The organism is Streptomyces durhamensis (genome assembly GCF_000725475.1).
In the GTDB taxonomy this organism is placed as follows: domain Bacteria; phylum Actinomycetota; class Actinomycetes; order Streptomycetales; family Streptomycetaceae; genus Streptomyces; species Streptomyces filipinensis.
Genome location: NZ_JNXR01000003.1, coordinates 170,806 through 226,378, shown reverse-complemented (window position 1 = coordinate 226,378; position 55,573 = coordinate 170,806). Strand labels below are relative to the sequence as shown.

Here is a 55,573-nt window from a genome sequence, read left to right as displayed (position 1 = left end):
CGCCGAAGATCTCGTCGCGGTACTCCTGGCGGAGCAGGGTCATCGGCACCACCAGCGTCCCGCCCAGTTGGGCGAGCATCGCGGCCGCCGTGTCGACCACGAGCCGGCGCCAGATCGGCAGGTCCTGGAAGTCGCCGACCTCGGCGAGACGCTTGGCCGGCAGCAGGTGCGTGAGCGCTCCGCCGACGATCTCGGGGTCGAAGAGCGCGCTGTTCGGGATCAGTTCGATCAGTTCCCGTGCGGTGGTGGTCTTCCCCGCACCGAACGCGCCGTTGATCCAGACGACGGTCACGGACTCCCCCTCTTGTGTTGGCCCCCTGAGGCTTGCCCGCTCCACCCTGCCACGGAAACCCCGCCCCGTTGAGGGTGCGCGAAGGGGAGTGCCGGCGCCCCCTCGGGCGGGACACCGGCACTCACGCCGTGGGCCGTCGGGCCTACTGCCGGCCGAGCGCGTCGTCGTCGACGACGTGGCCGTCCCCGGCGACCGGGGGACCGACCGGGTGACCGGCCGAGTCGACGGTGTCCGCGACCTTGTGGTCGCCGACGGGGCGGTCGCCGGCCCCGTGGGAGGGGGTCACGGCGGCCACGACGAATCCGGTGGCCAGGCTGGCGAGGGCGAGCATGCTGCGCTTCTTCATGCGCTGGTCAACTGGGAAATCCAGCCGGGGGTCACGCCGATGCCGCGAGCAGACGGCTCGGGTCACCGTTCCGGCGGGCGGGGCACCGGCCCGCACCGGCCGCCGGCCGGACCCGGGCGGAGCGAGAAGCCCTCCGGCACAGGGCTCCGGGACGGCTCTTCGCGGCCGCGTGAGCGGCCCGGCCGGGCCGAAATCCGCTGGCCCACTGCCGCGCGACGCCGGTATCGTCCGGCATCCCGCCCCGCCCGTTCCCGCGGCGGGCCCGACCAGAAGAGCGACATCATGACCAGCCGGCCCCCGACGACGACCCTGTGGCGCCCCACCGGTCCCAAGGAGCTGGAGCTGGTCCGCGCGCTGGACTGGCGGGCGTGGCCGCCCCGGCTCCCGGAGCAGCCGATCTTCTACCCGGTCCTGAACGAGGACTACGCGATCCGGATCGCCCGGGACTGGAACGTCAAGCACGACGGCGCCGGTTTCGTGACCCGCTTCGAGGTCGGCACGGAGTTCCTCGGCCGTTATCCGGTACGGCAGGCCGGCGGCGAGACGATCCTCGAACTGTGGGTGCCGGCCGAGGAGCTGGACGAGTTCAACGCCCATATCGTCGGCCGTATCGAGGTCGTGCGGGAGTTCCGGTGAGCGGGCTCTCGGTCTTCGGCGCCGGAATGGATCCCGTCGGGGACGTCGTACGCTCGGGCGACCGGCTCGTGCGCGCCGCGGCCGGCCTGTCCGGCGCGGGGCTGCGCGCCCCGTCGCAGCTGCCCGGATGGACGCGCGGTCACGTGCTGGCCCATGTCGTGCACAGCGTCGACGCCTATGTGTGGCTGCTGCGGCTCGCGCGCACGGGCCGTGAACCGGGACCGCGCGCGGACGCGGCGGCGCTGTCCGCGGCGGTCGAACGGGACGCGGCGCTGTCCGCCGCCGGGCTGGCGGACCGTCTCCGTGAGAGCCTCGACCGGTTCGCGGCGCAGGCGCGCACGATGCCCACAACGGCCTGGGACCGTCTGGTCCCGGCGCTGGCCGGCTGGCGGCACCCCGCCTGGTATCTGCTGCTGCGCTGTCTGCGGGAGGTGGAGACGCACCACGTCGACCTGGGCACCGGCCACGGCACGGAGCAGTGGCCCGGCCGCTACGTCACCTGGGCGCTGGACGACACCCTCGCCACCCTGCGCAGCCAGGGCTTCCCGCTCGCCTCGGTGCGGGCCGTCGATCTCGGCCGCCGCTGGTCGGTGGCCGCGGACGGCCCCTCCGTCGCCGGGGCCGGGCACCAGGTGCTCGGCTGGCTCACCGGACGGACTCCGGCCGCCGCACTGACCGCCGACCGCCCGGCAGGCCTGCTGCCGCGCCCGCCCGCCTGGCCCCAGCCGCCGCTGCCGGGGTGGGGGCGCGTCGACGACGGGGCCTGAGCCCCGCAAGCGAACACATCCGAACGTCCTAGGGGCGTCACGGGAGGGGAACAGCGCTGCCGTCAAGGCTTTTCACGGAATGTCACACAGTCAGAGCACAGCTCTTCCAACAGACTTCGACACGTCCTACCGTAAACGCGCACCGATGACACGGACATGCCGCCCTGGTCGCCGCATGTCGTCATCCACCTTTCGCGAGTCGGAGGAACGTCAACGATGCGTCACCCTCACACCCGCACCATCCGCCGAAGAGTGGCCGGAGCACTCACCGCCGGCCTGCTGTGCGCGGCGGGCCTCGCCTCCCCCGCCCTGGCGGCCCCCGCGCACGCCGCCCCCGCCCTGGCCGACGGTCTCGCCCTCACTCCGCCGATGGGCTTCAACAACTGGAACTCCACCCACTGCCGCGCCGACTTCGACGAGAACATGGTCAAGGGCATCGCCGACCTGTTCGTGGACAAGGGCCTGAAGGACGCCGGTTACCAGTACGTCAACCTGGACGACTGCTGGGCGCTGCCGCGGCGCGACGCCGACGGCAAGCTGGTGCCCGACCCGGCCCGCTTCCCGAACGGCATCAAGGCCGTCGCCGACTACGTCCACTCCAAGGGGCTCAAGCTCGGCATCTACACCAGCGCCGGCACCAAGACCTGCAACAGCGCGGGCTTCCCGGGCGCGCTCGGCCACGAGTACAGCGACGCCGCGCAGTTCGCCGACTGGGGCGTGGACTACCTGAAGTACGACAACTGCAACAACCAGGGCGTCGACGCCAAGCAGCGGTACACGACCATGCGGGACGCGCTCAGGGCGACCGGGCGGCCCATCGTGTACAGCATCTGCGAATGGGGTGAGAACAAGCCCTGGCAGTGGGCGTCGGACGTCGGCCATCTGTGGCGCACCACGGGTGACATCAGCGACAGCTGGGGCTCGATGCTCTCCATCCTGAAGCAGAACCTCCCCCTCGCGCCGTACGCCGGTCCGGGTCACTGGAACGACCCCGACATGCTGGAGGTCGGCAACGGCGGCATGTCGGACACCGAGTACCGCTCGCACTTCTCCCTCTGGTCGGTCATGGCCGCGCCGCTGCTCATCGGCACCGACCTGCGCAAGGCCTCCCCGTCGACCTTCGACATCCTGGACAACAAGGAGGTCATCGCCGTCGACCAGGACCCGCTCGGCAAGCAGGGCACGGTCGTGTCGTCGGCGGGCGGGCGCTGGGTCGTCGCCAAGGAGATGAAGGACGGCAGCCGCGCGGTGGCCCTGTTCAACGAGTCGGGCACCGCCCAGCGGATCGCCACCACGGCAGCCGCCGTCGGCCTGCCCGAGGCACCCGCCTACACCCTGCGGGACCTGTGGCAGCACAGCAGCTACAACACCGCCGGCACCGTCGCGGCCACCGTCCCCGCCCACGGCACGGTCCTGCTGCGCGTCGCGGCCGACCCCCACTGGGCCGCGCACCCGCCCGCCGCCGAGCTGGGCCTGGACGGCAGCCCGTTGCTGGAGGCCGCCACCCCGGCCACGCTGACCAGCACCCTCACCGACCTCGGCCGTACCTCCGCGCGCCACGTCTCCGTGTCCCTGACCGGCCCCGACGGGTGGACCGTACGGCCCGCCTCGCCGACCACGGCCACCGCCCTCGCCACCGGCCGGACCCTGCGCACCGCCTGGAAGGTCACCGCCCCGCCCGGGACCCCGACCGGGCCCTACGCGCTCACACTCCGGGCCGGCTACCGCTCACCGGCCGGAGAACTCGTCACGAGCACGCTCCCGCTGACCGCGTCCGTGGTGGTACGGCCGCCCTCCGGGACGTCGTACCTCAGCGACCTGCCCTGGCTGTCGGCGAGCAGCGGCTGGGGGCCGGTGGAACGCGACACCAGCAACGGGGAGAGCGCCGCGGGCGACGGGCACCCGATCACCGTCGGCGGCACGGTGTACGCCAAGGGCCTCGGGGCCCACGCACCGAGCGACATCTCCTTCTACACCGGCAAGGTCTGCGAGAAGGTCACCGCGGACGTCGGCGTCGACGACGAGAAGGGCACCAGGGGCACCGTCACGTTCGAGATCTGGGCGGACGGTACGAAGGTCGCCTCGACCGGCGTGCTGACCAACGCGATGCCCGCCCAACCGCTCAGCGCCGACATCACCGGCGCGCAGGTGGTCCGTCTGGTCGTCACCGATGCCGGAGACGGCAACGACTCCGACCACGCGGACTGGGCGGACGCCGGCCTGAGCTGCTGACGGCGTCCGTCCGCGGGGGCGGTCGAGACCGTACGCGGGCCGCGGGTGCGTGGGGGCTGGTCGCGCGGTTCCCCACGCACCTCACGGAGCCGCGGTGCCGTCGTGTTGCGGCACCTCGCGGCGAGCGGCGCCGTGCGTCGAACCTCGGCTCACACCCCTGCCGCGTCCGGCCTGCGCGCCAGGGCGGCCGCCGCCGCGCCGACCAGCCCCGCGTCCGTCCCCGTCTGCGCGGGCACCACCGTCAGGCGCTGGACGAAGGACAGGGTCGCGTAGTCGGTGAGCGCCTTGCGCAGGGGCGTGAAGAGGATGTCGCCCGCCTTGCCGACGCCCCCGCCGATCACCGCGATGTCGATCTCGACCAGGGTCGCGGTGGCCGCGATGCCGGCGGCCAGCGCCTGGGCCGCCCGCTCGAAGGAGGCCACGGCGACCGGGTCGCCCTCGCGGGCCGCGGCGGCCACCGCGGCGGCCGAGGTGTCGCCGTCGGGCCCGGGGCGCCAGCCCTGCTCCAGGGCGCGGCGGGCGATGTGCGGCCCGCTGGCGATCCGCTCCACACAGCCGCGCGAGCCGCACGGACAGGGGTCGCCGTCGAGGTCGACGCTGATGTGTCCGATGTGCCCGGCGTTCCCGGTCGGCCCGGGATGCAGCTTCCCGCCCAGCACCAGCCCGCCGCCGACGCCGGTCGACACCACCATGCACAGCGCGTTGTCGTGGCCGCGGGCGGCGCCCTGCCAGTGCTCGGCGGCCGTGATCGCGACACCGTCGCCGATCAGCTCGACCGGGAGGCCTCCGGTGGCCGCGCGCACCCGCTCGACCAGCGGGAAGTCCCGCCAGCCCGGCACGTTCACGGGGCTGACGGTGCCCGCCGAGGCGTCCACCGGGCCGGCGCTGCCGATACCGACGGAGTGCGCGTGCCCCCACAGCGGCGACCCGGCCAGCTCGGCCAGTACCTCCTCGACCTGCCGCATGACCGTTTCGCCGTCCTGCTGGGCCGGCGTGGCGCGCTGGGCTCGGGCCAGGATCCGTCCATGGCCGTCCACGAGACCGCCGGCGATCTTGGTACCGCCGATGTCCAGGGCCGCCACTAGGTCGGTGTGCATCAGAGTCAGACTCCCCGTTGAAGCTCGCAAACCAGGAAAGGCAGACCGGTCAAGCGGTGGGGGCGCAGGCCGGAGACAGCGGTGGACAGTGTCTCTCGCACCTGACAACGTTGTCCAGGCTCTATGCTCGACGCCACATCCTCATACAAACAGAGGATCGACGCACTACCCCGTTGACAACGTGGACAAGTCGTACGACAGGACAGGACACCGCACCGTGCCCGAGACCACCCGCCGCGCAGACAGCGCTCCCGGCACCCGTTACGGAAACCGCCCCACCATGAAGGACGTGGCGGCACGGGCCGGGGTCGGGCTCAAGACGGTCTCCCGGGTGGTCAACGGCGAGTCCGGCGTCACCCCGGACACCGAACGCCGGGTGCAGGAGGCGATCGAGGCGCTGGGCTTCCGCCGCAACGACAGCGCACGGGTGCTGCGCAAGGGCCGCACGGCCAGCATCGGCCTGGTCCTGGAGGATCTCGCCGACCCCTTCTACGGCCCGCTCAGCCGTGCCGTAGAGGAGGTGGCCCGGGCCCACGGCGCCCTGCTGATCAACGGCTCCAGCGCCGAGGACCCGGAACGCGAGCAGGAGCTGGCGCTGGCCCTGTGCGCGCGGCGGGTGGACGGTCTGGTGGTGATCCCCGCCGGGGACGACCACCGTTATCTCGAACCGGAGATCCGGGCCGGGGTGGCGACCGTGTTCGTGGACCGGCCGGCCGGCCGGATCGACGCCGACGTGGTGCTCTCGGACAACTACGGCGGTGCCCGGGACGGTGTGGCCCATCTGATCGCGCACGGCCACCGCCGGATCGGGTTCATCGGTGACATGCCCCGCATCCACACCGCCGCCGAGCGGCTGCGCGGGTACCGGGCGGCCATGGACGACGCGGGGATACCGGTCGAGGACTCCTGGATGTCCCTCGGGGCCACGAATCCGGAGCGGGTGCGCCGGGCGGCGGAGGACATGCTCTGCGGGCCCGCCCCCGTCACCGCGGTCTTCGCGGGCAACAACCGGGTGACGGTCACCGTGATCCGGGTCCTCGCCGAGCACGCCCGCCGGGTCGCCCTCGTCGGCTTCGACGACATCGAGCTGGCCGATCTGCTCCAGCCCGGCGTCACGGTCGTCGCCCAGGACGCGGCCGCCCTCGGCCGCACCGCCGCCGAGCGCCTCTTCCGTCAGCTGGACGGCGGGCTCGTCGCACCGGAGCGCATCGAACTGCCCACCCGGCTGATCACGCGCGGCTCCGGCGAGCTGCCGCCGGCCGACTGAGCCGCCCGTGACGGGCCGCACCCTGGAGGAACTCGGTCTCGCCGACGCTCCCCGCGAGTATCCGCTGACCTATCCCGGCGCCTGGCCGGCCGACTCCGGACTGCTGCACGGCGACCGGATGCTTCCGCTGGAGCGCCTGGTGCACGACGACCGGGTGCCGGTGCTCGCCGTCGGCTCCAACGCCTGCCCGGGCCAATTACGGCACAAGATGGCCGAGTTCCGGATCGCCTCCCCCGTGCCGATGGTGCGGTCGCGGGTGACCGGGCTCGATGTGGGGGTCTCGGCACACGTCAGCCGGTTGGGCTATGTCTCCGCCTCCCCCGTGAAGTCCGCCGGCCCCGCACGCGAGTTGTTCGTCATCTGGCTCGACCGGTGCCAGCTGGACGTGATCGACGCCAGTGAGCCCCATTTCCGGCGGGCCTGGCTGCCCGAGCCGGAGGTGCGGGTCGAGCTGCCGGACGGCTCCGCGCTCGCCGGGGCGTACGCCTATGTCAACCGGCACGGGGTGCTGCACGACGGCTCCGGCGCGCCGCGCCGGCACCCCGGTGACCAACGCGCCCTGCTCACCGGACTCCTCGTGGCATCGGCTCCGCTGCGCGAGCTGTTCGGGGTCACACCGGAGGAGTTCTGCGCGCGGGCGCGCCGGGACGCCGGGCTGTGCACCCGGGGCACGCGGCTGTTCGCCGAGCACAAGTGGGTGACGGAGTCGGGTTTCGAGCCGTACGCCGACGGTCAGCGGCCCTGAGGCCCGGGCACCGGTGCGTCGTCGTTCCGCCGTTGAGGTGGACGTCGCCGACGTGGACACCGGTGTCGCCGCTGTCGTCGCCGGTCTTCGCCCACCACGGTGCCGCGCTCGCGCAGGACGTGGTCCGGAAAGGGGCCGTCGACCGGTTCCAGGACGGTCAGCGGACACCCGTCGGCCCCGGTGACCTCGTGCACGGCGGCGGACCCTCGCGGCGGCCGGGGCCTCGCGGCGAGGACCTCGTCCACCGCCCGCCGGACGACCGCGGGGGCGGTGGCGGCGGACTCTCCCGGCCGGGGCCCCGACCGGGCCGCGGCTCCCGCTACTTCGCGGAGGCCGTCAGGTCACCGCGGCGGGGCGCCGCGAAGCCCTCCAGGTCGGCGCGGGTCAGCCCGGTGAGGCGGGCGACCTCGGCGATGTCGAGGGCGCCGCAGTCCAGGCCGCGCAGCAGATAGCCGCCAAGCGCCTTGGCCGTGGCCGGCTCGTCCATGACGTCGCCGCCCGCGTGGTTGGCGTAGCGGGCGAGGCGGCCCGCCGCCTGCTCGAAGCCCTCGCGGTAGAAGGCGAAGACGGCCGCGTAGCGGGTGGGGATGTGGCCGGGGTGCATGTCCCAGCCCTGGTAGTAGGCGCGGGCGAGGGCCCGGCGCGTGAGGCCGTAGTGCAGGCGCCAGGCGTCGTGGACCTTCTCGGTCGGCCCGACGGGCAGGACGTTCGTCGAGCCGTCGGAGACACGGACGCCGGTACCCGCCGCCGCCACCTGCATGATCGCCTTGGCGTGGTCGGCGGCCGGGTGGTCGCTGGCCTGGTAGGCGGCGGAGACGCCGAGGCAGGCGCTGTAGTCGAAGGTGCCGTAGTGCAGCCCGGTGGCGCGGCCCTCGGCGGCCTGGATCATCCGGGCGACGGTGGCGGTGCCGTCGGTGGCGACGATGGACTGGCTGGTCTCGATCTGGATCTCGAAGCCCAGGCGGCCGGTCTCCAGGCCGTGCACCTTCTCGAAGGCCTCCAGGAGGCGGACGAACGCCGAGACCTGTTCGGGGTACGTCACCTTCGGCAGGGTCAGCACCAGGCCCTCGGGGAGGCCGCCGGACTCGATCAGGCCGGTGAGGAAGACGTCGAGCGTGCGGATGCCCCGGTCGCGTACCGGCGCCTCCATGCACTTCATGCGGATGCCCATGTACGGCGCCGCCGTGCCGTTCTCGTACGCCTCCGCGATCAGGCGGGCCGCGCGGGCCGCCGCCCGGTCCTCCTCGGCGTCGGGGCGGGGGCCGTAGCCGTCCTCGAAGTCGACGCGCAGGTCTTCGATCGGCTCGCGCTCCAGCTTGGCGCGGACACGGGAGTAGACCGGCTCGGCCAGCCCGTCGGACAGCCCGAGGACCGCCGCGAAGGAGGCGGCGTCCGGAGCGTGCGCGTCCAGGGCGGCCAGGGCCTGGTCACCCCAGGAGCGGATGGTGCCGGCGTCGAAGGCGTCCCCGGGGACGTACACGGTGTGGACGGGCTGCCGGGTGCCGGGGTCCCCGGGGTAGCGGCGCTCCAGCTCCGCGTCGACCGGTGCGAGGGAGGCACTGATCTCCTCGCTGACGGCGCCCGCGAGGCTCGTCGCCACCTTCTCCTGCTGACCCATCCCACACCCTCCAATTTTCCGCTGTACGGAATCAACAATCCGTAGAATGAAGTTATCCGTGCGGTTCTCGCTGGTCAACACCCCGTCCGGACCCTGGTCGGCGCCCGGCCGATCGTCCCCAGGATGCACCGAGGCCCCCGCGACCATGCCGGTCACGGGGGCCTCGTCGAGCCGGGGAGGAGCTCAGCCCTTGCGGGCCTTGATCTCCTCGGTCAGCTGCGGGACGACGTCGAAGAGGTCGCCGACCACGCCGTAGTCGACCAGCTCGAAGATCGGGGCCTCGGCGTCCTTGTTGACGGCCACGATGGTCTTCGAGGTCTGCATACCGGCGCGGTGCTGGATCGCGCCGGAGATGCCGTTGGCGATGTACAGCTGCGGCGAGACCGACTTACCGGTCTGGCCGACCTGGTTGGTGTGCGGGTACCAGCCGGCGTCGACGGCGGCACGCGAGGCGCCGACGGCCGCACCGAGGGAGTCGGCGAGCGCCTCGATGATCGAGAAGTTCTCGGCGCCGTTGACACCCCGGCCGCCGGAGACCACGATCGCGGCCTCGGTCAGCTCCGGACGGCCCGTGGACTCACGCGGCGTACGGGCGGTGACCTTGGTGCCGGTCGCCTTGTCCGAGAAGGTCACGGCCAGGGCCTCGACCGCACCGGCGGCCGGGGCGGCCTCGACGGCGGCCGAGTTCGGCTTGACCGTGATGACCGGGGTGCCCTTGATGACCCGGGACTTGGTGGTGAAGGACGCGGCGAACACCGACTGGGTGGCCACCGGGCCCTCGTCGCCGGCCTCCAGGTCGACGGCGTCGGTGATGATGCCCGAGCCGATGCGCAGCGCCAGACGGGCGGCGATCTCCTTGCCCTCGGCGGAGGACGGGACCAGCACGGCGGCCGGGGAGACGGCCTCGTGGGCGGCCTGCAGGGCGTCCACCTTCGGCACGACCAGGTACTCGGCGTACTCGGAGGCGTCGTGGGTGAGGACCTTCACCGCGCCGTGCTCGGCGAGGGTGGCGGCGGTGTCGGCGGCGCCGTTGCCCAGCGCGACGGCCACCGGCTCGCCGATGCGGCGGGCCAGGGTCAGCAGCTCAAGGGTCGGCTTGCGGACGGCACCGTCCACGTGGTCGACGTAGACGAGGACTTCAGCCATGGGATTGCTCTCCTGCGAAAAGAAGTTGAGGGGCGGTCAGCGACTGCGGGGCCTTAGATGAACTTCTGGCCCGCGAGGAACTCAGCGAGCTGCTTGCCGCCCTCGCCCTCGTCCTTGACGATGGTGCCGGCCGTGCGGGCCGGGCGCTCGTTCGCGGCCTCGACCTTGGTGAAGGCGCCGTCCAGGCCGACCTCCTCGGCCTCGATGTCGAGGTCGGACAGGTCCCAGGACTCCACCGGCTTCTTCTTGGCCGCCATGATGCCCTTGAAGGAGGGGTAGCGCGCCTCGCCCGACTGGTCGGTCACGGAGACGATCGCCGGGAGCTGCGCCTCGAGCTGCTCGGAGGCGGCGTCGCCGTCGCGGCGGCCCTTGACCGTGCCGTCCTCGACCGAGACCTCGGAGAGCAGGGTGACCTGCGGGACACCCAGGCGCTCGGCGACCAGCGCCGGGACGACGCCCATGGTGCCGTCGGTGGACGCCATGCCGGAGATGACCAGGTCGTAACCGGCCTTCTCGATCGCCTTGGCCAGCACCAGGGAGGTGCCGATGGCGTCGGTGCCGTGCAGGTCGTCGTCCTCGACGTGGATGGCCTTGTCGGCACCCATCGACAGGGCCTTGCGGAGCGCGTCCTTGGCGTCCTCGGGGCCGACGGTCAGGACGGTGACCTCGGCGTCGTCCGCGTCCTCGGCGATCTGCAGCGCCTGCTCGACCGCGTACTCGTCCAGCTCGGAGAGCAGACCGTCCACGTCGTCGCGGTCGACGGTCAGGTCATCGGCGAAGTGCCGGTCGCCAGTGGCGTCGGGCACGTACTTCACAGTGACAACGATCCTCAAGCTCACGCCGGCTCTCCTACTGCATCGTCATTTCCGGGCTGCCTCTTGCAGGCAGCATAGGCGCCTCAAGCGGCCGATCCCGATCGGGGCGTCCGAGCGCTCCGACCGAAATATTACTCGTCAGTACACCCATTTCGCGCCCGCTAAGCAAGCGCTTTGAACTGTGACCTTCGCAACGCAGCGTAACCGGAACTCGACGGCTTCGCAGGACCGGCGGGCGTGATCAATCCCGCAGGCCGTTGAAGCGGCCCTGGTGGTAGAGGAGGGGGCGGCCGGCGCCGGTGGGGTCGCCCACGACCACCTCGGCCAGCACGATGCGGTGATCGCCGGCGGGCACCCGGCCGACGACCCGGCAGACCAGCCAGGCCAGCACGTCCTCCAGCACCGGTACGCCTTCCGGGCCCTCGCGCCACGCGGTCGGCGCACCGAAGCGGTCGGCACCGCTGCGGGCGAAGGTGGCGGCCAGCTCACTCTGGTGCTCGCCGAGTATGTGGACGCCTATGTGCTCCGTCTCGGCGATCGCGGGCCAGCTGGAGGCGCCCGTGCCGATGCCGAAGGAGACGAGCGGGGGCTCGGCGGAGACGGAGGTGAGGGAGGTGGCGGTGAAGCCGACCGGGCCCGCGTCACCACGTGCGGTGATCACCGCCACACCGGCGGCGTGCCGGCGGAAGGTCGAGCGCAACAGGTCGGGGGAAGCGAGCTGAACGGTGCCGAGTTCGGGCGAGGCCGTCATGGAGTTGTCCTTCTGCTGGGGGTCGCGAGCGGGGCCGTCGGTGCTCAACAACGGGGACAGGTGGCGCTCGCGGTGCGGGCGAGGTCGACGTGGACCCGCCCGAAGAGAAGGAGTTCGGTCGGCATAGGGCCAGGCTGACGATCGACAGTGCGCACAGTCAAGCGCGGCCCGCGATCCGGAAGGCGCCGCGCCACCTCCTGAGGCCCCCTCACACGGCCTCCCCCACTGCCGCGATGACATCGGCCTTGCGGGGTTGTCCGGTGGCGCGCCGCACCACCCGTCCACCGGCGTCGAGGACCAGCACGGTGGGCGTCTTCAGGATCTGCAGTTCGCGTACGAGGTCCAGGTGGGCCTCGGCGTCGATCTCGACGTGAGCCACCCCGGGCACCAGGTCCGCGACCTCGCCGAGGATGCGCCTGGTGGCCCGGCAGGGCGCGCAGAAGGCGCTGGAGAACTGGACCAGCGTGGCCCGCTCACCGAGGTCGCCGCCCAGTTCGGCCGCTCCCAGCCGCTTGCCCTCGTCGCGCCCGCGCACCCGTACCCTCCCGCTCCGCCGCCTGTGCAGCACTCCGAAGGCGCTCGCCACGACGAGCACCGCCACGCACACCACCAGTCCGGTCATCATCCGCATCAGCATTCACGAGACTGCAAAGATTCCCGCCTCCCGCGGGACTTTCCGTTGCGGAATCCTTGATTCATGGACATCGACGTGAGGGGACCGCGCTTCGGCGCGGCCGTGACGACGGCCGTGCTGGCCGTGGCCCTGAGCCTGCAGAACACCTGGGTGCTGGGCTGGCAGACGCTCGTCTTCGCGCTCGGCGCCGCCGCGGGCGCGCACCGTTCGCCGTACGGCTGGGCGTTCCGCACGGCGGTACGGCCGCGGCTCGGGCCGCCGACGGAGTTCGAGGCGCCGGAGCCCCCGCGGTTCGCCCAGGCGGTGGGTCTGGTGTTCGCCGGGCTCGGACTGGCCGGCTTCACGGTGGGGCCGCAGTGGCTGGGGCTGGCCGCGACCGGGGCGGCGCTCGCCGCCGCGTTCCTGAACGCGGCGTTCGGCTACTGCCTGGGGTGCGAGATGTTCCTGCTCCTGAAGAGGGCCACGGTACGAGCGGAGTAAAAGGGGATTAAAGAACCGAGGTGGGGTGTGGGCCGACGTGACGAGGATCTCGCCGCCGCGGGGCACCAGGACTGGCTACCCGTCCGTTCTTCGGGCACGATCTGCGAGACGCCGTAAACCTACGGCTGCGTAACTTCCCCGCCGGGAGCCCCCCTTTCCCGAGCAGAGCAGAAAGGGCCCACCCCGCCCATGGCAGAGCTGGTCTACCGTCCCGTCATCGGTTTCGCCAAGACGTTGTTCAAGGTCTGGGACCTGAAGATCGACTGTCAGGGGTCGGAGAACATCCCGCGCTCGGGCGGCGCCGTGCTGGTCAGCAATCACATCAGCTATCTGGACTTCGTCTTCAACGGCCTGGCGGCCCTGCCGCAGAAGCGGCTGGTGCGCTTCATGGCGAAGGAGGCCGTCTTCCGGCACCGGATCTCCGGTCCGCTGATGCGCGGCATGAAGCACATCCCCGTGGACCGCGAGAAGGGCGAGGCGGCCTACGCGCACGCGCTGGACTCGCTGCGTTCCGGTGAGGTGATCGGGGTCTTCCCGGAGGCCACCATCTCGCAGTCGTTCACGCTGAAGAGCTTCAAGTCCGGTGCGGCCCGCCTCGCGCAGGACGCCGGCGTCCCGCTGATCCCGATGGCTGTGTGGGGCACCCAGCGGCTGTGGACGAAGGGCCAGCCCCGCAACTTCAAGCGCGACCACCTGCCCGTCACCATCCGCGTCGGCGAGGCGGTCGAGGCACCCCGCGACCAGTACGCGGGTGCCATCACCCGGCGGCTGCGCGAGGCCGTCCAGGAGCTGCTGGAGGCCGCGCAGCGCGCCTACCCGGGCCGCCCCAAGGGCACCGAGGACTCCTGGTGGCTGCCCGCCCACCTGGGTGGCACGGCTCCGACGGTGGAGCAGCTGCGGACGGCCGAGGCCCACTGACCTGCGCAACCTCGACCGGGGGGCTTGAGGGGGTTCAGCAGTACAGCGGCACGGCACCCGGAGACCCGCGGCGGCGTCCCGGCCGATAGGGTTCGCGATCGTGACGGGAGAGCCGGGTGGCTCTCGTGTGCCGACCGCTGTACGGGGGCTCGACGATGCGGCGCTGGTGGAAGGTGACGTTGGCGGCTGCGGCCGTGCTGGCCCTGGCCGGCTGGATCACCGCACCGTACGTGCGGGACTGGTGGCTGGTGCGCAGCGCCTGCGACGGCGCGGTGCCCTCCGGACCGGTGCGCGAACTCGCGGCCGGTGGCGGTCACTTCACGAAGGCGGACACGACGGCTCATCCCCGTCTCGGCGACTACGGCTGCACCTTGCGCTTCGAGGGCCAGGGCAGCGGCACGCTGGTCGTGCGGATGACCGCCTACACCCAACGGGACGACCAGGACGGCGAGTTCCAGGACGCCTTCCCTCAGGAGGGTTTCTCCTTCCTGCGTCCGATGCCGCAGGGTCTGCCCGGGTTCATCGACGATCTCGGCGACCTCCGGTTCCAGCTGCGCTGTCCGGATCTGGGACGGGACGCGGCGGGCCGGCCGCGCCGGATGCTGGTGACCGCCGTCCCCGGCCAGGCCACCGCCCGCACGAGCCACGCGGTCTACGAGACGGTCGTCCCACTGGTCAACTCCGCCTCACGGCACCTGGGGTGCGGCGCGAAGCCGCTGGCGGTGCCGGAGGGCGCCGCGGCGCCGGCGGATCCCCGCGAGCCGCAGCGGGCGGTTGCGGTCACCGCGGCGGGCGGCACGGCCTGCGGCTGGGTGGCCCGCGCGCGGATCCCCTCGGCCGCCGAGTGGCGGGTGGCGCCACTGATGAACGACGCGTCACCCGCGGGGCGTTGCGACCTGACCAGGCGCGGTGAGGCCGCGCAGACGAGCCAGAGCCTGCTGTTCGCCGCCTGGTACGGCGACTGGAGCAACCGCGTGGTCTCCTTCGACGGCGTGCGCCGCCCGCTGACGGCGACCGCCCGCTGCGACGGCGAGGCCGCCAACTTCGCCGTGAAGGCCTCGAAGGGGATCCCCGGTGTCGGCACGGCGGAGCAGCGCAGGCTGCTGAGGGCCTTCACGGAGGACCAGGTCCGGCGGCGGGGTTGCTCGGGGCTGCGCCTGACCGGCTGACCACCCCGGCGTGCTCCGTACGGCCGTGCCGTGGAGCGGCGGGCCGGGTGGTGGCGCAGGGCGTTCGCCGGGTTGTGCCGTAGGGCGGCGGGGCCGGGTCGTGCCGTAAGGCGCGGGGCCGGGTCGTGCCGTAGCGCGCCGGGCCGTCAGAACGGACCGTTGCGGTACGCCGTCAGATACGCGTCGTCGAGGATCTGCCGGATGGCCGCCGCCCGGCCGGCCGGTGCCTTCCGGGCCTCGGCCCAGGCGTCCACCGCCAGGAACATCTGCCGGCGGCCGTCCATGAGATCGCCCGGTACGGGTCCGCTCACCGGCCGCCCGGCGATGCCGCCCATGGACGGCCGCCCCGTCACCTGGTCCGGGGCCGCCCGGTAGGCGCCCCGGGTGTGCCGGCGCACCGACGCGTCGAAGGCGTCGGGATCGGCGATGTCGCCGTCGCGGGTGCCGTCCGCCCTGACGTGCATGAGGGTGCCGATGCGGCGCGCGATGTCCTCCAGGTCGTTGTCGACTCCGAGCGTGGGGGGCGAGGTCTTTTCTCCCGGTTCCTTCTCGGGGTGGTAGTCCGGGTCCGTGCCCTGGCGGGTGAGCCGCTCCAGATAGTGGGCGAGGTAGGCGCGTTCGGCGTCGTAGAGGAGGGCGAACGCCTCCGGGTCCCGGGCCAGTCGGGCGAAGAGGGGGCCCGGGTCGGCCGTCAGGGTGCCGGTGTGGTCGAAGCCGAAGTCCGGGTGTGCCTCACCGGGGGCGAGGAAGGGGCCGAAGCGGGACCAGCCGGCCTGGTCGGGGGCGGCATCCTCGCCGGAGGCGGCCGGGCCGGCGGCGTCCGGGTCGTCGAGGCTGAGCAGAGTGGTGTCGACGACGTAACCGGCGAGCACACGGGCCAGACCCGGCTCCGCGCCGGACGGCACATCGGCCTCGTGGTAGACCGCGCTGAGCGCGTACACGACGCGGGCCTGGGCCGTGGTGTGCGGCTTCTGGCCGTCTGCGCCGGTGGCGGCCGTCATCACCTGGCCGAGCGCACGACCGCCGTCGCCGCACAGGGTGCCGGACGGCAGGAGCACGCGTACGGCGTCGTAGCGGGACATGTCGTCGCCGGGGTCGAGAGCGCGGGTCGCCGACGCCGGGGCCTGCGCCAACTCCCTTGTCGTGGCGGGCAGCTCCTTGCACGAACGGCCCCTGAAGGCGAGCGGCACGGCGACGGCGCCCGCGAGCAGGGCCAGCGCCACGGCCGAGGCGAGCACCCGGTGCTCACGCACCCAGCCGAACCGCCCACCGGAGCCGCCGCCCTCCGCGCCCCCGGCACTTCGCGCTTGCGGACCGGCAGGGCCTTCCGGTCCGGCGGAGTCCGGCGCGTGCGGACCGGCGGGACCTTCCCGTTCGGCGGAGTCCGGCTGCCCGGCAGACCCCAGGCTCCCTCCGGCGAATGCCCCGCCGCTCGCGGCGAGTTCCCGCCCCCGCTCGGCGGATTCCCCGTTTCGGTCTGCCGCGGTCCGCTGCCCGCCTGAGCCCTCGCCCCCGGCTTCCCCCGGCGCGCCGGACGGCGTCGGTGCCGGCGTCTCCTTCGCTCCGGCGCTGTCGTCGTCTCCCGCTCCCCCGTTGCTCATGGCCGGGAGGTTAGCGAGTGCGACCGAGGCGGCGTCGGGCGGGGTGCCTGCTCAGCAAGAGGTGAGGACCAGGACGACGTTGTGGCCGCCGAAGCCGAAGGAGTGGCTCACCGCCGTGCGCACGTCCTGGCGGCGGGGGTGTTTGGTGACGCAGTCGATGTCGAACTCGGGCGCCGGCGCCTGGAGGTTCGCGACCGGCGGGACCCGCCGGTGCTGGAGGGTGAGGACCGTCAGCGCCGCCTCGATCGCCCCGGCCGCGCCGAGGGTGTGCCCGAGCACACCCTTGGCCGCGGTGACGCTCGGGCGGTGCGGCAGGACCCGGGCGATCAGCGCCGCCTCGGCGGCGTCGTTGAGCGCAGTCGAGGTGCCGTGCGCGTTGACGTGGTCCACGTCCTCAGGAGCCAGACCGGCCTCGGCGAGCGCCGTGCGCAGGGCGGCCTCGGCACCGTGGGCGTCCTCGGGCAGTGCCGTCGGGTGGTGGGCGTCGGACGTGCTGCCGCACCCGGCGAGCAGGGCGCGGGGCCGCACGCCGCGGGCGGTGGCGTCGGCGGTGCGCTCCAGGACGAGGATCCCGGCGCCCTCCGCCATGACGAAGCCGTCCCGGTCGGCGGCGAACGGGCGGGAGGCCGCGGCCCGGTCGGCCCGTTCGGAGAGTGCGCCCATGCGCCAGAAGCCGATGGTGCACACGCGGCTGACCGCGGCTTCGACGCCTCCCGTGACCGCGATGTCGCAGCGGCCGGCGGCGAGCAGGTCCCGGGCCGTGGCGATGGCACTGGCGCCGGAGGCGCAGGCCGTGGCGGGGCTGAGGCTGGGCCCGCGCGCCTGGAGGTCGATGGAGACCTCGCCCGTGCCGAGGTTCGGGATGATCATCGGAATGGCGAGGGGTGACGTCAGGTCGGCTCCGCGCTGTTCGAGACGCGCGTACTGCTCCTCCAGCTTCTCCAGCCCGCCCATGCCGCAGCCGATGACGGTGGCGACCCTGGCCCCGTCCCAGCCGACGGGGTCGAGCCCGGCGTCGCGGACCGCCTCCCGGGCCGCGAGCACGGCGAGCTTGGCGAAACGGCCCATGCGCCAGGCCTTGCGCCCGATCCGGCGGTCCAGGTCCCGCTCCGCGAGCGGGACCCGGCAGGAGAAGTCGACGGGCAGCCCGGCGAGGACGGGGTCCGGGGCGGCGGTGGCCCGACCCGCGCACACGCCGGTCCATGTGTCGTCGACGCCGATCCCGGCGGGTGTGACCAGTCCCAGGCCCGTCACGGCGATCGAGGCGCTCACGGGGCCGTCACCGTGTCCGAGGCGCGCAGTGTGTCGACGTACTCGGTGACTTCGGCGAGCGTGGTGGTCCGGGTGGCGTGCTCTGCGTCGATCTTCACGCCGAGCCTCTCGTCCAGGATCAGCGCGAACTCGGCCAGTGCGAGGGAGTCCAGTTCGAGCTGCTCCAGAGTGGCCTCGGGGCCGAGTTCGGCTTCCGGAACGAGGAAGCTGCCGGTCAGTACGGAGCGGATGATGTCGTAGGTGTCGGTCATGGCCTTTTCCTCAGGGGCGCGACGGTCGGGACTGCTGATGTGTGTCAGGGGTTCCACTCCAGGAGGACCAGCCCGCCGGAGGCGCCGCTGGCCAGCCCGAACAGGGCGACCAGGTCGCCCGGGCGCAACCGCCCCCGCCGCTCGGCTTGCGCGAGCTGCAGGGGAAGGCCGACGGTGGCGACGTTGCCGTAGGCCGTGAAGACGGGTACGACCTTGTCCTCGGGTACGCCGAGGGCGTCGAGGATGGTGTGGGTGAAGGCGACGGACGGCTGGTGCACGCACACGAGGTCCAGGTCTCCCGGCTTGCGGCCGGTCGCGTGCAGCGCCTCGAACGCGCGGGCCTCCAGGCCGGCGAAGGAGGCGGCGAGGGCCGCGGAGTCGAGCCGGACCGCGGGGGCGGGGGCTGACGGCCCGAGGTACGGGTTGGCGACGGTCGCGGCCGGCCAGCTCGACGAGTTGGCGCAGAACACGGCGGCACGGATGCCCGGCCGGTCGCTCGCCTCCACGAGCAGGGCGGCGCCGAGGTCGCCCAGCGTCAACGCGGGCAGCAGCAGGGCCAGTTCACCTCGGTCACGGACCGGCAGTGCGGACAGCCGGCTGCCGAGCTCGCCCGTGGCCACGAGTACGCGTGTGTACCGGCCCGCCCGGATCAGGGCGTCGGCGATCTCCAGGGCGTTCAGGACGCCGTTGCAGGCGTTCTGCACGTCGAAGACCGGGGCGGTGACGCCGAGTTTATGCGCCACGACATGGGCGGTGGCCGGCTCCTCGACGTCCTCGCTCACGGACGCGAAGATCAGCAGGTCGACGGCGTCGGGGGCCAGGCCGGCCTGATCCAGGGCGCGGCGGCCGGCCGCGGCGGCCAGATCGGAGGGCCAGCTGCCGGGCGGTGCGACGCGGCGTTCCTCGAAGCCGTACATCTGCCGCAGGATGCCGGGCATGACCCGTACCCCGGGGTTCCGGGAGCGGACCTCGTCCTCGATCTCCGTGCCGGTCTGACGGTCGGCGGGCACGTGGACGGCGACGCGACGGATCGTGCTGCAGCGGGGCTTGGTCATGGAAGTCGTGTCGTCTCCGCGGCGGGCCGCACTCGTCGTCGGGTGCCGCCGGTCGGCGGCTCGGGTCGGTGACTCGTGCAGTGAGGCGGCCCGGGCCAGTGAAGTGAGAAGGGGTGCCGCACCGCAATCGGACACCGCTCCGTGTGCACCCATTGGAGTGATCATGGTCCGGGTCTTCATACCGTGGGGTTACGCGCGGCACGAGGAGGATCTTCCGGGCCCGACAATGCTCCGGTGCCGCCGACCGGCGCCGGCTTCCCGCACACCGGCTGCGACCGCGCCCCGCGCCGGTTCGAGCACGGTGATGTGCGTCAGCGCTCCCTCGACGAGGGTGCGGGCGCTGCGCCGCCGGTGCCGCACGGAAGGGACGAGGTGAGCCTCACAGCGTGTCGGGAAGCGCCTTCCACAGGGAGGGGCGGTCGGGGGCCGCTTTCAGCGCGTCGAGGACGGCCGGGTGCGGTGCGGCGTACAGGAGCGGATGGTCCCGCTCACCCGAGGCGGGGTCGGGGATCCAGGCCAGACGCTCGCCGTCCAGGGAGAACCGGGCGTCGACTCCGGGTTTGTTCCCGCGCGGGTCCTGCCGGTGCCAGGCGCCGTGGAAGCGGACGGCGACCAGACCGTGCAGGGCATGACCGCTGCCGTCGTCGTGCGTCAGGCGTTGGTAGCACAGGGCCGTGGGGATGTCCTCGGCGCGCAGCAGGGCCGCGAGGGCGTGGGACTTGGCGTGGCAGATGCCGGTGCCCAGCCGCAGGACGTCGGAGGCGCGCCAGGTGACGCGGAGGTCGCCGGCGTCCTGGGAGTGCGGGATGGTGTCCCGGACGAATTCATAGGCGGCTCGTGCATAGGCATACGAGTCGGTCGCGCCTGCGGCCAGCCGCCCGGCCGTCTCCCGGACCACAGGATGGTGATGGTCGATGACCTCGTCGGCGGCCAAGTAGGCGGAGAGGTCGGCGGTGTTCTGGATCAGCTCCATGGCCGCAGAGCATAGGAATGCGACCACTCGACAGTCAATGACTTTTCAAGCAGTCGCATACCTATGCATCACTGGCGACGATCGCGCTAGCGGGCCATCTCCTCCTTGAGGGCGGCCACGAAGCTGTCGACGTCCTCCTCCGTGGTGTCGAAGGAGCACATCCAGCGCACGACCCCGGCGGCCTCGTCCCAGAAGTAGAACCGGAAGCGCTTCTGCAGGCGCTCGGACACGTCGTTCGGGAGCTTCGCGAAGACGCCGTTGGCCTGCACCGGGTAGAGGATCTCCACGCCGTGCACCGCGCGCACGCCCTCGGCGAGCCGTTGCGCCATCTCGTTGCCGTGCCGGGCGTTGCGCAGCCACAGGTCCTTCGCCAGCAGCGCCTCCAGCTGCACCGACACGAAGCGCATCTTGGAGGCCAGCTGCATCGACATCTTCCGAAGGTGCTTCATCTGCCGCACCGCGTCCTGGTTAATGACCACGACCGCCTCGCCGAAGACGGCGCCGTTCTTGGTCCCGCCCAGCGAGAGGATGTCGACGCCGACCGCGTTGGTGAACGTCCGCATGGGCACGTCCAGCGAGGCGGCCGCGTTGGCTATCCGGGAGCCGTCCAGGTGCACCTTCATGCCGCGAGCATGGGCGTGCTCGCAGATCGCGCGGATCTCCTCGGGCGTGTACAGGGTCCCCAGCTCGGTGCTCTGGGTGATCGACACCACCTGGGGCATCGCGCGGTGCTCGTCCTCCCAGCCCCACGCCTGCCGGTCGATCAGCTCGGGGGTGAGCTTGCCGTCGGGCGTGGGGACGGTCAGCAGCTTCAGGCCGCCCATCCGCTCGGGCGCGCCACCCTCGTCGACGTTGATGTGCGCGCTCTCGGCGCAGATCACCGCACCCCAGCGGTCGGTGACGGCCTGGAGCGCGACCACGTTCGCACCGGTGCCGTTGAAGACCGGGAAGGCCTCCGCGGTGGCGCCGAAGTGGCCGCGGATGATCCGCTGGAGGTTCTCGGTGTACTCGTCCTCGCCGTACGCCACCTGATGGCCGCCGTTGGCCAGGGCCAGGGCGGCCATCACCTCCGGGTGGGCTCCGGCGTAGTTGTCACTGGCGAAACCGCGGACCTGCGGGTCGTGGTGGCGACGCGCGTCGGTCTTGGGAGGGTTCACGGCTTCTCGGTCAGCCACAGACGGTTTCCGTTCACTTCGGCGGCGGACTTGCTCCAGACGCCTTCGATGGCCTCGGCCAGGTCCTTGACGTCCGTGAAGCCCGCGAACTTCGCGTTGGGGCGCTCGGCGCGCATCGCGTCGTGCACCAACGCCTTCACCACCAGGATCGTAGCCGCGGACGTCGGCCCCTCGGCGCCCCCCGCCTTGCGGAAGAAGTCGCCCATGGCGAGCGTCCACGCCTCGGCGGCGGCCTTGGCCGCGGAGTACGCCGCGTTGCCGGCGGTGGGCTTGGAGGCACCGGCCGCGCTGATCAGGACGTACCGGCCGCGCTCGCTGCGCTGCAGCGCCTCGTGAAAGGCCAGGGAGGTGTGCTGCACGGTCTTGACGAGCAGCAGCTCCAGGAAGTCCCAGTCGTCGAGGCTGGTCTTGGTGAAGGTCTCGCTGCCGCGCCAGCCGCCGACCAGGTGCACCAGGCCGTCGACGCGCCCGAAGTCCTTCTCGATGTGGGCGGCCCAGTCCCGGGTGGACTGCAGGTCGAGCAGGTCCACCGTGTCACCGGTGACGGTGGCGCCACCGGACGCGTACCGGGCCGCGTCCACGGCCTCGGACAGCCGCTGCGGGTCGTTGTCCGCGCCCACGACGGTCGCCCCGGCCTCGGCCAGGCGCATCAGGGTGGCACGCCCGGCGGGTCCGCCCGCGCCGGCCACCGCGATCACCGCACCGCTGAGCGGCCCGTTCGCCCCGTTCCCCATGATCTTCCCCTCTGCAGCAGTGTTCTGGACGCGGTCGCTCACGCGGCGACCGGCTCGGCGCTGTCCGCCGTGATGCCCTTGGTGGAGGCGATCACATTCTTCAGCTTCTTGGACAGGGCCTCGTAGAACATGCTCAGCGGAAACTCGTCCGCGAGCACGTCGTCCACGAGCTTGCGCGGCGGCTGGGTCAGGTCCAGGGCGTCGGGGCCCTTGGCCCACTTGGAACCGGGGTGCGGGGCGAGGTAGGTGCGGACCAGTTCGTAGCCGGCGAACCAGTGCACCAGCTTCGGGCGGTCGATGCCGTCCTTGTACAGCTTCTCGATCTCGGCGCACAGCTCGTTGGTGACCTGCGGGGCGCGGTCCCAGTCGATGGAGAGCTTGTTGTCGGTCCAGCGGATGACGTCGTGCTTGTGCAGGTAGGCGAAGAGCAGCTGGCCGCCGACGCCGTCGTAGTTGCGCACGCGGTCACCGGTGACCGGGAAGCGGAACATGCGGTCGAAGAGCACCGCGTACTGCACGTCACGGGCCTGCGGGACGCCGTCCGCCTGGAGCTTGACGGCCTCCTTGAAGGCGGTCAGGTCGCAGCGCAGCTCCTCCAGGCCGTACATCCAGAACGGCTGGCGCTGCTTGATCATGAACGGGTCGAACGGCAGGTCGCCGTGGCTGTGGGTGCGGTCGTGGACCATGTCCCACAGCACGAAGGCCTCTTCGCAGCGCTTCTGGTCGTGGACCATCGCGGCGATGTCCTCGGGCAGCTCAAGCCCCAGGATGCCGACCGCCGCGGCGGTGACCCGCCGGAAGCGCGCGGCCTCGCGGTCGCAGAAGATGCCACCCCAGGAGAAACGTTCCGGCGCCTCGCGTACGGCGATGGTCTCCGGGAAGAGGACGGCCGAGTTGGTGTCGTAGCCGGCGGTGAAGTCCTCGAAGGTGATGCCGCAGAACAGCGGGTTGTCGTAGCGCGTGCGCTCCAGCTCGGCCAGCCAGTCGGGCCAGACCATGCGCAGCACGACCGCCTCCAGGTTGCGGTCCGGGTTGCCGTTCTGCGTGTACATCGGGAAGACGACCAGGTGCTGCAGGCCGTCCGCGCGCTGCGCGGCGGGCTGGAAGGCCAGCAGGGAGTCCAGGAAGTCCGGCACCTGGAAGCCGCCCTCGGCCCAGCGGTGCAGGTCCTTCACGAGGGCCTGGTGGTAGGCCTCGTCGTGCGGGAGCAGCGGGGACAGCTCTTCGACCGCGTCGACGACACGCCGTACGGCGGTCTCGGCGTCCGCCGCGGACGGGGCACCCTCGGCGTCGAAGTCGATCGATCCGTCCTTGGACTGCCATGGCCGGATCTGCTCCACGGCATCCTTGAGCACGGGCCAGGCCGGATGCTCCACCACCCTGGTAAGCGAAGAAACCTGTCCCTTCGCACCCGCCTGCACAAGAATTTCCGTCATGTCCCATCCTCCACGGGAGAAGCTCGCGTAAGGACACCGTATGCATACCCCGTTTCAGCCAGCAAGAGGCAAGCTCAGGAAATTATTCTGTCCACCGCCTTGGTCACCGATATTTTTCCTGCCGTAAACCGTGACGGCGCTCACTTCCGTCGCCTCGGCCCGACACTCGCCGGCGCGACACAGAGCGGTCAAGCGTGCGGGGACTCGCCCACGACAGGGTGACGGCGGGGGCGCATACCGGCCAGCAGACGCCCGCCACACACCCGGATGCCTCGTGCACGTGCGGGTTCATCGCCGGGCCCGGCCATTAGGCTGCGACTCTGCCCGCGCGGACGACGGCGTCCGCCCGTCCCGCGCGTGCCGAGCCGCCGTCGACGGAAGCGAGTTGAACCTTGAACTTCCTTACCATCGGTCACCGCGGGGTCATGGGTGTCGAGCCCGAGAACACCCTTCGTTCCTTCGTCGCCGCGCAGGACGCCGGCCTCGACCTGATCGAACTCGATCTGCACCTGAGCAAGGACGGCGCCCTCGTCGTCATGCACGACGCGGAGGTGGACCGTACGACCGACGGCACCGGAGCGATCGCCGACAAGACCCTGGCCGAGCTGCGGTCCCTGGACGCGGGTCGCGGCGAGCGGGTGCCGGTGTTCGAGGAGGTGCTGGACGCGGTGCGGACACCGCTGCAGGCGGAGATCAAGGATGTGGCGGCGGCCCGGGCCCTCGCGGCGGTGATGCGCGAGCGCGACCTGGTCGGGCGCGTGGAGGTGTCCTCCTTCCACGACGACGCGGTCGCCGAGATCACGCGGCTCGTGCCAGGGGTGCGCACGGCGCTGGTCACCAGCCGCTACGGCACGGACGTGGTGGAGCGGGCGGTCGCCGTGGGCGCGGCGACCGTCTGCCTCAACATCCGCCGGCTGACCCTGGAGGTCGTCGAGCACGCGCGCGCGTCCGGGCTGCGGATCATCGGCTGGGTCGTCAACACCCAGGATCATCTCCGGCTGGTACGCGCCCTGGAGCTGGACGGCGCGACGACCGACTTCCCGCAGATCAAACGCACCGGGCGCTTCACCGCGTAGGGGTCGCGCGGCGCGCTGGGGTCAACCCGGAACCCTCACGCGAGCTTCTTGACCAGCAGCTCGAACTGCAGGTCGGCGCGCTGCGGGATGCCGAAGCGCTCGTCGCCGTACGGGAACGGGCTCATCTTTCCCGTACGGCGGTAGCCGCGGCGCTCGTACCAGGCGATCAGGTCGTCCCGCACGGAGATCACCGTCATGTGCATCTCGGTGACGCCCCAGGTCTCACGGACCCGGCGCTCCGCCTCCGTCATGACCGTCCTGCCGAGGCCCGCGCCCTGCAGGCCGGGGCTGACCGCGAACATGCCGAAGTAGGCGTGGTCGCCGCGGTGTTCCAGCTGGCAGCAGGCGACGATCCGGCCGTCCTGCTCCACCGTCAGCAGCCGGCTGTCGGGCGACTTGATGACCTCCAGCACGCCCTCCGGGTCCGTCCGCTGTCCCTCCAGGATGTCCGCCTCGGTGGTCCACCCGGCCCGGCTGGCGTCCCCGCGGTAGGCCGACTCGATCAGCGTGACCAGCGCGTCGACGTCGGCGTCGGTGGCGTCGCGGAAGATGGGTCCGGTGGAGGCGGTGTCCATGGGGCGGCCTTTCGGTCTCGGGCGTGGCAGAGCCAGGGTCGAGGGTAACCCTGCCCTAGGCTGCGCCTGCATGGTGCACGTACTCAGCAGCCGGACCCTGCTCACCCCCACCGACCCCGAGCGCTCCCGGGCCTTCTACGGCGGGCAGCTGGGGCTCGCCGTCTACCGCGAGTTCGGTACGGGACCCGAGCGCGGGACGGTCTACTTCCTCGGCGGCGGCTTCCTGGAGGTCTCGGGCAGGTCCGAGACGCCTCCGTCGCCCGCGGTCCGGCTCTGGTTGCAGGTGGACGACGTGACGGCCGCGCACGAGGAGCTGCGGGCGAAGGGCGTCCCGGTCGTCCGGCCGCCCGTGAAGGAGCCGTGGGGCCTGGTCGAGATGTGGATCGCCGACCCGGACGGCACCCGCATCGCGCTGGTGGAGGTCCCCGCCGACCATCCGCTGCGGTACCGGCCGGGGACCTAGCAGCCCGGCCCCGTCCCCCGTTCTGGTCCCGGCGGTGAGCAGGTGGCCGCTGACGCCGAGCAGCGAGGGCACGGACTCGGTCCGCCGCATCGCCGCCAGGACCGGCGTCCGGCGCTGCGGGTCGCCGAGCCGGGACGCGATGTCGCCCATCGGCCAGGCCGCGCCTTCGAGGCCGTACCGCGCGTGCGGTGTCGGGCCGGGGTCCGCGCACTCGACGGGGACGCCCTCCGGTGTGTGGAGGTACGCCATGGTGAACATCGCCTTGGGCCCGTGGCCGGGCCGCCGCCACCCGTCCCCGGCCGCGGCGTCGATGCTCGGGCGTCGGCCGGCGTCGAAGTACAAGCCCCTGGCGAGGGTGTCGTGCAGTCCCGCGAACCGGTTGATCGTGGCGGCGACCACGAGCCCTTCGGGCCGTACCACCCCTCGTGCCTCGGCGAGGGTTCGCACCCGGTCGCGCGCTCGGGCAGGTCATAGAGCGGGCCGAGGAGCAGCACGACGTCCACGGACGCGTCCGGCACGTCCAGGGCGCGGGCGCCGCCGTGGCGGGCCCGCACGCCCGGCAGCAGCGCCGCCCGTGCGACGTGCCCGGGTACCGGGTCGAGGAGTTCCACATCATGGCCGTCCGCGGCGACCCGCTCGGCGTGCACGCCGCTGCCGCCGCCCACGTCGAGGATCCGGACCGGGCCGGGCGGCAGGATCCGGCGCAGGACGTCCTGATTGCGCCGGAACTCCAGGCGGCCGGTGCCCGTGCGGAGCCGGGCGTCCTCCTGGTCACGTCCGTGGTACTCGGCGATCTCCCCGGCCGCGAAGGTGCCGTGGTGTCCTCGGGCTCCAGAGCCGGAACCCTTGTGCACCGCGCTCCGCCCCGGCAGGTGCTGTCCCGCGCCCGCGGGGCCGTCCCGGACAGCCGGGGCGGGAAGCCGGGGTTACCGTGCCGGGAGAGGCCTCTGTGCGGTGCGGCAGTCCGCCCCGGCCGGGAGGATCCGTCAGCGAGGACTTCGGCGGTATGGCGGACATGGGCGACCGGTACCCGCCCGAGGTGCCGCCGCACTGGCTGCCGTACTTCGCGGTGGACGACGTGGACGCGACGGCCGGGATCGCGGAGCGGGCGGGTGGTGCCGTCGTGCTGGCGCCCGTCTCGGTGCCGGACGGCCCGCGCACCGCGGTGCTGCGGGATCCGCAGGGCGCGGCGTTCGGTGTGCACCGGGCCGGTGCGGAGGGCTGAGCGGCGCGCTTGCCTTGGAGAGCACTCCAGCTCCTAGCGTCGCAGACACCACCTGCCGAAAGGGAAGCACACGTGCGGTACACACTGTTCGGACGGACCGGTCTGCGCGTCAGCGAGCTGGCGCTCGGCACGATGACCTTCGGGGACGACGTGGAATGGGGCGCCGACCAGGCGACCAGCGCCCGGATCCTCGACTCCTACGCCGACGCGGGCGGCAACGTCCTCGACACCGCGAACAACTACACCTCGGGCAGTTCCGAGCGGATCCTCGGCGAACTGCTGTCCGGGCGCCGCGACCGGTTCGTGCTGGCGAGCAAGTACACCTGCGGCACCCGCGACGGCGACCCCAACGCCGCGGGCAACCACCGCAAGAACCTGGTGCAGTCGGTCGAGGAGAGCCTGCGGCGGCTGCGCACCGACCGGCTCGACGTGCTGTGGGTGCACGCCCGGGACAACTTCACGCCGGTGGAGGAGGTGATGCGTGCCCTGGACGACGTCGTGCGGGCCGGCAAGGTGCTCTACGTGGGTGTGTCGGACTGGCCGGCCTGGGAGATCGCCCAGGCCAACACCCTGGCCGAACTGAGGGGTTGGACGAGCTTCGCCGGCTCGCAGCTGCGGTACAGCCTGCTGGAGCGCACCCCGGAGCGGGAACTGCTCCCGCAGGCCCGGGCGTTCGATCTCGCCGTGTTCGCCTGGGCACCGCTGGCGGCGGGCAGGCTCACGGGGAAGTACCGGCGCGGGGAGCGGGGCCGGCTGGACGTGCTGGGAGAGCGGCCCAAGGCGTGGGAGGAGGATGTCATCGGGGTGGTCCTGGACGTCGCCGAGCAGGGCGGCTGGAGCCCGGCACAGGTGGCCCTGGCCTGGCTGCTGGGCCGGCCCGGGAACGTCGTACCGATCATCTCCGCCACCAGGCCGGAGCAGCTCGCGGACAACCTCGCGAGCACCGGGGTACGGCTGGACGAGGAAGCGGTGAAGCGGCTGGACGAGGTGAGCGCGGTCCCGCTGGGCTTCCCGCACGACTTCCTGCGCGAGCCGCCCGTCACGCGCAACGTGTACGGCGACCGCTGGCCGGACATCGAGGACCGCCGGTCCACCCACCGCCGCACGGCGCACGACGTGCTGTAGGCGCGCGCTCCTAGGCGCGCAGCGCGCCCATGTGGCCTTCCAGGCGGCTGAGCAACTCGGCGAGCAGGCCGGCGAGTTCTCCCTGACCGTCGGGGGTCAGCACCGACAGCACGGCGGTCTCGTAGGCGAGTTGGTCCGGGAGGATGCCGTCGACCAGGTCGCGGCCGGCGTCGGTGAGACGGAGGTGGGCGACGCGGCGGTCGCGGGTGTCGCCGCGCCGCTCGACCAGACCGCGCTCGGTCAGCTGCTTGACCCGCTTGGTGACGGCGGCCCCGGAGGAGAAGGTCTCCCGGGCCAGCTCCCCCGGGGTCAGCTCGTGCCCGGTGCGGCGCAGCGCCCCCAGCAGGTCGAACTCGGGACGGCTGAGCTCGGCCCGGCGCAGCGGCGCGTCCTCCGCCTGCTGGAGCAGCGCGGCACAGCGGTTGATCCGGCCGATGACCTCCATGGGCCCGGTGTCCAGCTCGGGGTGGACGGTCTGCCACTGCCGGACCACGGTGGCGACGGTGTCATGACGGCCGGCGGTGCGGGTGCCCGCGCCGGGGGCGGTGTCCGTGCCGCCGGCGGTGTCCGTGCCGGCCGTGTCCTGCGCCGGCGTCCGTGCGCCGTTCGTCGCCGTCATGGCCGTATGTCCTCCGTCGTCCTGCCCTGGTCCCGGTCCCTGCCGTCGTCCTGATGCCGGCCCGGGGCCTGAGTGGTCCTGGTTCCACGGTACGAGCCCCTGGCGTCGTACCGTCGCCGCGAGCGTACGGTGTCCGGACCGCTCGGCGAGTACGACCCGCTCCTCGGGCAGGGCGCGCTGCCACCACTCGCCGGACGCGGCGTCGGCCGTGGCGCGCAGATCGACGAGCGCCGCGGCGAGGGTGCGGCGGGCGGACTCCAGGGCGCCGGGTGCCGGGTGCGGCTCGGCCAGCAGCCGGGCGGCGTTCTCGCGGGCGCGTTCCGCGGTGGTCGACGCGTGTTCGAGCCGGTCGCCCGCGCGCCGGTTGGTGACGGCGACGGCCGCGACGAAGCCGACCAGCGCGCCGACGAGGGTGTCCGCGACGCGCTCGGTGATCAGCTCGGCCGGGTCCTGGGCGCGGGCGAACTCGGTGACGAGCAGGGCCATCGGGGTGACGCAGACGGTGCCCAGCCAGTAGTTGCGGCCGATCAGCGCCTCCGCGCCGAAGTTGAGGGCCAGGGTGCACAGCACCAGGACGGCCGGGTGGAGATGGGCGAGCGGGGCAAGCGCGGCGAAGAGGAGCACGCCGGCGAGGTTGCCGACCACACGCTGGATGCCGCGGCTCCAGGTGAGTGTGACGTTGGCCTGGTAGAGGGAGGCCGCGGTGACCAGCGCCCAGTAGGGACGGCCGACCCCGAGCGCGAGGGAGGCGTAGCCGGCCAGGGCGCAGCCGGTCGCGGTGCGCACGGCGAACGGGGCGAGGGGGGCCAGGCGGTGCCGCAACGGCCTTCGGGGCAGGGCGACTTCGGCGTCCACGCCGAGGAGTTCGCCGGCGGCCTCGGCCGTGGCGACGACGCGCGGGATCCGGCCGGTGCCGCGCAGCGCGCGGGCCCATGCGCGCAGCCGTGCGGGATCGGTGTCGGCGGGGGCGCAGAGGGCGACCTCGGCGCGGACGAGGAGCCGTTCCAGGGCGCGCCGGGTGCGGTCGGGCCGGGCGCCCGCGGCGAGCAGCGACTGCCAGGCGGCGTGGACCGCGGCGGCGGCCGAGGCGCGGGCGCGGGCGTGACCGTCGCCGGTGCCGCGCGTGTCGGCGTATCCGGCGGCGGCGTTCAGGGCCTGGGCGGTGGCGCGGCGCTCGGGGCCGTGCGGGCGGAGCAGTCCGGGCGCCATGCCGACCAGCCAGGCCCAGACGCCGGCCGTCAGGGCCAGCCCGAGGTGGGCGGGCACCTGGGCGAGGGTCTGTGGCGCGAACAGCGAGGCGGAGCTGATGAAGGTCAGCACCACGTGGGCGGGCGGTCCGAGGCGGGTGGCGTCGCACGCCGTCTTCTGGACGGCCGCCATCACGGCGCCGACGGTGACCAGCACGACGGGATCGGCGGTGAGCGACGCGGTGAGCAGGGCGACGGCCAGGCCGCCGGTCATGCCGAGCACGACCCACGCGAGAACGCGGGCGCGGGCGGCGTAGGGCCGGTTGTGGCCGTAGAGCGCGCACAGCGATCCGGCCATCGTGTACATCGCGAGGTCGAGGCGGCCGAGGGCCAGCAGGATCAGGTTGGGCGGGGCGACCGCGGCGACCACGCTCAGCGCGGGCTTGAACCAGATGTCGGACGGCCGCCCGAGGCGGAGCACTCCGGCGAGGGGAAGTCGGTGGGGGGTCGCACTGCTCATGCCATCAATTTAACATGTGTTTTACTCGTGAAATTTCTCGTGCTCCGCCGAGTGCTCCCCGTGTACACCCTTGCGCTCGCGTGCGCTCCGCATGGCGTGGGCATCGCATCCCTCGACCGACCGTCGAGCGGGGAGGTGCGCGTGCACGGACCGGTGTCGGCAGCGTGGCTGCTGGTCGCGCTGTGCGCCGCGACCGGCGTCTACTGCCTGCTGCGGATGCGCAGCGGTGTCGAGGAGCAGCGCCGGTCCGCGGGGGGCGAGGCGCTCATGGGCTTCGGCATGGCCGTGATGGCCGTACCGGCGGCGGTGTTCACCCCGCCGCGGTGGGCGTGGCCGCTGTACGCAGCCGTGTTCGGCGCGGCCGCGGTGCGCGCGCTGTGGGCCGCGCGCGCCGCCCCCCGTCATCTGCACCACCTCGTGGGAGCGGCGGCGATGGTCTACATGTCGGTGGTGATGGCCCTGGCTCCGCCCGGCGCGCACCGCGCACACGGCGGCACCGGGGTGCCGTTGCTGACCGGCGCGCTGCTCGCGTACTTCACGGCGTACGTGCTGCTCGCCGGCGCCCGCCTGGTGCCGGCCGCCGTCGCGGTGGCCGGGGCCGGCGGCGGCCCGGCCCGCTGGGGGGACCGGCCGGAGCTGGCACGAGCCTGCCGGCTGTCCATGGGGATCGGGATGGTCACCATGCTGCTCGCCATGTGAGCGGGCCCCGCGGGCGGGTACGGCGCTCCTGGGGATGTGAGCGAGGGGGCAGGGCGTGCGTTGTCTGCGTCACTTCGACGCCGCGGACCGTACCCGTGAGCGGTCTCGCGCTCATAGGGTGCTGCCCATGATGGTCCCCGTGGCCCTGCTGCTGCTCGGCGCCCTGACCGCCGCCGTCGCCCCGCGGCTGCTCGCCCGGGCCGACTGGCCGGACCGTGAACCGGTCGTCGCCCTCTGGGTGTGGCAGTGCGTCGTGGCGGCCGTCCTGCTGTGCTGTCTGCTGTCGATGACGCTCAGCGCGTCGGCGGCCTGGCAGGCGGTGCGCGGGCAGGTGTTCGGCCGGGCGCCGCGTGCCGTCGTGGACGCCTACGCCCTGGGCACGGCAGGCCCGTGGGCGGCGGCCACCGCCGTCCTGCTCGCCGCGGGCGGCTGCTGGAGCCTCGCGATGCTGGTGCGCGAGGTCGTGCTGGCCCGCGCCCCCCGGCGCGCACGCCGGGCCGAACTCTTCGTACGGGCCCCGCTGTTGCCGGGCGAGGAGCCGGCGAGCGGCCGGCTGGTGGTGCTGGAGGGCGAGCGGCCCGACGCCTGGTGGCTGCCCGGTACGGCACCCCGGCTGGTCATCACGACGGCCGCGCTGCGGCGTCTGAAGGGGCGTCAACTGGACGCCCTGCTCGCCCATGAGCAGGGCCATGCGCAGGCCCGCCACGACTGGCTGCTGCACTGTTCGGCGGCGCTGGCGGCCGGATTCCCGCAGGTGCCGGTGTTCGCCGCGTTCCGCGACGAGATGCACCGGCTGGTCGAGCTCGCCGCCGACGACATGGCCTCCCGGCGCTTCGGCCGGCTGACGACCGCGCTGGCGCTGGTCGAACTCAACGAGGAGCGGGGCGTGTTCGGGCCCTGCCCCACCCCGCAGGCCCATGTGCCGCAGCGTGTGCACCGGCTGCTCACTCCCCCGGACCGGCTCCCCGCACTGCGCCGGCTGCGCCTGACGGCGGTCGCGGCGCTGGTGCCGGTGATCCCGGTGCTGGTGGCCCTGGTGCCCGGCCTGCGGGCCCTCGGCTGAGCCCGCCGGCACGCTCCGCCGCGCCGGGCGGCTGGTGGCCCCGAGGCGCCCGATCGGCAAAGATCGCGGCATGCCTCACGGCCCCGCCCCACCCCGGCCCCGCCCACGGCGCCTGCGCACCGCCGTCCTCCTCGCCGCCGCCCTCGGTGTGTGCTGCGGGCTGCTGACGATCCTGGTCGCCGTCCACTGGCACCCGCTGCTCACCGCGGACGGCGACATGTCCCGTACGACACACCGCTGGGCGGTCCGCGACCGTGCTGCCACGCAGGTCTTCCGGGTGCTGACGGACTGGGTCTGGGACCCGCTGACGATGCGCCTGGTGTGCGCGGCCGCCGCGGTGTGGCTGGTGTGGCGGTACGCCGCCTGGTGGACGGCGCTGTGGCTGGCGGCCACCGTGGCCCTGGCGGCGATCGTGCAGCAGACGGTCAAGGACGCCGTCGGCCGGCCGCGCCCGGTCTGGCCGGATCCCGTCGACTCCGCCCACTACGCGGCCTTCCCCTCCGGTCACGCCATGACGGCCACCGTGGTCTGCGGACTGCTGCTGTGGCTGCCGCACCGCTTCGGCGCGGGCCGCGTCCGCCGGCGTACGGCCCTGGCGGCGGCCGTGGTCTCGGTGGTGGGCGTGGGCGTCACCCGGGTGTGGCTGGGCGTCCACTGGCCGTCGGACGTGCTCGGCGGCTGGCTGTTCGGGGCGTTGCTGGTGGCACTCGCCGTGGTGGTGCACGAGTGGCCGCGACGAAGGCGTCCCGGCGCATCTGCCGGCGGGCCTCGATAGGGTCGGGCGTATGACTGGCGTGTTGTTCGATTTCTCCGGGACGCTGTTCCGCGTCGAGTCCACCGAGTCGTGGCTGCGCGCGGTGCTGGCCGGGACGGGGCACACCCTGCCCGAGCCCGAACTGCTGGACGCTGCACGGGCCTTGGAGGAGGCCGGGGCCCTCGCGGGCGGCGCGAACCCGGCGGAGCTTCCGGAGGAACTGGCCGGGGTCTGGGCGGTGCGGGACGAGAGCGCGGAGCTGCACCGGGCCGCCTACACGGGCCTGTCCCGGCGGGTGACGCTGCCCGACCCCGGGCTGCACGACGCGCTCTACGCACGGCACATGACCCCGGCGGCCTGGGTCCCGTACCCGGACGCCGCCGAGGTGCTGCGCTCACTGCGCGAACGCGGGATCGGCGTCGGCGTGATCAGCAACGTCGGCTGGGATCTGCGCCCGGTGTTCCGCGCGCACGGGCTCGACCCGTATGTGGACGCCTATGTGCTGTCGTACGAGCACGGCGTGCAGAAGCCGGACCCGCGGCTGTTCTCGGTCGCCTGCGCGGCACTGGGTGCCGATCCGCGACAGGTGCTGATGGTCGGCGACAGCAGGGAGGCGGACGGCGGCGCGGCAGCGCTCGGCTGCCGCGTGCACTTCGTCGACCACCTGCCCGTGACGGACCGGCCGGGTGCGCTGCTCCCGGTGCTGGACCTGGTGGGCTGAGGCCCGGGGAGGAAGCGGCCGACTCGTTGCCGGGCCGCCTGGGACGATCCCCCGCGTCGCCCCAGGCGGACGGCAGCCCTGGGCAGGGCCCGCGCATGGCGGTGCCCACTGCGATGAGTATAGTTGGCTGGCAGCCAGTCAACGCAGGAGTTACAGGATGTCCCCGCGCAGCGCCTCGGTCAATGAAGAGTTGCGGCGACGTTCCCGGGAGCGGCTGTTGCAGGCCGCCGTGGAACTGGTCGACGAGCGTGGTTTCGAGGCCACCACGCTGGGCGACATCGCGGACCGGGCCGGTTCGGCGCGCGGACTGGTGTCGTACTACTTCCCCGGCAAGCGCCAGTTGGTGCAGTCCGCCGTGCACCGGCTCATGCACCGCACGCTGGAGGAGGCACTGGAGCGGGAGCCGCGCACCGAGGACGGCCGGGAACGGCTCGCCCGGGCGATCGACGCGATCCTGGGACTGGCCCGCGACCGGCCCGTGCTGATGCGCCAGCACATGGCGGGACTGCTGCAGGCGGAGGGGTTCGTGCAGTGCCCCGAGCAGCGCCGGCTGTCGGAGCTGCTCAGCGACACCGTCGCCCGGTACGGCTCCGAGGACGTCGCCGCCGACTATCCGATGCTGCGGGCCCTGTTGATGGGCGCGGTGTACGCGGTGCTGGTCCCGGGGGTGCCGATGCCCGTGCCGGCGCTGCGGGCCGAACTGTTCCAGCGGTACGGCCTCGACTGGGACTCGGGGGTACCGCCGGACAGCGTGGCGGACGAGGAGACGCGGGAGCAGGACCTGTCCCGGTTCTTCGCCACGGAGGAGCGCCCGAGCCGCCCCTGAGACGGCGGCAACGCGTCTCAGTGGCGGCGCACATGGCGGGGCGTCAGATAGCCCGCGTCCCGCGCCTGGGCGATCAGCCTGAGGGAGCGGCGACGGCTGTGTCCGGTCGCGCTCATCACGGCGAGCACCGGATCGGAGCCCTGCCGCTGGGCGGCGCGGTACTCCTGCGCGACCAGCCGCCGGCCCGCGTTGCCCCGCGGCCAGACCGGCCGGGCGCGGCGCGGCGCCGCGTCGCCCAGCGCGTTCTCCGACTTGCCCTCGGTTTCCGGTGCGCACACCGCGCCGTCGGTCTCCGGTGCGCACACCGCGCCGTCGGTCTCCGGTGCGCACACCGCGCCGTCGGTCTCCGGTGCGCACTCCGCGCTGTCGGCTTCGGGTGCGCACTCCGCGCCGGCGGCCACCGGCTCGCACCGCGTGCCGACGGCTCCCGGCTCGGCGCCCGCGCCGGCGGCTCCCGGCTCGCACCCCCGCACCTCGTCAGCGGCCTCCGGCGGGTAGGCCGTGGGGCGGTCTTCCGGTTCCTGACGCTCCTTCGGCCGCCGGCCGGCGTCACCCCCGTACGACCGCTCCGCCGGCACCCCGCACGATGCGAACAGGGGGCCCTCGATCCAGTCCGCGAGCACCGTCAGGTCGGCCAGGGACAGGGCCGGTTGGGCGCTGACGTCCTCGATGGAGACGCGTCCCTCGCGCAGGACGGCCAGGGCGTCGACGCGGGCGCCGTCGGGGAAGGCCAGCTGGACCTGGTACCAGGAGGTGGTGCCGCCGTGCTCCCGCACCTTCCACGCGGGCCACACGGAGACCGCGCCGTCCTCCGCGTTCCGATCAGAAAGATCAAGAAAGGATGCTTCTAGCACACACGCAACGTAACCGCATGATCGCACTCCATACGAACGGACACGCGTCGGCGTCACCCCGCCGGCCCCTGCCGCTGCGGGCCGGGGGATGCCATGCTGGAACCGTCCGCACACCCTCCTTCGGGCAAGGAGTACCGCTGTGCTGCGTGTCGCCGTCGTCGGTTCGGGGCCGAGCGGGTGTTACACCGCGCAGACCCTGGTCCAGCGGGACCCGGGAGTGTGCGTGGACGTCCTGGACCGGCTGCCGTGCCCCTACGGCCTGGTCCGTTACGGGGTCGCTCCGGACCACGAGAAGATCAAGTCCCTGCAGGGCAGCCTCAGAGCGGTGCTGGAGCACGAGCGGGTGCGCTTCCTCGGCGGGGTCCGGGTGGGCGGACCCGGCGGGCTGCCGGTGGAACGGCTGCGGGAGCCCTATCACGCGGTCGTGTACTGCGTGGGCGCCGCCACCGACCGCCGGCTCGGGATCCCGGGCGAGGAGTTGCCGGGCAGCTGGTCCGCGACCGACTTCGTGGCCTGGTACAGCGCGCATCCGGACGCGGCCGACGCGGGTTTCCTGCGCGGAGTGCGGTCGGCCGTGGTCATCGGCGTGGGCAATGTGGCGGTGGACGTGACACGGATGCTGGTCCGCGGTGCCGCGGAGCTGCGCTCGACGGACATCCCGCAGGCCGCGCTGGACGCGCTGGCGACGAGCGGCATCGCCGAGGTGCACATGGTGGGCCGGCGCGGACCCGCACAGGCCCGCTTCACCACCAAGGAGCTGCGCGAGCTGGGCGCGCTGCCCGGTACCGATGTCACCGTCGACCCGGCCGACCTGGCGCGGGATCCGGCCGACCCCACGGCGCTGCCCGCCGTACAGCGGCGCAATCTGGAGGTGCTGCGCGGCTGGGCCGCCCGGCCCCCGGCCGGCACCGCCCGCCGCATCGGCCTGCGCTTCTTCCTGCGCCCCGTGGAGCTGCTCGCGGACGGCGGCCGGGTGGGCGCCGTGCGCTTCGAACGGACGGCGCCGGACGGGTACGGCGGGGTGACGGGCACCGGCCGGTTCGAGGACGTGCCCGCCCAGCTGGTGCTGCGCTCGGTGGGCTATCGCGGGGTGCCGCTGGACGGGCTGCCGTTCGACGCGGCGAGCGGCACGGTGCCGAACACGGCGGGGCGGATCGTACGCGACGGTGTCCCCTGCCCGGGCGAGTACGTGGCGGGATGGATCAAGCGCGGCCCGACGGGTGTCATCGGCACCAACCGGCCCTGCGCCAAGGAGACGGTGACGACCCTGCTCGCGGACGCTCCCGCGCTGCTCGCCAGGCAGCTGCCGGAGGATCCGGTGCCGGCGCTGCGCGCGGCCGGTGCCGAGCCCGTGCCCTGGGCGGGATGGCAGGCGATCGAGCGGGCCGAGGCCGCGCTGGGCGCGCGACTGGGGCGCAGCGTGGTCAAGCTGGCCGACTGGGACGCGCTGCTCACGGCGGCCCGGTCGGCGTAGCGCCGCGGCCGGGCCGCCGGGGGCATGACCGCTTGCCGCCGGTGGGGTACCGACGGTCCACGAGAAGGTTCCGGACTGGTTCCGGACGGTCATGAACAGCGGGATCAGCGCGTGCTGTCCGTCCGCGATCGTGCTGGACCTGCTTTCCACCACCGCTCGGCGATGGCGGGTTCAGATGCGCTCGCCGAGTCGGCCGGCCTGCCGGTCGGCGGCGGCCAGGAGACTGTCGAGGAGCCCCGGGAAGAGTCCGTCCAGATCGTCCCGGCGCAGGCCGTTCATCTTGGCCGTGCCCCGGTAGACCTGCCGGATCACCCCGCTCTCGCGCAGCACCCGGAAGTGGTGCGTGGTGGTGGACTTGGTCACCGGCAGATCGAAGTGCGAGCAGCTCAACTCGGCCTCGCCTGCGGCGAGTTCGCGTACGATCCGCAGCCGCATCGGGTCGGAGAGCGCGTGCAGCACGGACTCCAGCCGGACCTCCTCGCGCTCCGGGTGCGGCAGCGCGCGGCCGGTGGTGGCGGTGTCGGTCACGGCGGCTGCCCTTCGTCGCGGAACTCCTCGGCTACCACCATGGTACGAGAACCATCGTAGTTTGACACTCATCGTAGTACGAGGTCTATCGTACGAGGCGTCAGCGGTCCCGTGACGAATGGAGTCCGTCGTGAACGCGCTCTTCGAGCCCATCACGCTGCGTGAAGTGACCATCCCCAACCGGGTGTGGATGCCCCCGATGTGCCAGTACTCGGCCGAGCCGGAGGGTCCGCTCGCGGGCGCCCCGCACGACTGGCACTTCGCGCACTACGCGGCGCGTGCCACGGGCGGCACCGGCCTGGTGATCGTGGAGGCCACCGCGGTCTCGCCGGAGGGCCGGATCTCCCCCTACGACCTCGGCCTGTGGAACGACACGCAGGTGGAGGCCTTCCGCCGGATCACCCGCTTCCTCACCGCACAGGGCACGGTGCCGGCGATCCAGCTCGCCCACGGTGGCCGCAAGGCGTCGACGGACCAGCCCTGGAAGGGCGGTGCGCCGGTGGGACCTCAGGAGCACGGCTGGCAGCCGCTGGCCCCGAGCGCGGTGCCCTTCGACGAGCGCCACCCCGTGCCCACCGAGCTGACCGTGGACCAGATCGAGGAGGTGGTGGGCCAGTTCGCCGCCGCGGCCCGCCGGGCGCTCGCCGCCGGCTTCGAGATCGCCGAGATCCACGGCGCCCACGGCTACCTGATCAACGAGTTCCTGTCCCCGCACTCCAACCACCGCACCGACGCGTACGGCGGCTCGTACGAGAACCGCACCCGGTTCGCCCTCGCGGTCGTGGACGCCGTACGGGAGGTCTGGCCCGAGGACAAGCCGGTGTTCTTCCGCATCTCGGCCACCGACTGGCTCCAGGACGGCGGCTGGACCACGGAGGACACGGTCCGCTTCGCGCACGACCTGCACGCCCACGGCGTCGACCTGCTCGACGTCTCCACCGGCGGCAACGCCTCGGGCGTGACCATTCCGACCGGCCCCGGGTACCAGGTGCCGTTCGCCGCCCGGGTGAAGGCCGAGACACCGCTGCGCGTCGCGGCCGTGGGGCTGATCACCGAGGCCGGACAGGCCGAGAAGATCGTGGCCAACAGCGAGGCCGACGCCGTGCTGCTGGGCCGCGAGCTGCTGCGCAACCCCTCCTGGGCCCGGCACGCGGCCCGCGAACTGGGCGGCGATGTCCACGTGCCGGACCAGTACCACCGGTCGGTCTGAGGTCCGCTCAGCCCGGCAGCAGCCGGCCCACCGTCTCCTCCAGGCGGGGCAGCACCCGCTGTCCCGCCAGGGCCAGGGCGATCGCCGCCAGCACGCCGGCCCAGCCGACCGGGCCGAGCGGGGTGCACCCGACCGCGTGGCTGACGCCCGGGGTCTGCACCGCCGCGACCAGCGCCACGGCGGAGCCCAGGCAGGTGATCTGCACCAGGCGGCTGTCGCGCCGGTCCAGCCACGTCTGCACGAGCTGGGTGCCGACCACCCCGCACAGCGCCATCGTGCCGGAGCGGCGCACGGTGCCCGGCGTGAAGCGGCCGATGAGCCAGGCCGTCAGCGCGCCCACACAGGTGGTCAGCGCGCGGTGCCGGATCTGCCGCAGCAGGGGCGCCCCGAGCACGGCGGAGGCGTCCTCGGGCGATGCGCTGCGGGCGCGTACACCGCCCGGCTCCTCGTCCGCCGGCACCGCGCGCCGGGCACGCGGAAGACCCGGCTCGCCGTCCTTCTCGGTCACCGCCACCGCCATCGACGGGAAGAGGTCGGTGAAGAGGTTCACCATGAGCATCTGCCGGGTGGACAGCGGCGCCCGGCCTGACAGCAGCGTGCCGAGGATGCCGAACCCGACCTCGCCCCCGTTGCCGCCGATCAGGATCGCGATGGCGTCGGCCACGCTGTGCCACAGCGCCCGGCCCTCGCCGACCGCGTCGATCAGGACCGTCAGGTCCTCGTCGGTGAGGACGATGTCGGCGGCGTTGCGTGCCGCGGCCGAGCCGCGCGCGCTGATGCCGACGCCGATGTCGGCGGCCCGGATGGCCGCGGCGTCGTTGGCCCCGTCGCCCACCATGCCGACGACCCGGCCGGCGTCCCGCAGCGACTCTACGACCTGGAGCTTCTGCTCGGGCGCCACCCGGGCCACCACGCCCGCGTCCCGCAGGATCCGGGCCCTGGCCGCCCGGTCCGCCGCGGCCAGCTCGTCACCGGTGACCACGACGGTGTCCTCGGGCCAGCCCAGATCGGCGGCGATGGCCCGGGCGGTCTGCGGATGGTCGCCGGTGAGCATGACCGGTCGTACCCCCGCCTCGTTCAGCCCTTCCACCAGCGCCGTGGACGTCTCGCGCGGGACGTCGGACAGGGCCAGCAGACCGGTGAACTCCAGCTCGCGCAGCGGCTGTTCGAGGACGTCGGCCTCCTCTTCGTGCGCGCCGAGGCGGCGTTCGGCCACCGCCAGCACCCGCAGGCCGTCCGCCGCCAGCGCCTGGGCACCCTCCGAGGCGTGCTCCTGATGACCGGCGCAGGCGGGCAGGACGGTCTCCGGGGCGCCTTTGACCACCAGCACGGGAGGGCCGTCCCCGCTGCGGCCGACGGCGGCGGCGTACCCGCGCGCGGCCTCGAAGGGCAGGCCCGCGAGCTGTGTCCAGTCCGGGTCTTCACCGGCCGCGGCCAGCACGGCCTCGTCGGTGGCGTGCACCGGACGGTCGCCGCCGCCGTTGAGCCGCGGGCAGGCGTGTGCGGCGGCCCGGACGATACCGGCGGACCCGGTGTCGTCCACCGCGCGGACCGTGCCCTCGGCATCACAGGTACGCACCAGCCGCAGCCGGTTCTCGGTCAGCGTGCCCGTCTTGTCGAAGCAGATGGTGTCCATGCGCCCCAGCGCCTCCAGGGTGCGCGGGGTGCGGACGAGGACGCCGCCGCGGCTCAGCCGCCGGGCCGCGGCCAGCTGCGCGACCGTGGCCACCAGCGGCAGCCCCTCCGGTACGGCGGCAACGGCCACCGCCACGCCACCGCTGACCGCCTCCCGGATGCGGGTGCCGCGCACCAGTGCCAGTCCGGTGACCGCGGCGCCGCCCGCCAGGGTCAACGGCAGGGCCTTGCGGGTGAGTTCCTGCAGCCGGGCCTGGACGCCGCCGGCCGGCGGCACGCGGGCGGCCAGGTGCACGGCGCGGGCGGCCTCCGTGCGCTCACCGATGTCGACCACGACGGCCCGGGCCTGGCCCGCCACCACGGTCGTGCCCTCGAAGACCATGCAGCGCCGGTCGGCGACCGGGGCGTGCGGGGTCGGGTCCGTCTGCTTCTCCACCGGCAGCGACTCTCCGGTCAGCGCCGACTCGTCGACCTCCAGACCGTCCTGCCACAGCAGCCGGGCATCGGCGGGCACCACGTCGTCCGCCTTCAGCTGGATCACGTCCCCCGGGTGCAGCTTGCCCGCGTCCACGGTGCGCGTGCCGCCGGCCGGTGCCTCCGCCTCCGGCGGCACGAGGCGCGCCTTCTGCTGCTGCTCGGCGACCAGTCCGGACAGCGCCCGTTCGGCCCGCAGCCGCTGGATGCCGCCGACCAGGGCGTTCAGGTCGAGGGCGCCGACGACGAGCAGGGCGTCCACGACCGAGCCGAGGATCGCGGACGCCGCCGACCCGACGGCGAGGACCGGGGTGAGCGGGTCGTGGAGTTCGCCGCGTACGGCGCCGCCGAGCCGGTAGGACCAGCGCACGGGCACGGCGATCGGGTGCCGGGCGGCCTTGGCGAAGGCCTTGCGCGCGGGGGCGGTCAGCCCTTCGAACGCGGTGCTCTCCACGGCCGGTTCGTGCTCCAGCCGCTCCCGGGCCTGCTCGGGGTCCAGCTCGTGCCAGTGCACGCGCGGACGCGGGTGCGGGGGGCGGGCCGCCGCCACTCCGAGCGCGGCCCTGATCCCGGAGATGAGGGCCGACGCGGCACCGGCGTCGACGGGGGCGTGCCGCAGCCCGGGCAGCGCGGCGAGGCGTCCGCGGCCGCCGCCCGACTCGCCGACGGCCACGAGCAGCCCGGACAGCGCGGCGCCGGAACGGGCCAGCGTCTGGGCGTGCCGGCCCACCATGCGGGCGGCCGGTATCGCGGTGAGTACCCGCCACACGTCGGGCAGCCCGTGCAGGGCCAGGATGTCCGCGCCCCACACCACCGCGCCGTCGCGGTCGGTCAGGGCGAGGGCGATGTCGGCGGCGCGCAGCCCGGCCAGGACCTCGTGCTCGTCGGCGGAGCGCATCCGGGCGACCGCGAGCACCGCGCCCGCGTCGCCGCGCGCCTGGTACACCACGTCGTCCAGCGGCCGGCGCGCGTCCACGACCTGGTCGGCGAGGCCGGTGAAGTCCTCCAGGGCGGGGTCGTCCACGAGGACCACCCGCAGCCCTGCCCGGCGGGCCGCGTCCAGGACCGGTTCGGCCCACGGGTCGGCCTCACCGTCGTCGGTGCGCAGCACGCTCGGGTGCAGTACGACCGTCCCGGCCATCTCCAGCTGGCGCAGCCGCTCCGGGGCGCGCACCAGTACGCCGGTGCGGGCGAGCGCGGCGCTCAGGACGGCGTGGAAGGCGGCGGGGCCGTAACGGGCGGCCTTCGGCGAACCGGCGAGGACCGCCTCCGCCGCCTCGCTGCCGTCGTGCTTGACCAGGAGGGTGGCCGCCGCGCCCAGCACGCTGCCCGCGGAGGCGTGGGCGGCGTACTCCTGGGCGGGGGACTCGCGCAGCGGCGGACGAGCAGCGCCGTCGGCCGGGAGGCTGACGCGGCCGGGCGCGCACAGCTGGTCGTGCACCGTGTCGAAGGCGGCTGCGCGGGCCACCGTCTCGGCCACCTGGCAGGCCCGCAGGACGCCGTCGAGCACGAGTGAGGTGGGGGTCTGCCCGGCGCCGTGCACAGCGGCGTTCGCGCCGGCCAGCACGAGATCCATGCGTGCGTCGCCCAGCCGGGTGCGCAGCCAGGTGCGAAAGCGGGGGTTCTCCCGCAGCAGCGTCACCACCGCGGTCATCAGGCGGGGGGACGCCGGCAGCCGCAGCGAGTAGGCGGTGAGCGCGGCGCCGATGCCCACCGCGTCGGCGGCGAGCGTGGCCACGGCGGCGCGCACCCCGGCCGGGTCGGCGGGATGTGTGGTCTCCTCCACGTCGTCGGCGGACAGCAGCAGTCCGTGCCGCTCGGCCAGCTCGGCGGCGTGTTCCAGGATCTCGTCGGCGGCCTCTTCGCCGGTCGCCGTCACCACCAGGCGCGCCAGCCCCTGGTCCCAGTAGGCGACGAGCACGTCGGGCCGCTCGGCCAGCGCCTCGGCCACCCGGCGCGCCGGGTGGGCCCTGTCGCCCGCCTGCCGTGCGTGCTCCTGCTCCGCGGGGCGCAGGGCCAGATGGGCACGGGGGCCGGCCCGCCAGTGGTCGTCGGTGCCGGGTACGGCGTTGCGGGCGACCCGGGCCACCCGTACGGCGGCGTCCGCGCCGCGCACTCCGGCGCGGGCCGTTCCCGCGGCGGCTCCGGCGGCCGCCCCGACCACCGGCGCGGCCGCCCGCGCCAGCAGTCGTGGTGCGGCGGGCAGCAGCCGTGCGGCGGCCGAGGGCATCGTCAGCAGTCCGGCCACCTTGGCCCTCCTCAGAGCGTGGTGCGGTCGGGCCGCGCCGTGGGACCGAGCGGACCGGCGGACGGCTTGACCCCCGGGTCCCCGGTACCGCGTGTGGTCCCGGCGCCGCCGGTCGGCCTGCTGCTTCCGTGCGTCCGGCCGCCGCCGGACGTCCGCTCACCAGGAGGAGCCTCGGCAGCCGTGGCTCCGGACCCGCCCGGCGCCCCGGTGGCCGCGTCCCAGACGGCCGCGCGGGTGCCGCCGGCCCCGGTCCCCGCTCCGCCGGCCTCCTGTTTCCCGGCGCCGTGGCCGGACCTGAGGGCCGCGGTGCCGAGATCATGAGCGGGCTCGGGACCCTGCCCGGCCCCGCTCACGCTCCCGGCCGGGTGCGTGGGCCGGGGTTGGGTGAGCCAGGCCACGGCCGCGCCCGTGACGGCCACCGGCCACTCGACCACGCCCGCCGCCCCGAGCACTCCGGCTCCCGCGTACACCGCGATGCGCCGGCCCCGTGGCGACACCGCGCCGACCTTGTCCAACGTCTCCTCGGCGGCCCTGCTCACCATCCCGGCGCCGGGCACCCTGCGCAGGACCGAGGCCGCGCCGCGCAGCGGCGCCGTGAGGGCCGACGACGACTTCTGCTCAGCCATGACTCTCCTCGGGTGACTTCGCCTTACGTGCCTCACCGAGTGCCCGCTTCCGCGCTGGTCATCCCCCGTTTCCGCCCGGAGGGCCCGTTCCCTCCCAGGTAACCCCGCGAACCGCACCCGCGCCACCCGCGCCACGGCCGGCTCGCACTCACACGGCTACGGGCGCCACGACCTCGTCGTACCCGAGATCCCCCCGAACGACAGAGCAAGCACACGTCACGTGACGCACGGAGCCGGTCGCGCCCCGCCCGCAACCGCCGGGCCGACTCGCACCCCCGCACACACGAAACCGGCCGGCCACGGACACCACCCCTCGGTCCTGCCCGGGACGCCCCGCGAACGCCGGAACAACCCCACGGAACGCGACGCACGCAGCCGCTCGTGCCCCCGCCCACAACCGCCGCACAGCCGGCCCGCACCCCTACACACGAACCGGACCGGCTACGGGCGCCACGTCTCGTCGTACTCGGCATGCCCCGCGAACGGCAGGGCGAGCAGGCGGAGGGTGGCGCAGGGAGCGGGGGGCGGGCCTCCGTCGGCGGCCGTGGCACAGGTGCGGCACCGGCCGTCGTCCGTCGGCCGGTGCTCCGCGAGCAGGGCACGCCCCGCCTCGACGTTCCGCAGGACACGCGCCGGATCATGACGCGCCACATGGGTCAGCAGCCGCACCGGGTCCTCGGCGCCGAACTGCACCAGTGGCGTGTGCGTGGTCCCGTGGTGCCGGGAGGTGAGCACCTGCTCGATGTGGTCCGCCATGACGCCCCAGACGGCGCCCGGCGCGGCGGTGACCGCGTCGCGGGCCACCCGCTCCTCCTCCTGGAAGCGGTCCCGCAGGAACCGTTCGAGGGCCCCCGCCGTCATGCGGCACGCTCCCCCGGTCCCACCGACGCGGCCAACTCCCGCTGATAGGCGGCGTAGGCCGTGCGCAGGGCCTCCCCCGGCCAGTCGGCGGGGAGGAGCGCGGTCGGCAGGACCGGGTCGGTGAGCAGGTGGCGTACGGCCGCGGCGTAGACGGTGAGGCGGTCCGCGGGGTGCCGGGCGGCCGCTGTGCCGGCGAGCAGGCTCCGCGCGGTGGCCGACCAGGCGTCCAGCGGCCAGAGCCGGGCGACCAGGTCCTGCCCGGGCTCGTCGGGTCGCGCGGTGTACGTGCGGGCCACGGAGTGCAGCAGACCGGGCAGAGCGCGCGCGAGGTTGGCCGGGCGCAGCCACACGCCCTCGCGGAGTTCGGCCAGCCGCAGGGCGGTCAACCGGGCGCGCAGATCGGCGCGTTCGGCGGGTCCACGGCCGGTCGCCGTGATCACCACCATCTCCCAGTCGCCGTCCCACGCGCGCGCGGCGGGCCGCAGCGCCTCGTCCTGGCGCCGCTGGCGCGCCAGCAGCCGGTCGCTGAGCCGGTAGACGGCGTCGGTGCGGCGCAGGTCCCCCGCGGTCACCATCCGGCTCAGCGCGGCCCGCAGCGTGGAGCCGCCGACGCCGAAGGGCTCCACCAGCCGGACCAGGTCCTTCACCGGCAGCTCCGCCGGGTGTGCGCCGAGGAGCAGGCTCAGTACGACCGACCGCGCGGACAGCGGTCGCAGGCCTGCCTCCGCCGGCTCGGGCGGGACGTTCATGCGCATGGGCACGTACTGTACGTGCGACCTCCTTGTTGCATCATTGCTACGATCGCAGGAAGAGTGCAACATGCTGCCATGGTCTCGATTCCCGCGCAGTCGCCCGCGCCGTCACCGCCGCAGCCGCCGTCCGCCACGCACGACGTCACCAACCAGCCCCCGCCGCTGGCTCCGTACGACGCCTCCGACGACCTCGCCCTGCTGGAGGGGCTGCGCCGGGAGGGCGCCGGCTGGGCCGAGGACGGCGTCCGCCGCCTCGGAGCGCGCGCCGGCAGCGCCGAGGCGCAGGAATGGGGCGAACTGGCGAACCGGTACGAGCCGGTGCTGCGCACCCACGACCGTTACGGCCACCGCGTCGACGAGGTCGAGTTCCACCCCAGCTGGCACCACCTGGTGCGCACGGCGGTCGCCGAGGGCCTGGCCGGCGCGCCCTGGGCGGACGAGCGGCCCGGCGCCCATGTGGCCCGTACCGCGGGCGGACTGGTGTGGGGGCACACGGAGGCCGGCCACGGCTGCCCGACGTCGATGACGTACGCCGCCGTGCCCGCGCTGCGTGCCCAGCCGGATCTGGCCAAGGTGTACGAGCCGCTGCTCACCAGCCGGGAGTACGACCCCGGGCTGCGCGTGCCGGCCGAGAAACCGGGGCTGCTCGCCGGGATGGGCATGACCGAGAAGCAGGGCGGGTCGGACGTCCGGACGAACACCACCGTGGCCACGCCCACCGGGGAGCCCGGCGTGTACACGCTGCAGGGGCACAAGTGGTTCACGTCGGCGCCGATGTGCGACGTCTTCCTGGTGCTGGCGCAGGCTCCGGGCGGGCTGTCCTGCTTCCTGGTGCCGCGCGTGCTGCCCGACGGCAGCCGCAACACCTTCCGCATCCAGCGCCTGAAGGACAAGCTGGGCAACCGGTCCAACGCCTCCTCGGAGCCGGAGTTCGACCGGACGGTGGCCTGGCTGGTCGGTCCGGAGGGGCGGGGCGTGAAGACCATCATCGAGATGGTCAACTGCACCCGGCTGGACTGTGTGATGTCCTCGGCGACCCTGATGCGCAAGACGCTGGTCGAGGCGGGCCACCACGCCCGGTACCGCAGCGCGTTCGGAGCCCGGCTGATCGACCAGCCGCTGATGCGCAACGTCCTGGCCGATCTCGCACTGGAGTCGGAGGCGGCGACGACGCTCACCCTGCGGCTGGCCGGGGCCGCGGACCGGGCGGTGCGCGGGGACGCCGGGGAGCGCGCCTTCCGGCGGATCGCCACCGCGGTCGGCAAGTACTGGGTCACCAAGCGGGGCCCCGCGTTCACCGCGGAGGCGCTGGAGTGCCTGGGCGGCAACGGCTACGTCGAGGACTCCGGCATGCCCCGGCACTACCGGGAGGCGCCGCTGCTGTCGATCTGGGAGGGTTCGGGCAACGTCAACGCGCTCGACGTGCTGCGCGCCCTCGGCCGGGAACCGGACACGGCCGAGGCCCTGTTCGCCGAACTCGCCCTGGCGCGCGGGGCGGACGCCCGGCTGGACGCGGCCGTCGCCGCGCTCAAGGGCGAGTTGGCCGAAACGCAGCAGTCGGGCGCCCGCCGGCTGGTCGAGCGCATGGCGCTCGCCCTCCAGGCCTCGCTGCTGGTCCGGCACGCCCCGCACCCGGTCGCGGACGCCTTCTGCGCGAGCCGGCTGGGCGGCGACTGGGGGCACTCGTTCGGCACGCTGCCCGCCGGGGCCGGCCTCGACGCGATCCTGGAGCGGGCCCTGTCCGGCCTGAACTGACGCCTCCCGCCCGGGGGTGCGCGACCGCCCGCGCACCCCCGCCGGGCGAGCGCCGGCCGCTTGCGCCCTGGCCGGTGACAGCCGACGGATCGCACACAGTCAGCGCGCGCTTCCGTACCGTTGTCGGTGCCGTGGTGCACACTCGCGATCAGGTGGCACTCGTCTGGGGAGGACAACGTGTTCACGGGGATCGACGAGGTCGACTGGGCCTCGCTGCGGCATGCGCACGGCACCGCGGAGGACATGCCGGGATGGTTACGGGCCCTGGCGTCCACGGACACCGTCGAGCGGGCGACCGCGCTCGACGGGATGTACGGCGCGCTGCACCACCAGGGATGTGTGTACGACTCGACGCTGGCCTGCGTCCCTTTCCTGCTCTCGCTCGTGGCCCGCGAGGAGCTGCCGGACCGGGACGGCGTCGTGGAACTGCTGGTGGGCATCGGAGCGGAGAGCGCGAAGGGGGACCCGCGAGCACGGGAGGCGGTGTGCGCGGGCGCCGAGGTCTTCGTCCGGCTCGCCGGGGACCCGGACCCGGCGGTGCGCCGGGCGGCCGCCGGGGCCCTCGTGCACTTCCTGGCCGCACCCGCGCGGGTCCTGGACCTGTTACGGCAGCGGCTGCGGGCCGAGCGGGACGACCGTGTCCTGCTCGCCCTCACCGAGGCGCTCGGCCTGTTCGTCCGCCGGTACCCCGCACACGCCGACGCCGCGGTGGACCTCCTGGCCGAGCACAGCGCGCCACCGTACGCCCCGGGGCTGCGGCTCGCCGCGCTCGGCCAGCTCGCGCTCGTCGCGCCCGCCGGGCTCCCCGCCGATGTCGTGCCGACGGCGGTCCGGCTGCTCCGGGAGCGCTCCGCACACCGGGCCCGGGTCCCCGAGCCCTCCGCCGCCGACACACTCGTCGGACGCTTACGGCGGTTGCGGCCGTCCGACGAGGAGGGCTCCCGGCTGCTGCGCACCCTGCACACCGCGCTCGGCGACCGGGTGGGCGACCGGACCGCGCTCCTCGGCGGGCAGTTGAGCAGCCCGGACCCGGTGGACCGGTGCAACGCCGTGTGGATGGCGGCGGCGCTGCTGCGCGGCTGGCGCGGCGACCACAGCGGAACGGTCCTGCTGCTCGGCGCCCAACTCGCCGCGCAGCAGGACCGGTTACGGGACGCGGCGGTCGTGGTCCTGTCGGAGCTGGGCACGCTGGCCGCACCCGCCGCGGACGACCTGTACGCACTGGTGTGTGCCCGGCCCGACCTGTGGACGGACCGCTTCGAGCGTGGCAGTCCCACGCTGGGCGGGCCGCTCAAGGCCCTGGCCAGGACCGGCGATCCGCGTGCGGTCCCGGCCCTGGCCCACCTGCTGGCCGGCCTGGCCACCCCGGTGGACCTGGGGTTCGAACTGGCCCACCTCGGCGCCGCCGCGGCCCCGCTCGCCCACGCGGTGCGGCACCGGCTGGGCCGGATACCGCCGGCCTCCCCCTCCGCCGCCAGGCTCGCCGCCCCGCTGCTGGCGGCGGTCGGCGGCCTGGGGGACCAGGAAGCCGTTCCCGAGGTGCTGCGGCTGCTGCAGGGGGCTCCCGACGACCTGGGGGCACGGGACGCGGTCGCGGGCCAGGCCGTCGAGACGCTGGAGGCGCTGGGCGCCGCCGGGCAGGCGACAGGGGTGCTGCGCGCGCTGCTGGGCACCCGGCACGCCGCCGCGGCGGCCGGCGCGCTCTGGTCGGCGCACCAGGACGCCGCCACCGTACTGCCCGCCCTGCTGCGGGAGTTGACGCAGGCCGATCCGGAGCGGCGGTGCCTGGCCGCCGGGCAGCTCGGCAGACTGGGGCCGGCCGCGCGCTCCGCGCTGCCCGCGCTGCGGCGGATGGCCGGCTCGTGGCCGGCGCAGGAGCGGGTCTCGGCCGCCTGCGCGCTGTGGCGCATCGACGCGGACCCCGAGCCGGTCCTGCCCGTGTTCCGGGCGGCCTGGGAGGACGACCCGCACACCCGCGCGCCGATCGCCCGGTGCCTCACCGCGATGGGCCCGGCCGCCGCCCCGTTACGGCATCTGGTGGCCGCGGAGCTGGCCGCCCCGCGCCGCCTTCCGGCTCACCCGGGAATCCGCGGCGGCCAGGGCATACCGGAGGACGAGGCACTGCTGAGAGCGTGCCGGGATTCGCTGGCGGCGATGTAGGGGGCACGTCAGACACGCGCGAGCCGATGAGCCGGGTACGGCGCCGACCGCGAGGAACGGCACAAGGCACGGGCTCCGCACCCGGACCGACAGCCGCGGTGTGCGGTGAGGGTACGGCTAGTGCTGTGGCCGGAAAGGTTTGCCGGAAGGCTCGCGGCGTCCGGTGCTGGGGGCACCTCCCACGCCTTTCGGGCTGTGGGGGAGCATCGCAAGGCGGAGCATCGCCCGCGTACCGGATGTACTCGGGTGGTGCGACAACGCGGCGAGGTGCCGTGCCGGGCGTCGCGAGCCGGTGAACCTTTCCGGCCACAGCACCAGCGGCCCGCGGTCGGGGGAGACCGCGGGCCGTGGGCCCTGGCCGGATGCGGATCAGTGCACGTCCGCGCGGACCGGGTCGCCGAACAGGTCCTCGGTGAAGGTCACGTACCGGGGCGTGAAGGTGCCCTTGCCGGTGACCGTGCCGGAGATGTTCTCGCCCGGAGCGAGATCCACGGTGTCGAGCTGCTTGTCGTCGACGCCCAGTTCGCTCGTGTGCTTCGTGCCGTCGGTGTCGGTCACGGTGAAGTACAGCGGGTTGACGCTGACCTTCTTGGCGCCGTTGTTGCGGATCGTGACGGCCACGCTGGTGTAGTCGCCGCCGTCGGCCAGGATGCTCTTCGAGAACGCCGTCTTCTTCGCGGTGATCTGCACCGGCGCCTTCCCGGCCGGCTTCGGGTCGGCCGGGGCGTGGTGCTTCGTGGACGCGGCGGCGGCCGGGGCGCCGCTCTTGGCCGCCTTGTCGTCGCTCTTTCCACCGACGGCGGCGCTGATGACGCCGAGCACGACGACGAACGCGACGACACCGAGACAGCCGAGACCGACGATCTTCCCGGTGCTGCGCCGCTTCGGCGGTGGCGGAGCGCCCCACGGCTGCTGCGGAGGCCAGGGCTGCTGCGGGACTCCCCCACCCGGTTGCTGGATGCCGCCCCAGCCGGGCTGCTGCGGGGCGCCCCCGTCGGAGTGCGGCTGCGGGTCCTGCTGGCTCATGTGGCCCCCTGGGCTTGGTGCTGTGCCTTTGCGCGTGTGGGACTGACGAGGGAGCCTGTGAGGTTGCCTCAGGCCGCGCACTTCACCCGATCGTGGCAACGCCCGGGCGAAGCAGTGGATTTGGCGTCGGTTCAGGCGCGGTCCGGTCGCGGGCCCGGCGGAGCGGCCGGTGCCCGGGCGCCGGGGGAGCGAACAGCCGGTCCGCGTCGCGGCCGTTCGAGGGGGCGGAGCCCGTCCCCGCCCGAGGTGGGGGCCGGTCGCCGGCCTTCGCCCTGTGATCGGCAGGTGGGACGCGGCGCCGGGCTCGCCGCTCTCCCCCGCCCGGTGCCGTCATCTCTCTGCCGATCCCCAGGCCGGCGCCACGCTCGGGTCGGTCGGGCGGGCTCGGTCTCCGCAGCAGTGCGGCCCGGGCCCGGCCGTACCGGAGCCCGGGCCTCAGAGCCAGGTCAGACCGTCCGCCCCCACTGTGGTCCGAGGCGCGCCCATTCCGTGTCCCAGGCGTCCATGCGCCGGCGTTCCAGACGGCCGCGCAGGGCGAGGCCGCCGACGAAGGGGACGGCCGCGGCACTCAGACCCACCAGGCAGCCGACCAGGGTGCCGCGGAAGGCGGCCTCGGCGAGGGAGGTGGGCCGGCCGACGAGACGGCCCTGCGGGTCGGTCCAGACGGTGACCGGCGTGCCGGCCCTGCTGCCGGGCTCGACCCGGACCTGACCGGCGTGGGCGGAGCGGTCGGCCACCGTCCAGCGCACCTTGGCCCAGACCCGGTCCCCGGAGGAGGCATGGCGGTGCGCGGGCGGGCTTCCCGGTGCCCGGGCCACGACACGGGCCACGACAGGACGCCAGGCGGCCCGTTCCCTTGCCAGGCCGTGCTCCACCGACCGGGCCGCCACGAGTCCGGCCGAGACCCCCGCCAGGACGGTCAGCAACCAGACCCCGAGCACCACCCAGGCCTCCAGCACGTCGGCCCGGCGCTTGAGCGGGTTGCGCCGCCAGCGCCACAGCCACACCTTCGGACCACGGAACGCCTTCAAAGGCATCCTCCTCACGAGCGCACCGACCGGCCGGACCGTCCTCCCATACGCGGGAGATCGCTCCGTTGCTCACGACGAGCCGTTTCCCCGACGGTCGCACGGGACGCACCGTTCGCGCAGGCACATGCCGCAACGGGCCCCGGGCCGCCCTTCGCCACCGGCCGGCGACACCGCTGTGACCTGCGAGAACGCGCGCTCTGGGGCGGAGTGTCAGTGGTGGGGTGCAGACTGGCCGATACCTGATGACTACCTGACTCACGACTACCTGGACAAAGGCGTCCCGGAGGTGATCGGCATGACCGAGGTACTGCTGGCGGTGGGCACGCGCAAAGGTCTGTTCATCGGGCGCCGAAGGAGCGGCGCCGCCTGGGAGTTCGACGACAGTCCGTATTTCAACGCGCAGGCGGTCTACTCGGTCGCGATCGACACCCGGGGGGACCGGCCGCGTCTGCTGGTGGGCGGCGACAGCGCGCACTGGGGCCCGTCGGTCTTCCACTCCGACGACCTCGGCCGGACCTGGACCGAACCGCCGCAGCCGGCCGTCAAGTTCCCCAAGGACACCGGCGCCTCCCTGGAGCGGGTGTGGCAGCTGCACCCGGCCGCCGCCGAACCCGACGTGGTCTACGCGGGCACGGAACCGGCGGCGCTGTACCGCTCGGAGGACCGCGGCGAGAGCTTCGCGCTGGTCCGCCCGCTGTGGGAGCATCCGACCCGCTCGCGGTGGGTGCCGGGCGGGGGCGGTGAGGGCCTGCACACGGTGGTGACCGATGCCCGCGACCCGCGCGCGGTGACCGTGGCCGTGTCGACGGCCGGGGTGTTCCGCTCCACCGACGGCGGCACGAGCTGGACGCCGTCCAACTCGGGGGTGTCCGCGGTGTTCCTGCCCGATCCGAACCCGGAGTTCGGCCAGTGCGTGCACAAGATCGCCAAGGACGCGGGCGACCCGGACCGGCTGTATCTGCAGAACCACTGGGGGGTGTACCGAAGCGACGACGCGGGCGGGCACTGGACCGACATCGGCGCGGACCTGCCGTCCACGTTCGGCTTCGCGGTGGCCGCCCATCCCCGCCGCGCCGGCACGGCGTACGTGTTCCCGATCAACGCCGACGCGGACCGCGTGCCCGCCGAGCACCGCTGCCGGGTCTTCCGCACGACCGACGCGGGCCGCGTCTGGGAGCCGCTGTCCAAGGGGCTGCCGGAGGAGGACCACTACGGCACGGTGCTGCGGGACGCCCTGTGCACCGACGACGCCGAGCCGGCGGGGGTGTACTTCGGCAACCGCAACGGCGAGGTGTTCGCCTCGGCCGACGACGGCGACAGCTGGCAGCAACTGGCGGCCCACCTGCCGGACGTGCTGTGCGTACGGGCGGCGGTGATCGGCTGAGACCCGCGGACGGGCCGCGCCGAGCGTTCGCGCCGGGCTTGGCCATCGGTTGATCACCCGCCTGTCGACGGCAGTAGGGTGACGCCCGTGGCACCACGACCCTTGCATGAAATCGTCGAACCGGGCTGGGCGAAGGCCCTGGAACCCGTCGCCGGGCGGATCGCCGAGATGGGCGACTTCCTGCGCGCGGAGATCGCCGCGGGACGCACCTACCTCCCGGCCGGACCGAATGTCCTGCGGGCCTTCCAGCAGCCCTTCGACGAGGTGAGGGTCCTGATCGTCGGTCAGGACCCCTATCCCACCCCGGGGCACGCGGTGGGCCTGTCGTTCTCGGTCGCACCCGAGGTACGCCCGCTGCCGCCGAGCCTGATCAACATCTTCCGCGAGCTGAACACCGACCTGGGCGTGCCCCAGCCGTCCAACGGCGACCTCACGCCCTGGACGCAGCAGGGCGTCCTGCTGCTCAACAGGGCCCTGACCGTGGCTCCGCGCCGCCCGGGCGCCCACCGCGACAAGGGCTGGGAGGAGGTCACCGAACAGGCGATGCGGGCCCTCGCGGCGCGCGGCAAGCCACTGGTCTCCGTTCTCTGGGGCCGGGAGGCGCGCAATCTGCGTCCGCTGCTGGGCAGTCTGCCGGCGGTGGAGTCCGCGCACCCCTCGCCCAGGTCGGCCGACTACGGGTTCTTCGGCTCGCGTCCGTTCAGCCGCGCCAACGACGCGCTGATCCAGCAGGGCGGTCAGCCGGTGGACTGGCGACTGCCGTGACCGTCCCGGGCTATCTGGCGGTGGACTCCGGAGGCTCCGGTCTGCGGGTCGCCGTCGGTGTGCCGGGCCGGCCCCCGGCCGCACAGCGGGAGTCACGGGAAGCGGTCCGCACGGGTGCGCGGGGCATCGATCCCGCCCATCTGATGGCCCAACTCGTCCCGCTGGCCCGGGCGTCCGCCGCCGAGGCCGGGATCGGCCCGCTGGAGACGGCCGCCGTCGGCGCCGCCGGGTTCGCCACCCTGGGTGACGCCCTGCGCGCCGAACTGCCGGGCGCCCTGGCCCGGGAGCTGGGGGTACGGCAGGCGGTGCTCGCCGCCGACGCCGTCACCGCCTACGTCGGCGCCCTCGGGCCGCGCCCGGGTGCGGTGCTCGCCGCGGGCACCGGGCTGATCGCGGTCGGCACCGATCTCACGGCCTGGCGCCGGGCGGACGGCTGGGGCCATCTGCTCGGGGACTGCGGCAGCGGCGCGTGGATCGGCCGGGCCGGCCTGGAGGCGGCGCTGCGTGCCCACGACGGCAGGGACGGCGGCTCCGCGCCCCTGCTGGCCGGCGCGAAGGAGCAGTTCGGGCCGGTACGCGACCTTCCGGGCATGCTCTACCCCCGTTCCGACCGGCCCGCCGTACTCGCCTCCTTCGCGCCCCGGGTGGCCGCCTGCGCCGCGCACGATCCGGTCGCCGCGGACATCCTGCGCGCCGCGGCCCGGCACATGGCCGAGTCGGCCGCGGCCGTGTGCCCGGCGGACGGAACGCCCCACATGGCGCTCACCGGTGGGCTGTTCCGCCTGGGCGATCCGCTTCTGGTCCCGCTGCGCGAGGAACTGGCCGGCAGGCTGCCGCACGCCCGGCAGGTGCCGGCCGAGGGCGATCCGCTGCACGGCTCGGTGCGGATCGCGACCGACCTGGCGGCGGGGCGGTTCACCCTGCCGGGTGAACCGGCCATGCTCTGCGTGGTCCCCGCACAGGGCGATCGAGATCCCCGGTGACAACGGCCGGTTCACCCGCGCCGTCCCCTTTTCGTCCCCTTGTCGACCTCTGTCATCCCCTTGCCATCCTTTTGTCGGCCCATGTTCTCGGCACGTGCTCTGAACATGTGTCATCGGCTTGTCACTCATCAGACAAAACCGGACGGAAACCGCTCACCTGCACCCTCCCCGAACGGAGGAACCCCCGAAGCCAGTAACATGCGGCGCCATGAGCACCCCCACTGGGCCCGAGTCCGGCCTGCCAGTACGAATGCCGCGACCCCGCCAGCCCGGGCGGCACCGCCGACCGGAACCGCTGGTCGCTCCCGAGGGGGCGCCCGCGCTCGCCCTGGCGGTGCCCGGCGCGCCCAGCGCCGCCTCGCGCGCCCTCGCCGAGGATGTCGTGAGCATCGCCCGCTCCGAGCTGCCCGGCCTGGACGCCCGGATCGGTTACCTGGACGGGGACGACGCCGAGTTCCCCACGCTCCGCTCCGTGCTCGCGCGCGCCGCCGAGGAGCGCACGGCCCGTTACGAGCAGGCCATCGCCGCCGGGGTCGAGGGGATCAAGGAGCCCGACGGCCCGGTCGCGGTCGTCGTCCCGCTGCTGGCCGGTCCGGACAGCGCCTTGCTGCGGCAGATCCGCCAGTCCGTGATGGACAGCCGGGTGGCCGCCGAGCTGACCGACGTGCTCGGCCCGCACCCGCTGCTCGCCGAGGCGCTGCACGTGCGGCTGTCCGAGGCGGGCCTGGCCCGTGCCGACCGCGCGCGCCTGTTCACCGTCGCCACCGCCGCGGACGGCATCATCCTGGCGTCCGTGGGCGGCGAGGAGGCCGTGCAGGCGGCCGGGATCACCGGCATGCTGCTCGCCGCGCGCCTGGCCGTGCCGGTGATGGCGGCGGCCCTGGACCAGGAGGGCTCGATCTCCTCCGTCGCCGAGCAGCTGCGTTCCTCGGGCTCGCAGCAGCTGGCCCTCGCCCCGTATCTGGTCGGCCCGGAGATCGACCCGGCGCTGCTGGCGGCGGCCGCCGCGGAGGCGGGCTGCGCCACGGCCGAGGCGCTCGGCGCCTACCCGGCGATCGGCAAGCTCGCCCTCGCCAAGTACACGACGGCGCTGGGCATCGCCCCGCAGCAGCCCCAGGGCACGCCGGTCCGCTGACCGCACGCCGGCACTCCACGGCACCCGTACGACACAGGGCCCGCTCCGCACCCGGAGTGGGCCCTTCGCCCTGCCCCGGGCGGCTCGGCCGAAGGGCCCCCGGCACGGGAGACGGCGGGGGCGGCAGACGGGTGACGGAAGGCGTGAGGGGGAGGGGGAGCGGCAGGGGGAGGCGGGGCGCCTCAGCCGAAGACGACGCAGGAGGCCGCGGGAACCGGCACGGAACCGTCGTAGCGGGGCAGCCCGGTCGCCTCGTCCACGGCGAACCACGTCACCTCTCCGGAGCGCTCGTTGGCCGCGTAGAGGAAGCCGCGGTGCTCGGCGAGGGCGCGCGGCCAGTGTCCGCCGCAGGGCACGGTGCCGGTGAGCCGGAGCGTCTCGCCTTCGACGGCGAGGACCGACAGGACGT

53 protein-coding genes and 3 pseudogenes (2 of these 56 running past the window's edge) are annotated in these 55,573 nt (G+C 73.8%); 25 read left to right on the top strand and 31 right to left on the bottom strand.

The window, feature by feature from the left end; genetic code table 11:
* A protein-coding gene (locus IO33_RS0104695; RefSeq protein ID WP_031160540.1) for an NUDIX hydrolase crosses the window boundary here: on the bottom strand, positions 1–292 show its 5' portion. It extends 752 nt beyond the left edge of the window; the window shows 292 of its 1,044 coding nt (coding positions 1–292); its start codon is at positions 290–292; the stop codon falls past the left edge of the window.
* Positions 293–434: 142 nt separating this feature from the next.
* Positions 435–638, bottom strand: coding sequence for a hypothetical protein (locus tag IO33_RS0104690; protein WP_031160537.1), 204 nt, complete (start codon positions 636–638; stop codon positions 435–437).
* Positions 639–920: 282 nt separating this feature from the next.
* On the opposite strand from IO33_RS0104690, the gene IO33_RS0104685 reads away from it, so the two are divergent.
* From IO33_RS0104685 to IO33_RS0104675, 3 genes are all read left to right on the top strand, one after another.
* The gene (locus IO33_RS0104685; protein ID WP_031160534.1) at positions 921–1,274 is read left to right on the top strand and encodes a hypothetical protein; all 354 of its coding nucleotides are present in this window, start codon (positions 921–923) and stop codon (positions 1,272–1,274) included.
* Entirely contained in the window at positions 1,271–2,041 is a 771-nt protein-coding gene (locus IO33_RS0104680; protein WP_245235685.1) for a maleylpyruvate isomerase family mycothiol-dependent enzyme, read from the top strand. The genes IO33_RS0104685 and IO33_RS0104680 overlap by 4 nt, the downstream gene beginning before the upstream one ends.
* 216 nt (positions 2,042–2,257) lie before the next feature.
* Entirely contained in the window at positions 2,258–4,273 is a 2,016-nt protein-coding gene (locus tag IO33_RS0104675) for an NPCBM/NEW2 domain-containing protein (protein ID WP_031160530.1), read from the top strand.
* Positions 4,274–4,422: 149 nt separating this feature from the next.
* Here the strand turns inward: IO33_RS0104675 and IO33_RS0104670 are convergent, their stop codons facing one another.
* Positions 4,423–5,370, bottom strand: a complete 948-nt coding sequence (locus tag IO33_RS0104670) for an ROK family protein (protein ID WP_031160528.1) — start codon at positions 5,368–5,370, stop codon at positions 4,423–4,425.
* A gap of 217 nt (positions 5,371–5,587) precedes the next feature.
* Here IO33_RS0104670 and IO33_RS0104665 point away from each other — a divergent pair, with 217 nt between their 5' ends.
* Together IO33_RS0104665 and IO33_RS0104660 are read left to right on the top strand one after the other, a co-directional pair.
* Complete coding sequence (locus tag IO33_RS0104665; protein WP_031160526.1) at positions 5,588–6,637, top strand: LacI family DNA-binding transcriptional regulator; 1,050 nt, start codon at positions 5,588–5,590, stop codon at positions 6,635–6,637.
* Between the two features lie 7 nt (positions 6,638–6,644).
* Entirely contained in the window at positions 6,645–7,382 is a 738-nt protein-coding gene (locus tag IO33_RS0104660) for a hypothetical protein (protein ID WP_031160524.1), read from the top strand.
* Between the two features lie 319 nt (positions 7,383–7,701).
* Here IO33_RS0104660 and IO33_RS0104655 read toward each other — a convergent pair whose 3' ends face one another.
* The 6 genes from IO33_RS0104655 to IO33_RS0104635 all read right to left on the bottom strand — a co-directional run bounded on the left by IO33_RS0104655 (position 7,702) and on the right by IO33_RS0104635 (position 12,334).
* Positions 7,702–9,000 carry a DUF6986 family protein gene (locus IO33_RS0104655; protein WP_031160522.1) on the bottom strand — a complete coding sequence of 433 codons (1,299 nt, stop codon included), beginning with the start codon at positions 8,998–9,000 and terminating at the stop codon, positions 7,702–7,704.
* Positions 9,001–9,183: 183 nt separating this feature from the next.
* A complete protein-coding gene (locus IO33_RS0104650) occupies positions 9,184–10,146 on the bottom strand; it encodes an electron transfer flavoprotein subunit alpha/FixB family protein (RefSeq protein WP_031160520.1) in 963 nt (320 codons plus the stop codon).
* Positions 10,147–10,199: 53 nt separating this feature from the next.
* Positions 10,200–10,985, bottom strand: coding sequence for an electron transfer flavoprotein subunit beta/FixA family protein (locus tag IO33_RS0104645; RefSeq protein ID WP_031160517.1), 786 nt, complete (start codon positions 10,983–10,985; stop codon positions 10,200–10,202).
* Between the two features lie 217 nt (positions 10,986–11,202).
* The gene (locus IO33_RS0104640) at positions 11,203–11,712 is read right to left on the bottom strand and encodes a flavin reductase family protein (protein ID WP_031160515.1); all 510 of its coding nucleotides are present in this window, start codon (positions 11,710–11,712) and stop codon (positions 11,203–11,205) included.
* 44 nt (positions 11,713–11,756) lie between these two features.
* The gene (locus IO33_RS54025) at positions 11,757–11,837 is read right to left on the bottom strand and encodes a putative leader peptide (RefSeq protein WP_373305757.1); all 81 of its coding nucleotides are present in this window, start codon (positions 11,835–11,837) and stop codon (positions 11,757–11,759) included.
* 83 nt (positions 11,838–11,920) lie between these two features.
* Positions 11,921–12,334 carry a TlpA family protein disulfide reductase gene (locus IO33_RS0104635; protein WP_031160512.1) on the bottom strand — a complete coding sequence of 138 codons (414 nt, stop codon included), beginning with the start codon at positions 12,332–12,334 and terminating at the stop codon, positions 11,921–11,923.
* 75 nt (positions 12,335–12,409) lie between these two features.
* Between IO33_RS0104635 and IO33_RS0104630 the strand changes: the two genes are divergently transcribed.
* The 3 genes from IO33_RS0104630 (at position 12,410) to IO33_RS0104620 (ending at position 14,913) form a co-directional block, all read left to right on the top strand.
* Positions 12,410–12,826, top strand: a complete 417-nt coding sequence (locus IO33_RS0104630; RefSeq protein ID WP_031160509.1) for a DUF4395 domain-containing protein — start codon at positions 12,410–12,412, stop codon at positions 12,824–12,826.
* Between the two features lie 189 nt (positions 12,827–13,015).
* Positions 13,016–13,744 carry a lysophospholipid acyltransferase family protein gene (locus IO33_RS0104625; RefSeq protein ID WP_031160507.1) on the top strand — a complete coding sequence of 243 codons (729 nt, stop codon included), beginning with the start codon at positions 13,016–13,018 and terminating at the stop codon, positions 13,742–13,744.
* 116 nt (positions 13,745–13,860) lie between these two features.
* The gene (locus IO33_RS0104620) at positions 13,861–14,913 is read left to right on the top strand and encodes a hypothetical protein (protein ID WP_031160505.1); all 1,053 of its coding nucleotides are present in this window, start codon (positions 13,861–13,863) and stop codon (positions 14,911–14,913) included.
* 146 nt (positions 14,914–15,059) lie between these two features.
* Here IO33_RS0104620 and IO33_RS0104615 read toward each other — a convergent pair whose 3' ends face one another.
* The 8 genes from IO33_RS0104615 to IO33_RS0104580 all read right to left on the bottom strand — a co-directional run bounded on the left by IO33_RS0104615 (position 15,060) and on the right by IO33_RS0104580 (position 23,410).
* On the bottom strand, positions 15,060–16,166 hold the full coding sequence (locus tag IO33_RS0104615) for a hypothetical protein (protein ID WP_167349431.1): 1,107 nt from the start codon (positions 16,164–16,166) through the stop codon (positions 15,060–15,062).
* Between the two features lie 399 nt (positions 16,167–16,565).
* Positions 16,566–17,786 carry a beta-ketoacyl-[acyl-carrier-protein] synthase family protein gene (locus IO33_RS0104610; protein WP_031160500.1) on the bottom strand — a complete coding sequence of 407 codons (1,221 nt, stop codon included), beginning with the start codon at positions 17,784–17,786 and terminating at the stop codon, positions 16,566–16,568.
* Complete coding sequence (locus IO33_RS0104605) at positions 17,783–18,037, bottom strand: acyl carrier protein (RefSeq protein WP_031160497.1); 255 nt, start codon at positions 18,035–18,037, stop codon at positions 17,783–17,785. The genes IO33_RS0104610 and IO33_RS0104605 overlap by 4 nt, the downstream gene beginning before the upstream one ends.
* 44 nt (positions 18,038–18,081) lie before the next feature.
* Positions 18,082–19,092: a 3-oxoacyl-ACP synthase III family protein gene (locus tag IO33_RS0104600; RefSeq protein WP_031160494.1), complete on the bottom strand. Its 1,011-nt coding sequence runs from the start codon at positions 19,090–19,092 to the stop codon at positions 18,082–18,084.
* 379 nt (positions 19,093–19,471) lie between these two features.
* On the bottom strand, positions 19,472–20,065 hold the full coding sequence (locus IO33_RS0104595) for a transglutaminase-like domain-containing protein (protein ID WP_031160491.1): 594 nt from the start codon (positions 20,063–20,065) through the stop codon (positions 19,472–19,474).
* An 86-nt stretch (positions 20,066–20,151) separates the two neighbouring features.
* Entirely contained in the window at positions 20,152–21,222 is a 1,071-nt protein-coding gene (locus tag IO33_RS0104590) for a threonine aldolase family protein (RefSeq protein WP_031160489.1), read from the bottom strand.
* The gene (locus IO33_RS0104585) at positions 21,219–21,974 is read right to left on the bottom strand and encodes an SDR family NAD(P)-dependent oxidoreductase (RefSeq protein ID WP_031160487.1); all 756 of its coding nucleotides are present in this window, start codon (positions 21,972–21,974) and stop codon (positions 21,219–21,221) included. The genes IO33_RS0104590 and IO33_RS0104585 overlap by 4 nt, the downstream gene beginning before the upstream one ends.
* A gap of 38 nt (positions 21,975–22,012) precedes the next feature.
* Positions 22,013–23,410 (bottom strand): DUF6421 family protein, encoded by a 1,398-nt coding sequence (locus IO33_RS0104580; RefSeq protein ID WP_031160485.1) that lies wholly within the window; start codon positions 23,408–23,410, stop codon positions 22,013–22,015.
* Positions 23,411–23,802: 392 nt separating this feature from the next.
* Between IO33_RS0104580 and IO33_RS0104575 the strand changes: the two genes are divergently transcribed.
* On the top strand, positions 23,803–24,486 hold the full coding sequence (locus tag IO33_RS0104575; protein WP_063765731.1) for a glycerophosphodiester phosphodiesterase: 684 nt from the start codon (positions 23,803–23,805) through the stop codon (positions 24,484–24,486).
* 35 nt (positions 24,487–24,521) lie between these two features.
* Here the strand turns inward: IO33_RS0104575 and IO33_RS0104570 are convergent, their stop codons facing one another.
* Positions 24,522–25,061, bottom strand: a complete 540-nt coding sequence (locus tag IO33_RS0104570; protein WP_031160481.1) for a GNAT family N-acetyltransferase — start codon at positions 25,059–25,061, stop codon at positions 24,522–24,524.
* Positions 25,062–25,131: 70 nt separating this feature from the next.
* Here IO33_RS0104570 and IO33_RS0104565 point away from each other — a divergent pair, with 70 nt between their 5' ends.
* Positions 25,132–25,524 (top strand): VOC family protein, encoded by a 393-nt coding sequence (locus tag IO33_RS0104565; protein ID WP_031160478.1) that lies wholly within the window; start codon positions 25,132–25,134, stop codon positions 25,522–25,524.
* Here IO33_RS0104565 and IO33_RS46920 read toward each other — a convergent pair.
* The gene (locus IO33_RS46920; protein ID WP_342448262.1) at positions 25,521–26,171 is read right to left on the bottom strand and encodes a class I SAM-dependent methyltransferase; all 651 of its coding nucleotides are present in this window, start codon (positions 26,169–26,171) and stop codon (positions 25,521–25,523) included. The two genes, IO33_RS0104565 and IO33_RS46920, sit on opposite strands and share 4 nt — an antisense overlap.
* A 347-nt stretch (positions 26,172–26,518) precedes the next feature.
* Between IO33_RS46920 and IO33_RS0104560 the strand changes: the two are divergent.
* A pseudogene (locus IO33_RS0104560) lies at positions 26,519–26,749 on the top strand (VOC family protein); the annotation flags it as partial.
* Between the two features lie 72 nt (positions 26,750–26,821).
* Positions 26,822–27,874, top strand: coding sequence for an aldo/keto reductase (locus tag IO33_RS0104555; RefSeq protein WP_031160474.1), 1,053 nt, complete (start codon positions 26,822–26,824; stop codon positions 27,872–27,874).
* Between the two features lie 10 nt (positions 27,875–27,884).
* On the opposite strand, the gene IO33_RS53755 is transcribed toward IO33_RS0104555, so the two are convergent.
* Together IO33_RS53755 and IO33_RS54020 are read right to left on the bottom strand one after the other, a co-directional pair.
* Positions 27,885–28,493: a MarR family transcriptional regulator gene (locus tag IO33_RS53755; protein WP_037684888.1), complete on the bottom strand. Its 609-nt coding sequence runs from the start codon at positions 28,491–28,493 to the stop codon at positions 27,885–27,887.
* Positions 28,494–28,583: 90 nt separating this feature from the next.
* Positions 28,584–30,200 (bottom strand): annotated as a pseudogene (locus tag IO33_RS54020) (FUSC family protein); the annotation flags it as partial.
* 141 nt (positions 30,201–30,341) lie between these two features.
* Between IO33_RS54020 and IO33_RS0104545 the strand changes: the two are divergent.
* From IO33_RS0104545 to IO33_RS0104525, 5 genes are all read left to right on the top strand, one after another.
* Entirely contained in the window at positions 30,342–30,899 is a 558-nt protein-coding gene (locus IO33_RS0104545; RefSeq protein WP_031160469.1) for a DUF5134 domain-containing protein, read from the top strand.
* 127 nt (positions 30,900–31,026) lie between these two features.
* Complete coding sequence (locus IO33_RS0104540; RefSeq protein WP_031160467.1) at positions 31,027–31,962, top strand: M56 family metallopeptidase; 936 nt, start codon at positions 31,027–31,029, stop codon at positions 31,960–31,962.
* 70 nt (positions 31,963–32,032) lie between these two features.
* Positions 32,033–32,737: a phosphatase PAP2 family protein gene (locus IO33_RS0104535; RefSeq protein ID WP_031160465.1), complete on the top strand. Its 705-nt coding sequence runs from the start codon at positions 32,033–32,035 to the stop codon at positions 32,735–32,737.
* Between the two features lie 10 nt (positions 32,738–32,747).
* Entirely contained in the window at positions 32,748–33,437 is a 690-nt protein-coding gene (locus IO33_RS0104530; protein WP_031160462.1) for an HAD family hydrolase, read from the top strand.
* Positions 33,438–33,594: 157 nt separating this feature from the next.
* Positions 33,595–34,263 carry a TetR/AcrR family transcriptional regulator gene (locus IO33_RS0104525; protein ID WP_031160459.1) on the top strand — a complete coding sequence of 223 codons (669 nt, stop codon included), beginning with the start codon at positions 33,595–33,597 and terminating at the stop codon, positions 34,261–34,263.
* A 17-nt stretch (positions 34,264–34,280) separates the two neighbouring features.
* Here IO33_RS0104525 and IO33_RS54015 read toward each other — a convergent pair whose 3' ends face one another.
* Positions 34,281–34,736 (bottom strand): DUF6214 family protein, encoded by a 456-nt coding sequence (locus IO33_RS54015; protein ID WP_425347956.1) that lies wholly within the window; start codon positions 34,734–34,736, stop codon positions 34,281–34,283.
* Positions 34,737–34,775: 39 nt separating this feature from the next.
* A pseudogene (locus IO33_RS53740) lies at positions 34,776–35,057 on the bottom strand (DUF6214 family protein); the annotation flags it as partial.
* Positions 35,058–35,256: 199 nt separating this feature from the next.
* On the opposite strand from IO33_RS53740, the gene IO33_RS0104515 reads away from it, so the two are divergent.
* The gene (locus IO33_RS0104515; RefSeq protein WP_031160455.1) at positions 35,257–36,591 is read left to right on the top strand and encodes an FAD-dependent oxidoreductase; all 1,335 of its coding nucleotides are present in this window, start codon (positions 35,257–35,259) and stop codon (positions 36,589–36,591) included.
* 171 nt (positions 36,592–36,762) lie between these two features.
* Here IO33_RS0104515 and IO33_RS0104510 read toward each other — a convergent pair whose 3' ends face one another.
* The gene (locus tag IO33_RS0104510) at positions 36,763–37,119 is read right to left on the bottom strand and encodes an ArsR/SmtB family transcription factor (protein ID WP_031160453.1); all 357 of its coding nucleotides are present in this window, start codon (positions 37,117–37,119) and stop codon (positions 36,763–36,765) included.
* A 130-nt stretch (positions 37,120–37,249) separates the two neighbouring features.
* Between IO33_RS0104510 and IO33_RS0104505 the strand changes: the two genes are divergently transcribed.
* Complete coding sequence (locus tag IO33_RS0104505; protein ID WP_031160450.1) at positions 37,250–38,329, top strand: NADH:flavin oxidoreductase/NADH oxidase; 1,080 nt, start codon at positions 37,250–37,252, stop codon at positions 38,327–38,329.
* A 7-nt stretch (positions 38,330–38,336) separates the two neighbouring features.
* Here the strand turns inward: IO33_RS0104505 and IO33_RS0104500 are convergent, their stop codons facing one another.
* The 4 genes from IO33_RS0104500 to IO33_RS0104485 form a co-directional block, all read right to left on the bottom strand.
* Complete coding sequence (locus IO33_RS0104500) at positions 38,337–42,668, bottom strand: cation-translocating P-type ATPase (protein ID WP_031160448.1); 4,332 nt, start codon at positions 42,666–42,668, stop codon at positions 38,337–38,339.
* Between the two features lie 29 nt (positions 42,669–42,697).
* Positions 42,698–43,312 (bottom strand): hypothetical protein, encoded by a 615-nt coding sequence (locus IO33_RS46915; RefSeq protein ID WP_078963272.1) that lies wholly within the window; start codon positions 43,310–43,312, stop codon positions 42,698–42,700.
* Positions 43,313–43,753: 441 nt separating this feature from the next.
* Positions 43,754–44,173, bottom strand: coding sequence for a DUF6221 family protein (locus IO33_RS0104490; protein WP_031160444.1), 420 nt, complete (start codon positions 44,171–44,173; stop codon positions 43,754–43,756).
* Positions 44,170–44,928 carry a PaaX family transcriptional regulator C-terminal domain-containing protein gene (locus IO33_RS0104485; RefSeq protein WP_031160442.1) on the bottom strand — a complete coding sequence of 253 codons (759 nt, stop codon included), beginning with the start codon at positions 44,926–44,928 and terminating at the stop codon, positions 44,170–44,172. The genes IO33_RS0104490 and IO33_RS0104485 overlap by 4 nt, the downstream gene beginning before the upstream one ends.
* Before the next feature lie 72 nt (positions 44,929–45,000).
* Between IO33_RS0104485 and IO33_RS0104480 the strand changes: the two genes are divergently transcribed.
* Positions 45,001–46,680: a DNA alkylation response protein gene (locus IO33_RS0104480; protein WP_031160439.1), complete on the top strand. Its 1,680-nt coding sequence runs from the start codon at positions 45,001–45,003 to the stop codon at positions 46,678–46,680.
* Positions 46,681–46,857: 177 nt separating this feature from the next.
* Entirely contained in the window at positions 46,858–48,840 is a 1,983-nt protein-coding gene (locus IO33_RS0104475) for a HEAT repeat domain-containing protein (RefSeq protein ID WP_031160437.1), read from the top strand.
* Positions 48,841–49,209: 369 nt separating this feature from the next.
* Here IO33_RS0104475 and IO33_RS0104470 read toward each other — a convergent pair whose 3' ends face one another.
* Together IO33_RS0104470 and IO33_RS0104465 are read right to left on the bottom strand one after the other, a co-directional pair.
* Positions 49,210–49,866 carry a DUF4352 domain-containing protein gene (locus IO33_RS0104470; protein WP_078963271.1) on the bottom strand — a complete coding sequence of 219 codons (657 nt, stop codon included), beginning with the start codon at positions 49,864–49,866 and terminating at the stop codon, positions 49,210–49,212.
* Between the two features lie 446 nt (positions 49,867–50,312).
* On the bottom strand, positions 50,313–50,903 hold the full coding sequence (locus IO33_RS0104465) for an Rv1733c family protein (protein ID WP_031160435.1): 591 nt from the start codon (positions 50,901–50,903) through the stop codon (positions 50,313–50,315).
* A gap of 289 nt (positions 50,904–51,192) precedes the next feature.
* Between IO33_RS0104465 and IO33_RS0104460 the strand changes: the two genes are divergently transcribed.
* The 4 genes from IO33_RS0104460 to IO33_RS0104445 all read left to right on the top strand — a co-directional run bounded on the left by IO33_RS0104460 (position 51,193) and on the right by IO33_RS0104445 (position 55,164).
* Positions 51,193–52,281 carry a WD40/YVTN/BNR-like repeat-containing protein gene (locus IO33_RS0104460; RefSeq protein WP_031160434.1) on the top strand — a complete coding sequence of 363 codons (1,089 nt, stop codon included), beginning with the start codon at positions 51,193–51,195 and terminating at the stop codon, positions 52,279–52,281.
* Positions 52,282–52,368: 87 nt separating this feature from the next.
* On the top strand, positions 52,369–53,046 hold the full coding sequence (locus IO33_RS0104455) for a uracil-DNA glycosylase (RefSeq protein WP_031160433.1): 678 nt from the start codon (positions 52,369–52,371) through the stop codon (positions 53,044–53,046).
* The gene (locus tag IO33_RS0104450; RefSeq protein WP_031160431.1) at positions 53,043–54,029 is read left to right on the top strand and encodes an N-acetylglucosamine kinase; all 987 of its coding nucleotides are present in this window, start codon (positions 53,043–53,045) and stop codon (positions 54,027–54,029) included. The genes IO33_RS0104455 and IO33_RS0104450 overlap by 4 nt, the downstream gene beginning before the upstream one ends.
* A 208-nt stretch (positions 54,030–54,237) precedes the next feature.
* Positions 54,238–55,164, top strand: coding sequence for a sirohydrochlorin chelatase (locus IO33_RS0104445; RefSeq protein WP_107069223.1), 927 nt, complete (start codon positions 54,238–54,240; stop codon positions 55,162–55,164).
* A 182-nt stretch (positions 55,165–55,346) separates the two neighbouring features.
* Here IO33_RS0104445 and IO33_RS0104440 read toward each other — a convergent pair whose 3' ends face one another.
* Positions 55,347–55,573 carry the end of a lactonase family protein gene (locus IO33_RS0104440; protein ID WP_031160426.1) on the bottom strand. 811 nt of this gene lie beyond the right edge of the window, so the window shows 227 of its 1,038 coding nt (coding positions 812–1,038); its start codon lies beyond the right edge, outside the window — the gene reads right to left on this strand; its stop codon occupies positions 55,347–55,349.

What these genes read in the sequence shown, in the direction of transcription:
- IO33_RS0104690 (WP_031160537.1), bottom strand. Translation starts at nt 638, where the DNA reads ATGAAGAAGCGCAGCATGCTCGCCCTCGCCAGCCTGGCCACCGGATTC.
- IO33_RS0104685 (WP_031160534.1), top strand. Translation starts at nt 921, where the DNA reads ATGACCAGCCGGCCCCCGACGACGACCCTGTGGCGCCCCACCGGTCCC.
- IO33_RS0104675 (WP_031160530.1), top strand. Translation starts at nt 2,258, where the DNA reads ATGCGTCACCCTCACACCCGCACCATCCGCCGAAGAGTGGCCGGAGCA.
- IO33_RS0104670 (WP_031160528.1), bottom strand. Translation starts at nt 5,370, where the DNA reads ATGCACACCGACCTAGTGGCGGCCCTGGACATCGGCGGTACCAAGATC.
- IO33_RS0104655 (WP_031160522.1), bottom strand. Translation starts at nt 9,000, where the DNA reads ATGGGTCAGCAGGAGAAGGTGGCGACGAGCCTCGCGGGCGCCGTCAGC.
- IO33_RS0104650 (WP_031160520.1), bottom strand. Translation starts at nt 10,146, where the DNA reads ATGGCTGAAGTCCTCGTCTACGTCGACCACGTGGACGGTGCCGTCCGC.
- IO33_RS0104640 (WP_031160515.1), bottom strand. Translation starts at nt 11,712, where the DNA reads ATGACGGCCTCGCCCGAACTCGGCACCGTTCAGCTCGCTTCCCCCGAC.
- IO33_RS54025 (WP_373305757.1), bottom strand. Translation starts at nt 11,837, where the DNA reads ATGCCGACCGAACTCCTTCTCTTCGGGCGGGTCCACGTCGACCTCGCC.
- IO33_RS0104635 (WP_031160512.1), bottom strand. Translation starts at nt 12,334, where the DNA reads ATGACCGGACTGGTGGTGTGCGTGGCGGTGCTCGTCGTGGCGAGCGCC.
- IO33_RS0104630 (WP_031160509.1), top strand. Translation starts at nt 12,410, where the DNA reads ATGGACATCGACGTGAGGGGACCGCGCTTCGGCGCGGCCGTGACGACG.
- IO33_RS0104625 (WP_031160507.1), top strand. Translation starts at nt 13,016, where the DNA reads ATGGCAGAGCTGGTCTACCGTCCCGTCATCGGTTTCGCCAAGACGTTG.
- IO33_RS0104605 (WP_031160497.1), bottom strand. Translation starts at nt 18,037, where the DNA reads ATGACCGACACCTACGACATCATCCGCTCCGTACTGACCGGCAGCTTC.
- IO33_RS0104600 (WP_031160494.1), bottom strand. Translation starts at nt 19,092, where the DNA reads ATGACCAAGCCCCGCTGCAGCACGATCCGTCGCGTCGCCGTCCACGTG.
- IO33_RS0104595 (WP_031160491.1), bottom strand. Translation starts at nt 20,065, where the DNA reads ATGGAGCTGATCCAGAACACCGCCGACCTCTCCGCCTACTTGGCCGCC.
- IO33_RS0104585 (WP_031160487.1), bottom strand. Translation starts at nt 21,974, where the DNA reads ATGGGGAACGGGGCGAACGGGCCGCTCAGCGGTGCGGTGATCGCGGTG.
- IO33_RS0104580 (WP_031160485.1), bottom strand. Translation starts at nt 23,410, where the DNA reads ATGACGGAAATTCTTGTGCAGGCGGGTGCGAAGGGACAGGTTTCTTCG.
- IO33_RS0104570 (WP_031160481.1), bottom strand. Translation starts at nt 25,061, where the DNA reads ATGGACACCGCCTCCACCGGACCCATCTTCCGCGACGCCACCGACGCC.
- IO33_RS0104565 (WP_031160478.1), top strand. Translation starts at nt 25,132, where the DNA reads ATGGTGCACGTACTCAGCAGCCGGACCCTGCTCACCCCCACCGACCCC.
- IO33_RS53755 (WP_037684888.1), bottom strand. Translation starts at nt 28,493, where the DNA reads ATGACGGCGACGAACGGCGCACGGACGCCGGCGCAGGACACGGCCGGC.
- IO33_RS0104540 (WP_031160467.1), top strand. Translation starts at nt 31,027, where the DNA reads ATGATGGTCCCCGTGGCCCTGCTGCTGCTCGGCGCCCTGACCGCCGCC.
- IO33_RS0104535 (WP_031160465.1), top strand. Translation starts at nt 32,033, where the DNA reads ATGCCTCACGGCCCCGCCCCACCCCGGCCCCGCCCACGGCGCCTGCGC.
- IO33_RS0104530 (WP_031160462.1), top strand. Translation starts at nt 32,748, where the DNA reads ATGACTGGCGTGTTGTTCGATTTCTCCGGGACGCTGTTCCGCGTCGAG.
- IO33_RS0104525 (WP_031160459.1), top strand. Translation starts at nt 33,595, where the DNA reads ATGTCCCCGCGCAGCGCCTCGGTCAATGAAGAGTTGCGGCGACGTTCC.
- IO33_RS0104500 (WP_031160448.1), bottom strand. Translation starts at nt 42,668, where the DNA reads ATGCCCTCGGCCGCCGCACGGCTGCTGCCCGCCGCACCACGACTGCTG.
- IO33_RS46915 (WP_078963272.1), bottom strand. Translation starts at nt 43,312, where the DNA reads ATGGCTGAGCAGAAGTCGTCGTCGGCCCTCACGGCGCCGCTGCGCGGC.
- IO33_RS0104490 (WP_031160444.1), bottom strand. Translation starts at nt 44,173, where the DNA reads ATGACGGCGGGGGCCCTCGAACGGTTCCTGCGGGACCGCTTCCAGGAG.
- IO33_RS0104485 (WP_031160442.1), bottom strand. Translation starts at nt 44,928, where the DNA reads ATGCGCATGAACGTCCCGCCCGAGCCGGCGGAGGCAGGCCTGCGACCG.
- IO33_RS0104480 (WP_031160439.1), top strand. Translation starts at nt 45,001, where the DNA reads ATGGTCTCGATTCCCGCGCAGTCGCCCGCGCCGTCACCGCCGCAGCCG.
- IO33_RS0104470 (WP_078963271.1), bottom strand. Translation starts at nt 49,866, where the DNA reads ATGAGCCAGCAGGACCCGCAGCCGCACTCCGACGGGGGCGCCCCGCAG.
- IO33_RS0104465 (WP_031160435.1), bottom strand. Translation starts at nt 50,903, where the DNA reads ATGCCTTTGAAGGCGTTCCGTGGTCCGAAGGTGTGGCTGTGGCGCTGG.
- IO33_RS0104460 (WP_031160434.1), top strand. Translation starts at nt 51,193, where the DNA reads ATGACCGAGGTACTGCTGGCGGTGGGCACGCGCAAAGGTCTGTTCATC.
- IO33_RS0104445 (WP_107069223.1), top strand. Translation starts at nt 54,238, where the DNA reads ATGAGCACCCCCACTGGGCCCGAGTCCGGCCTGCCAGTACGAATGCCG.